We start from the raw sequence: 57,312 nt of genomic DNA, 5'->3' as shown, positions 1-57,312 counted from the left end.
TACCCGGTGCGCGTGGCCGCCGACGACGGTCGCACCCTGGCCGTCTACCTGGCCAAGAACACCCCGCTCACCTTCGGCACCGGTGACTTCCGCTGGGGCATGCACCCCTGGAGCGCCTTCGAGCACGTCTGGCAGTCGGACGGAGTGCTGCAACTGCAGCGCCCCGGTGACGGCTACGCGGTGTGGGCGCGCTGGGACGGACCCCGGTTCGACGGCTGGTACGTCAACTTCCAGGAGCCGATGCGCCGGACCCCGAACGGGTTCGACACCTTGGACCAGGAACTGGACATGTGGATCCCGGCCGACGGCTCACCGTACCGGTGGAAGGACGTCGACGACTTCGAGGAGCGGGTGCGCTCCGGCGGGTTCACCGCGGAAGAGACGGCGTCTGTGCGGGCCGCGGCCGCCGAGGTCGCCGACCTCGTGGAGCGAGGGGCCGGTTGGTGGGAGAAGTGGCGCCAGTGGCGGCCGCCGGAGTCCTGGAAGGTTTCGGCGCGCGTCGGCGCATGATGCCCGCCCGCTCGGATCCCACCGGCGGCCGAGCCGGACCCGCGTCACCCGGCCACCTGCCCATGCCCGTGCCACAGCACGGGGTTCGACGAAGGAATGCCATGCTGAACCAGGACATTGTCGCGACACTTTCCCGTCTCTGGGAAGAGGCCCTCGGTGAGCCCGTCACCGATATCGACGCCGACTTCTTCGACCTCGGTGGCGATTCACTGCTGGCCCTGACGATCGCCACCCGTGCGATCGACGCGGGCATCCCCATGCCGCGTTCCGGGGTCCTCCGCCGGAGCACCCTCAGAGAACTCGCCGAAGCGGTGGAGAACCCGGCGCTCTTCGACCACATCTGACCGCCGCCCGACGCCGACGACCGCGCGCGGCCGGATCACTCCCGGACCGCACCCCCGGCGCCGCCCTTCCCGAAGACCGGACGGTCCCGGTCTTCCCGTCGCGGACTCCTCGACCTGCCGGCCCCCGCCTGTGAACCGCCCGTGAACGGGGACCCCCATGTCCGCAAACCCCCTGTCCAAAAGATCCGCCACCCCCCTCGGCATCGTGCGAGACCTGGTGCCCGCACCGGGTGCGGCCCGCCGGATGGCCGCCCTGATGTTCGCGCAGTCCCTCGGAACCGGTCTCTTCCTCACCTCCGGCGCGGTCTTCCTCACCCGGACCGAGGGCTTCTCCACCGGCCAGCTGGCCTTCGCCATGTCGGCGGCGGGACTCTGCGGCTTCCTCTGCTCGATCCCGGCCGGCCGGCTCGCCGACCGCTGGGGCCCCCGCGTGCCGCTGGCTCTCAGCTACGCGCTGCTCGGACCGCTCTTCCTCCTCTACCCCTTCGTCGACAGCGTGGCCGCCTTCGTCATGGTCGCGGCGCTCATCGGGATCTGTGAAACCGGTGCCGGCCCGTTGCGCGGTGCCCTGATCCATGCCCTGTTCGGCGGTGACGCGTCGAGGGTGCGCGCCCAGATGCGCAGCGTGTTCAACCTCGGATTCACCGCCGGGGCGTCCATGGCGGGCCTGGCGCTGGCCTCCGGCAGCAGATCGGCCTTCATCGCGGTCAGCGCGGCGAACGCGGTCGCCCAACTGGGCTGTGCCGTCCTCGCCGTCCGGCTGCGCCCGCCGTCCCGGGCGGAGCCGGCCCCCGCGGCGTCCGCCACGCGCTCATGGGCCGCGGTCAAGGACCGGCGTTTTCTGCTCGCGACCGGGCTCAGCGGCGTGCTGGAGTTCTACCTGCCGGTCCTCACCGTCGGCATGCCGCTGTGGATCGTCCACCGGACCGACGCCCCCGAAGCCCTGACCGCCGCTCTGATGGCGCTGAACACCGTCCTGGTGGTCCTCTTCCAGGTCGCCGGGAGCAAGGGCGCGGAGACGGTGCGCGGTTCCGGGCGGTTGCTGGTACGGGCCGGCGTGCTGCTGTCGGTCGCCTGCGTCCTGTTCGCCCTGTCCGCCGGCCACGACGCGCTCTGGTCCGTCCTCTTCCTGGTGCCCGCCCTCGTCGTCCTCACCGCGGGCGAACTGGCCCAGGCGGCCGGCAGCTGGGGCCTGGCCTTCGCGCTGCCGCCACCGGATCGCATGGGCGAGTACCAGGGCGTATTCGCCTTGGCCCGGGGCTTCCAGCAGTTCCTGGGCCCGGCGCTGGTGACGGTGCTCACCATGCGCTGCGGAGCCACCGGCTGGCTGGCCCTGGCCGCGCTGTTCCTCGCCGCGGGCCTGGTCGCCGGCCGGGCCTTCACCCGGCACACCCCCACCCCACCGGCCCCGGCGGCAGCCGCTGATGCCGCCCTACCCAAGGAGTAACCCCGTGATCCGCAACACCTACCCGTCGTTCCGGCAGGTACTGGCCGACAACCCCCTCACCAAGGTCGCCGGCGCCCACTCCTCCCTGGGCGGTCTCATCGCCCAGCAGAGCGGATTCCAGGCGGTATGGGCGTCGAGCTTCGAAATCTCCGCGGCACGCTGCCTCCCCGACGCCAGCCTGCTGAGCATGACCGACTATCTGGAGGCCGCGGCCAACATCCAGAAGGCGCTGTCCGTGCCGGTCGTCGCCGACTGCGACACCGGGTTCGGCAACAGCATGAACGTCGCCTACATGGTGGGCGAGTACGAGAGCGCCGGCATCACCGCCGTGAGCATCGAAGACAAGATCTTCCCGAAGATGAACAGCTTCGCCGCCGCCGACCACACCCTGCTGGACGTGCGCGCCTTCGCCCACAAGATCGCGACGGCGAAGAAGGCACAGCGCACCGACGACTTCTTCGTCATCGCCCGTACGGAGGCGATGATCAGCGGTCTCGGTGTCGACGAGGCGCTCAAGCGGTGTGCCGCCTACGCCGACGCGGGCGCGGACGCGGTGCTCGTGCACTCGAAGCAGAAGACCAAGGACCAGGTCCTGGAGTTCCTCGGCCGCTGGGACGACCGACTGCCCGTCGTCGTGGTGCCCACCACCTACCCCGAGTGGCACGCCGACGACGCCCACAAGGCCGGCGTCTCCGCCGTCATCTACGCGAACCAGGGGCTGCGCGCCACCATCACGTCGCTGCGCTCCACCTTCACCTCGATCTACGAAACCGGTCACACGGCCCACCTCGAGGACGGTATCTCCGGCGTCAAGGACGTCTTCGAGCTCCAGCGTCTCGAGGAGTGGCAGCAGCTGGGCGTCTGACGGCCGCACCGCACCCCCGGCACATGACGTGCCATCAGACGTGAACCAGAAAGGGACATCGTGTTGTTGCAAGACGCGGCCACGGTACGCCGCCAGGCGGCGCGCGCCAGGGCGCTCGCGCTGACCACGGTCAGCACCGCCAGGACCGGCCACATCGGTGCGGACCTCTCCGCCATGGACATCCTGTGCAGCCTCTACTTCGGAGTGCTGCGCGGCGGCCCCGAGGACGCCGACCGGGACCGGTTCGTCCTCAGCAAGGCCCACGCCTCCGCTGCCATGTACAGCGTGCTGGCGCTCAAGGGGCTCATACCGGAAGAGGAACTGGCGACCTTCGGCGCCGCCGGCTCCCGGCTGAGCACCGTGGTCTCCACGCGGGTGCCGGGCGTCGAGTTCAACACCGGCTCGCTCGGCCACGGTCTCTCGCTCGGTGTCGGCTCGGCGCTCGGCGCCCGGGTGCGGGGATCCGCGCGACGGACCTTCGTCCTGACCGGCGACGGCGAACTCCAGGAGGGCAGCAACTGGGAGGCCGCGATGCTGGCCGCCTCCCGGAACCTGGACAGTCTCGTCGTGATCGTCGACCGGAACCTCGCCCAGAAGGGCGCGAGCACCGAGGACATCAACGCCCTGGAGCCACTGGACGAGAAGTGGCGCTCCTTCGGCTGGGAGGTGCGCACCGTCGACGGGCACGACGTCGACACGCTCCTCGACGTGCTCCGCGCGGCGCCCCTCACCCCCGGCAAGCCGACCTGCCTGATCGCGTCGACGGTCAAGGGCAAGGGCGTCTCCTTCATGGAACGCAACCTCGAATGGCACAGCCGCCAGATCACGCCGGAACTCCTGCAGCAGGCGCTTCAGGAGCTTGAGGAGGTTCCCCATGACTGACTGCGCCACCGCTTTCTCCGCCGAGCTGCTGGAGCTGGCGCGCCGGGACGAGCGGATCTGCATCGTCAACAACGACTCCGCCGAGACCCACTCCGCGCTCGGCTTCCAGGCCGAGTTCCCCGAGCGGTTCGTCGACGTGGGCATCGCCGAGCAGAACCTCGTCGGCGTCTCGATCGGACTGGCCAACAGCGGACTGCGCCCATTCGTCTACTCCGCGTCCTGCTTCCTGGCTTCCCGGGCCCTGGAGCAGGTCAAGAACGCCGCGTACACCGACGCCGACGTGATCTTCTGCGGTTTCGTCAGCGGCCTCGCCTACGGCGCACTCGGCGGAACCCACCACGCGGTCGAGGACCTGGCGTGGATGCGCGCCATCCCGCGCATGAAGGTGCTCTCCCCGGCCACGCCCCGGGACACGGTGGCCGCCCTCCACGAGGCGCTGGCCCACGACGGCCCGGTCTACATCAGAATCGTCAGCAAGCTCGACACCCCCGAGCTGTTCCCGGCCGGACACACCTTCTCCTACGGCGGCTCGGCACAGCTTCGCGACGGCCGTGATGTCACCCTGATCGGCAGCGGCCTGCTCACCACCCGGCTCGTGGAGGCGGCCCGGATCCTCGCCGAGGAGGGGGTGGACGCCCGCGTCCTGCACCTGGGATCCATCGAGCCGATCGACGCCGAGGCCATCGCCACAGCGGCCCGCGAGACCGGCCGCCTGGTGGTCGCCGAGGACCACGTCGTCAACGGCGGCCTGGGCGGCGCGGTCGCGGAGGTCGTGGTGCGCACCACTCCCGTGCCCGTCCTGCAGATCGGTATTCCGCAGGTGTTCGCCCCCATCGGCCCCGCCGATCACCTCTACGACCACTTCGGGCTGACCGCACCGAAGCTGGCGCGACGTGTGGGGGAGTGGCTGCGATGACCGTTCGCGTGGCCGACTACGTCGCGTCCTATCTGTACGACCTCGGCGTCCGTACCTGCTACGGCCTCTCCGGCACCGGTTCGATCCATCTCGACCAGGCCTTCGCCGCGCACGCCGACCTGGTGAACGTCTGTGCCCGGCACGAGACGGCCGCCACGCTCATGGCCACCGGCGCCGCCAAGCTCGACGGCAACCTGGGGGTGGCGCTGGTCACCAGCGGCCCCGGTGCGGTCAACGCGCTCGCGGGGCTCGTCGACGCCTACGCCGACGGGGTGCCGGTGCTCGTGATCTCCGGACAGGTCGAGACCCGGCACATCGACGCGCACGCCCGCTCCTTCGGTGTGCAGGGCTTCGGCGTGGTGGGCAGCGCCCGGACCCTGACCAAGTACGCGGCGCTGGTGGAACACCCCGCCGACATCAAGGCACATCTCGACCAGGCGGTCCGGGAGGCCCTCTCGGGCCGGCCGGGGCCGGTGTGGCTGGACATCCCGCTCGATGTGCAGGCGGCCGAAATCGACCCGGCCACCCTGCGCGGCGCACCCCCGTCCGCCACCACGGAAGCCCAGGGCGCGGGCTCCCGGCAGGCGGCCCGGCAGATCATGGCCATGCTGCGTGCCGCCGACCGGCCGTTGGTCATCGCGGGCCAGGGAATCCGGCAGGGCGCGGCCGAGGAGCAGTTCCGGACGCTCATCGAGCGGCTGCGGCTCCCGGTCGTCGCCTCCCGGCTGGGCAATGACCTCCTGCCGTACGACTCGCCCCTCTGGTTCGGCCAGGGCGGCATCCGCGGCCGGCTGTACCCGGGCCTGATCATGGCTCAGGCGGATCTGGTCATCACGCTGGGATCGAGCCTGTCGACCGGCTTCGTCGGCGAGGACGCCGACAGCTTCGACCCGGAGGCGACCGTCGTCGTCGTGGACATCGACCCCTCCCAGCTGAAGAAGAAGGGAGTGCGCATCGACTTCCCCGTCCGCATGGACGTCCGGGACCTGCTCGTCGCGCTGCTCCTGGAGTCGGCGGAGACGGCCGAGCCGGTCACGAGCGAGAGCTGGCTGGCCACCTGCACCGCCCTGAAGGTGGCGCACCCCACGATCACCGGCGGCGAGCCGCAAGAGCCCCTGAACTCGTACCGCTTCGTCGAGCGGCTGGACGCCCACACCGGCCCCGGCCATGTGTTCGTGGTCGACACCGGGAGTGCCTACTACGTGTCCGGCCAGACACTGGAGTTCTCCGCCTCCCAGCGGGAAATCACCTCGGCCGCGTTCCTCAACATGGGGGCCGCACTGCCCATGGCCGTCGGCGCGGCTTTCACCAGGCCCGACGGCCAGGTGCTGGTCCTGGTGGGGGACGGGGCCATCGAACTCAACATCCAGGAACTGGCGACCATCAGCCAGTACGACCTGGACATCAAGGTGTTCGTGCTGAACAACGGCGGATACGCGTCGATCCGCGAGTCCCAGGAAGCCCTCTGTCCGGGACCCGCCATCGAGGAGCCGGAACCGCTGAACTTCACCGACGTGGCGAAGGCGTTCGGCCTGCCCTACCGCAAGCTGGAGCGGGCCGCCACCCTCGACGGCGACCTCGCCGGCCTGCTCGCGCACCGAGGCCCCGAACTCGTCGAGGTGATGTGCGACCCGCGGCAGCGACTCCTGCGCCCGCTGCGGGCGGACGGCGGATCCCGTGCCCACGACGGCGCCTCGATCGCACGGTCCGTGCCGGTGCGGGAGCTGAACCATGCGTGAGTCGATGCCGGTCTCCTGGAACCAGCGGCACCGGCTGGGCCAGACCCTGGAGGACGCCCGGGCGGGGGTCTTCAACCCCCACCACAGCACGCTCCCCCTGGAACTCGCCGGGCCCGTGGACCTGGACGCCATGAACCGCGCCTGGCACGCCCTCCAGCGGCGCCACCCCGTCCTGCTGAGCGGCTTCGACCTCGATGCCATGATGTGGCACATCGGACTGGCCGAACCGTCGGACATCTCGCGGATGCCCACCACGGGCAGCGAGGACGCCGATCTCGCGGCCCTGCGAACGGCTTGCGCGGCCCCCTTCGACCTGGAACGGGGCCCGGTGGCCCGGTTGCTGGTGACCGAGCGGGCGGACGATCTCACCCACCTTGCCCTGGTCACCGAGCACCTGGTCAGCGACGGCTGGTCGCTCAATGTGCTGATGCGCGACCTGTCGGCGCTGTACGCCGCCGAGCGGGAGGGGACCGGGCACGAACTGCCCCCGGTCGGCACTTCCTTCCCCGACTTCGTCCGGCAGCAGAACCGGACGGTGGCCTCCCCGGAAGGGCAGCGGGCCCTGGACCGGCTGGCGGGCGCCCTGGCCGGGGTCGGGGCGATCCCCGCGATGCCGATCTCCGGTTTCACCGGGCGTCCGTCCGTCCGTTACGAGAAGCGGGACGGCTTCAGCCGTCGGCTGCCGCTCGAACTGTGCCGGGCCCTGGGCACGACGGCCAGACCGCTGAGAATGACCGCACTGAACCTCATGCACGCCGCGCTGCACCGCTCGCTGTGCGCCCTGTCCGACAGCGGCACGGTGGCCACCACCCTCTCGACCGCCAACCGGGAACTGCCCGCACTGCACCAGACCGTCGGCTGGCTGGCGAGCAAGGCCGTTCTAACCAGTGAGCCCGCGGGGCTGCCCGGCACGGCGGACTACCTGCGCCATTTCCGCCGCCGGTTGCTGGTCACCCTGGACGACGGAGACATGCCCTGGCCGGTGCTCATCGACCGGATGGACCCGGCAGCCGTGGGACGCCAGTCCCGCATCCCCTACGTCACTTTCAACGCCCGCCCCCTCGGCATGCGCACAACGGTGGGCACCGTCGGTATGCCGGGTGTAGAGAGCCGGCTGCTGCCGATTGCCGTCGGATGGCACGACGCCTCCATCGCGACCTTCTGGGACGAGGACGAGGACGGGGTGACGGCAACGATCAACTTCAAGACCGACTGGTACGCGCGAGCGGACGTCGAGGCGCTGTGGGACGGCATCGAGACGTCATTGCGCGCCTGGGCCGCACCGGCGGGCCACTGACCGCGGCGTCCCCATCCTCATAGACCCGTAGACCCCACAGACCCCGTAGAGAGGACTCATCATGCAGATTTCGACGATGCGCGACTCCACGCTGCTGACGGAGCGCGAGCGCGACTGGGCACCGCTGACGGAGGACCAGCTCGCGAGCTACGAGCAGAACGGCTACATCCACCTCAAGGGCGTCTTCGACCAGGACGAGGTGGCCCGGGGTCTCGCGGTCATCGACGAGGTGGTCGCCAAGGGCGCCCCGACCATCGAGAACCACGCGAGCTTCACCGACCGCAGCCACACCGTCCGCGTCCGCGACGCGGTCAGCCGTACCGACGGCATGGACTACTTCCTCGACCACCCCAAGATGGTCGGTCCACTGATGTCCCTGCTGAACGGAAGCGTCCAGATCCTGGGCACCGAGATCTTCGTCCGCTCCCTCCAGAAGGAGGCGCTGGAGTACTGGCACACCGACGGCGGCGAGTACCTGCAGCGGGTGCAACTGGCCCCGGGCAGCCCCGGTCTCCAGGTCAAGGCCCAGGTGTTCTTCACCGATGTCACCGAGCCCGACTGCGGCAACTTCCTGCTGATCCCCGGCAGTCATCGCAGGCTCCCCACCAGCAACAACGCCCTGTGCTACATGGAGGAGCTGGACGAGCCGCTGCGCCGCGGGGTCCTGCCCGACGACGCCATCGAGGTCAAGGCCGCACCCGGTGACGTGCTCCTCTTCCCCTACTCGCTCTGGCATGCCGTGGCGCCCAACACCAAGCGCGAGCGGAAGACATTCATCCTCCGCTACGGCCAGCTGTGGCACCGGCCGCACGACTACCACACCCAGCCCCGCGAGATCCTGGACCGGATGTCTCCCCGGCTGCGGCGCATGTTCGGCGACTTCGGCGGCGACGCGCACCCCACCGACTACTACAAGCCGGTCGACCAGGGCGACGTCATGGCCACCGGGGGCACCTATGCACAGCGCTGAGCCACTGGCCGGCGCCCGCGGCCTGACCGACCTGTTCGCCGGGTCGGTCAGGCTGCGGCCCGGGGCCCCGGCCCTCACCGAGAACGGCCGCGCCATCACCTACGCGGAACTCGACCGGACCTCCGACGACGTCGCCGCACTGCTTGCCGCCGCCGGGGTGGGCCGCGGTGACCTGGTGGGGGTACTCCTGGAGCGCTCCCACCGGATGCCCGGCTGGATCATCGGCATCCTCAAGTCCGGCGCGGCCTATGTGCCGCTCGACCCGACGTACCCCCACGAGCGACTGCACTACATGGTCGCCGACGCGCAGGTGACGACCCTGGTCGGCGACCCCGGCCAGGCCGCGGCCTGCGGCCTGGACGGCCTCCGGGTCATCGACCCCGCCACCCCGGCCCCGGCGGCACCGCCCGCCGTCACCCCGGACCCGCGGGACCCGGCATACGTGATCTACACCTCGGGGTCGACGGGTCGGCCCAAGGGCTGTGTGGTCACCCACGCCAATGTGCTGGCGCTGCTCGCCGCGACGCTGCCGCTCTTCGACGTCGGACCACGGGACCGCTGGTCGCTCTTCCACTCCTTCAGCTTCGACTTCTCGGTCTGGGAGCTGTGGGGGCCGCTGGCCACCGGTGGTACCGCCGTGGTGGTCCCCGCCGGCGAGGCCCGCGCGACCGAGGACTTCCTGCGCCTGCTCGCCGCCGAGCGGGTCACGGTCCTCAACCAGGTGCCCTCCGTGTTCCGGTTCCTGGCCCGGGAGTACACCGACTCCGGCGCACCCGACCTGGACCTGCGCTATGTCGTCTTCGGGGGCGAGAACGTCGACCTGGACATCGTCAGGGCGTTCACGGAAGCCGCCGGGGACAGGGCGCCGACGTTCGTGAACATGTACGGCGTCACCGAGACGACCGTGTTCACCACGGGCAGGGTCCTCACGCCCGAGGACCTCACCGGCTCGGTGCGTTCGCCCATCGGCGTGCCGTTGCCCCACCTGTCGGTCGAACTCCGTGACGAAGCGCTGCGCTTGGTGCCCGAAGGCGAGACCGGCGAGATGTGGGTGGCCGGCACGGGTGTGACGGAGGGCTATCTGCACCGGCCCGAACTCACCGCCGAACGCTTCCCGACGGCCCACGGCCGACGCTGGTACCGCACCGGCGACCTCGCCCGCCGACTGCCGGACGGCACCCTGGAGTACCTGGGCCGAAACGACCAGCAAGTCAAGATCCGAGGCCACCGGGTCGAGCCGGCCGAGGTCGAGGAGGCACTCCGGGCCGATGCCGCCGTCCACGACGCGGCCGCGGCGGTGACCCGCGACCCCGACGGAACCGCCATGCTCGTGGCCCTGGTGGTCACCACGGCCGATGATGCCTTCCACGTCCCCTCGCTGCGCCGCCACGCCCGTGCCACCGTGCCCGCCCAGTTGGTGCCCAACCGCTTCCTGCGCGTGGACTCCCTGCCGCTGACCCCCTCGGGCAAGCTGGACCGGCGCGCGGTCCAGGTGCTCGCCGACGCCACGAGCGTCCCGCCGCCACCGGCCGCCGCCCCGCGCACCCGGGTCCTGGTCGTGGACCCCCTGCACGAAACCGCCCTGGCACAGCTGCGTCACACCTACGACGTCCACGTCGAACTGCGCCCCTCGGCCGACCGGCTGCGACGGCTGGTGGAGAACACCGAGGTCGTCGTGGTGCGCAGTGGGGTACGCATCGACGCGGACATCATCCGGGCGGCACCCCGGCTGAAGGTCGTGGCCCGGGCCGGCTCCGGCACCGACAACATCGACCTGGACGCCGCCGCGGCCGCCGGGGTGACGGTGTTCAACATTCCCGGTGTCTCCGCGCCCGCCGTCGCCGAACTGGCGCTGGGCCTCATGCTCGTGGCCGCCCGGCACATCGCCCTGGCCGACCGCCAGGTGCGGTCGGGAGTCTGGAACAAGGCCGCGCTCTCGGGTGCCGAACTCGGGGGGAAGACCCTGGGCCTGGTGGGCATGGGCCGGATCGGTACCCGCCTCGCCCGGCTGGTCCGGGGGCTGGACATGCGGGTCGTCGCGACCGTCGACCGGGACACCCCGGAGCGCCGCGCGGAACTGGGCGGCCAGGGCATCGAACTGCTGTCCCGGGAACAGCTGCTGGCCACCGCCGACGTGGTGTGCCTGGCCGTTCCGCTCACCGACCGCACGCACCACCTCATCGACGACGAGGCGCTGCGGGCCATGAAGAGTTCGGCGTTGCTGGTCAACATCTCCCGGGGACCCGTGGTCGACGAGGAGGCCCTCTACCGGGCGCTCACCACCGGCGACATCGCGGGCGCCGCACTCGACGTGGTGACCGAGGAAGGCAACCCGGGCCGCCTCGCCGAGCTGGACAACGTCGTGATCACCCCGCACATCGGGGCGATGTCGGCGGACTCCCAGGAGCGGATCGGCCGGATCCTCCTCGACTCGCTGCGCGAGGCGCTCGCCGGACGGAAGGTCGCCACCGCATGCCGATGAACAGCGCCGTGCTCACGGAGTACGGGCGGATCGCCTACCGTCGTGGCCCGCTGCCCGTCCCCCAGGGGGAGGAGCTGCTGGTCCGTGTGCTCGCCACCGGTGTGTGCGGGTCGGACCTCGCCACCTACCGAGGTGCCCACCCCTACAAGACCGCACCGGTGGTCCTCGGCCACGAGCTGTGCGGTGTCGTGGAGCGGGCGGCGGGCCGTTTCGCCGTCGGCGACCTGGTCTGCGCGGCCGCCTACGCGCACTGCGAGAGCTGCGACCGGTGCGCCCAGGGCCTGACCAACCTCTGCCGAAACAAGCGGAACCTGTGTCACCTGGGGTGGGAGGGCTCCTTCGCCGAGTACGTGACGCTCCGGCCGAACATGACCTTCACCCTGCCCGCCGGGCTCGACCCCGAGCTGGGCGCCCTCGTCGAACCGCTCTCCATCGGCCTGCACGCCGTCCGGCTCGCCGGCCCGGCGGCCGGGCGCTCGCTGCGGATCATCGGTTCCGGCAACATCGGACTGGCCTGTCTGATCGCGGCCCGCCGGCTCGGCTTCGGCCGGATCACCTGCACCGACATCGGCCCGGAGAAGGGCACCCGGGCCCTGGCGCTCGGTGCGGACGCCTACCTCGGCACACCCGGAGCCGAAGCCGCGGAGACCGACGTCGTCGTCGTGGCCTCCAGCCACCCGGGTGCGCTCGACGAGGCGGTCGGCGCCGTACGCGCGGGCGGAACCGTGATCGTGGTCAGTTTCTTCGACGGCTCCGTCCCCCTGGCGGCCAATGCCGTCGTCGGCAGGGAAGTGACCGTCATCGGTTCCTCGCTGTCGACCGCGGAGGACTTCCGCACGGTGATCTCCTGGCTCGCCGCCGACGAGATCGACCCCCGGCCCATGATCACTCACCGGTTCGCGCTGGCCGACACCGGCGCCGCCCTGGCCCTGATGGCCGAGGGCAGAACCGGCACCGGCAAAATCATCCTGCTTCCCCGAGGTGACGCATGACGCTCCGTACCGGCATCGTAGGCGGCACCGGCTACGCCGGCGGCGAACTCGCCCGGCTGCTGCTCAACCACCCGGGGGTCGCCTCCATCACCCCCACGGCCCGGGGCGGTGAGGAGTTCGACCGTGTCCACCCCAACCTGCTCGGCTGCGGGCTGAAGTTCGTGGAGGTGGACGAACTCCGGCGCCGCGCCGACGACCTCGACGTGGTCTTCTTCTGCACCCCGTCCGGCGAGGCGATGCGTTCGGCGCCGTTCTTCCTGGACCGCGGCGTGAAGGTCGTCGACGTCAGCGCCGACTTCCGGTTCCGCGACCCCCAGCGGTACGCCGCGGTCTACGGCACGCCGCACGCCGCCCCGGGACTGCTGGAGGAGGCCGTCTACGGGGTGACCGAACTCCACCGCGAGCAGATCGCCGGAGCCCGCCTGGTGGCCAACCCCGGTTGCTACGCCATCACCACCGTTCTCGGGCTGGCCCCGCTGCTCGGCAGCGGCCTCGTCGACCTCGACCAGCCCGTCCACCTCGCCGCCGTCAACGGCACCACGGGTGCCGGGAACAAACCCGTCACCGAGGTCATGCACGCCGAGGCGTTCGCCTCGATGCTGCCCTACAGCCTGGAGGGGCACCGCCACGCCCCGGAGCTGGAGACCCATCTCGCGCCGCTGGCCGGCCGGGACCTGTGCGTCGACATGAGCACGGCGCACGGCAACTTCGCCCGGGGCATCTACATCCAGGCGAGCCTGTCCGTCCACCCCGGCACACGCGCGGACACCGACCGGGCGGCACTGCTGGACCTCTACCGGGACCACTACGCCGACGAGTTCTTCGTCCGCGTCAACACCGCGCCGAAGACGTCGGGCCTCAACGCCAAGGAGTACGGCGTCTATCCGAGCCTGACCGCCGTCACCGGTTCCAACTTCTGCCACATCGGCGTGGACTACGACGCGGCCCGCGGCTTCATCAAGGTCATCGCCGTGACGGACAACCTCGTCAAGGGCGCGGCCGGATCGGCGATCCAGAACATGAACGTGATGTCCGGGCTGGACGAGCGGACCGGCCTGCACCACTACGGACTGTGACACAGATGAGACTGCTGAGCGAACACCGCGTCAGACCGGGGGAGCGATGGGTCTACTCCGCCGGATGCAACGTCGGGCCCGCGCTGACGGACACGGGCCGTATCGACACCGAACTGGACGATGTGCGCGCGCTCGCCACCGCGGGCGCCCGCGTCGCACTCCTCACCCACCAGGGAAGCGCCAAGGACGGCACCGCCCGGCACCTGGAGTACCTGGCGAGCTATCTCGGCGAACGCCTCGGCCGGCCGGTCCCCTACTTCCCGGAGTGCGCCACCGAGCGGGCCCGGCGCCGCGCGGCGGAGCTGTGTGACGGGGAGATCGTGCTCTTCGGCAACGTCCGGCTGGACCCGGGGGAGGAGGCCGGCGACCGGGAACTGGCCGCCTCCCTCGCCCGCCTGGGCGACCGGGTGGCGATCGGTGGATTTTCCAAGGCGCACCGACGTCATGCCTCCAACGTCGGCATCCTCGACTTCCTGCCGGGCTACGCGGCCTCCTCCCTCCTCCGCGAGACGGAGCTGCTGCGACGGTGGCGAGCCGACGGCGGCGTGACCGGCTCGGTGGCCGTGTTGGGCGGCGTCAAGGCGGAGAAGACGACGGTGGGGCTGGAGTGCTTCACGCGGACGTACGACGTCGTCATCCCCGGCGGAGTGGTACTGAACACGCTCCTGGCGGTCAGCGGCCACGCCGTCGGAGACTCCGAGCTGGGCACCGAACCGCAGAACTGCGCCGCGGTGGCACGAGCGGTGCTCGGCCGTTCCGGCGGGGCCCGGATCCATCTGCCCCGCACGGTGGTGATCGCCGGGCCCTCGGGCGCCATCCGCACCGTCCCCGTGGAGGACGGCGTGCCGGACGGCTGGGCCATCGTCGACTTCCACGTGGAACCGTGGGCGCTGGACGCGGTCCGCCGCGCCGGCCGGGTCCTGGTGGCCGGGACCCCCGGCCGGTACTCCGAGGGCAACCACCGGGCCGCGGCCGCGGTACTGGGCGCCCGTGCTCCCGGAGACCCCGCGACGCTCCTGCTGGGCGGCGACACCGTCGCGGAACTGCCCTGGGCCGGCCCCCGGTCCACCGGCGGCGGTTCCGCGCTGCACTACCTCGGCCACGGCACCTGCGCCGTCCTCGAGGCGCTGGAGAACAACCGACCCGAGGAGAACACCGACCATGCGGCTTGAGTTGCCGGTACCGACCCACGTGCTCTTCGGCCGCGGCACTCTGGACCGGATCGGTGCGCCGACGGCACAGTGGGGCGGCCACGCGCTGATCGTCTGCGGGCGCACCGCCATGCGCAGGCACGGCTTCCTGGACAGGGCCGAGTCCTCGCTGCGCGCGGCGGGGCTCACCGTCACCCTCTTCGAAGGAATCAGTGCCAACCCCCGGTCCGACGAGATAGACGAGGCCATCGCCCTCGCCAGGGCCCGTTCGTGCGATGTGGTGGTCGGTCTGGGCGGCGGCAGCGCCATCGACGCGGCGAAGGCCGTGGCCGTGGCGGGCCAGGCCGGCACCGTGCGGGACCTCATCGGTGAAACGCTCGCGGTGTCCCCGTCCGCGCTGCCCGTCGTCGCCGTGCCGACGACGGCCGGCAGCGGTTCGGAGGTGACCAAGGGGGCCATCGTCACCGACGTGGTCCGGGGTTTCAAGTCCGGTATCCGGGGCGACGACCTCTTCCCCAAGGTCGCCGTCGTGGACCCCGACCTCACGGCGCCTCTGCCGGTACCGGTCGCCGTCGAGACCGCGTTCGACGCGCTCGCCCACGTCATCGAGGGTTATGTGGCCGCCCGTGCCACCGACGAGAGCCGGGCCCACTCGCGGCGGGCGATCGGACTGATCCGCGACCATCTGCCCCTGGTCGCCGCCGGGGACACCGGCCCCGGAACCCGGGAGGCGATGGCCCTCGCCGCACTGCTCGGAGGAGTCAACGTCGCCTGCGCCAGCACGTGTCTGCCCCACCGCCTCCAGCAGGCGATGGGCGCGGTCCGACGGATCGACGTGCCGCACGGCAGGGGCCTGGCCATGCTCTACCCCGCCTGGCTGCGGGTGGCCCACCCCCACGCCGCGGACGGTTTCGCCGACGTCGCCGACGCCCTCGGCCACCGTGACGTCCATCGTGCCGTCGCCGCGGTGCTGGACACGGCGGGGCTGGCGAGCGGGCTGACGGACTGGGGGTTCACCGCGCGGGACATCGACGTCTTCGTCGACGGGATCAGCGGGAACCTCGACAACGACCCCACACCCGCCGTCGACACCGACCTGATCCGGCACATCTACGCGGATTCCCTGGGCACGCGGTGAACCGGTGCGCCGTGACCGCGGCCCCGGCTTCAGGAGACGCGCTTGAGCTGCCAGGCGTTGTTGTTGAGGCTGGGGGTCGCCGAGTAGCGGCAGCTGCTGCTGTAGTAGGAGCTGGTCTGGACCCAGCCCGCGGGCTGGTAGGTGGAGGCACAGGCCTGGACGACGGTGCCGACCGGCAGCCCGGTGAGCTGCTTTATCTGCTTGATGTTCGGGCTGAAGTTCTGGGTGCCGCAACTGCTGCTGTAGCCCCAGCTGACGTCGACGAAGCCGGACGGGGTCAGGACGCTCGCGCAGGAGGTGGTGACATCGCCGGGAGCGGCATGGGCGGGCGCGGCGGTCAGGGCGAACAGCGCCGCGGCGCCGGCGAGGGCCGAACACATGATGCGAAGGCGAGTCATGGTGGTGGCTCCTTGTGATCGCGGACGGCCGGTCAGGCCGGGAAGCCATTCCTATGGGTTGGTGATCACCTTCGGATAGTGGCTTTCCGGCCTAAAGGCCCGTCCGGCCTCAGAGCCAGCCGCGGCGTGCCGCTTGGACCCCCGCCTGGAAACGGGTGGTGGCCCCCAGCCTGGCCAGCAGGGCGGAGACCCGGCGCACGACGGTACGCCGGCCCACCCCCAGATGCCGGGCGATCGCGTCGTCGGTGGCCCCGCTGGCCATGAGCGTCAGGATCTGGCGGTCCCGGGCGTCGATCTGCGTCCCGATGCCCGCCGCCGACACCGGAACGGCGAGCCGCCACAGGGATTCGAAGACGTTGGACAGCGCCTGGAACAGCCCGGACGGACGTATCAAGAGGGAGACGACGCCGGGGTGGTCGTCGGCGGCGAGGGTGACCACCGCCAGTTCGTTGTCGCTGATGGCGAGCTTCATGGGCGGATCGTCCAGGGTCCGGGCCTGTTCCCCCGCCTCGATCATGCGCGCCATGTTGGGCCACGCGATGGGATCGTCGAACGCGGACCCGTGGTAGATGCTGCGGTAGACCACACCGGCGGCCATGCGCTCGCGCTGCAGCACTTCCTGAGCACAGTAGTGGTCGGATGTGCCGGAATACGGGGGCACGTCGATGACCCGGATCTGGTCGCGCGCCGACTGCTGGAGCTGCCGGCTGACCCTCAGCACGCGCGCGGCGTCCTCGACGACTTCCAGCGCGCCGTAGTGACCGGCGTCCCTCCGGGCGAAACGGTAGAGCCGTTCCAGCTCCGCCCCGGTCCGCCGCAGCGACGTCCGCCACGCCGCGTCGCGCCGCAACAGCGCCTCGACGACCTGCGTGGGCGGTAACGCCTCCCAAGTGGCTTCCCCGCCCCCGAGATCCGTCGGCACGACGATGTCCTCGGCGGCCAGCTCCTTCAGTACCACCTGGACGACGGACTCGCCCACCCCGGCCCGGGCCGCCAACTGGCCGACGGACACCCGGGGATGACCGACCAGGCACCGGTAGACCCGCCCGCGATCGGAATCCGGGTCCAATACGTCGTGCACGACTTCCCCCTCGCCGTACGAGTGGCCCACTTGGGCCGCTGGCGCATGTGCGCCACCCGACAGTATGGCGCCGCGCGGAGTGCTGCGATGAGATTTCCCCTGTCCGGCCGAACACCAGTCCCATGGCACCCAGTCCAGCCCGAGGACCACCGATGAGATCAGTCCTGCCCGCCCGGCTCCCGCGCGCCAAGGCGGCCGTCGCCGCCCTGGCCGCCGCCCTCCTGCTGTCGGGCGCGCCTTCCGCGCGCGCCGAGACTCCGGGACCGCCGAAGATGGCCGACGGCTTCGGCCTGACCCAGGCCGGCGCCCCCACCGGCTCCGCCACGAACTTCGTGGTCACCGTGAAGACACCGCAGGTCGCCGGGGCGCACCGGATCCGGATCCTGCTTCCCCGCGACTACGCCTCCCAGCCCGCCAAGCGCTACCCGGTGCTGTACTTCCTGCACGGCGCCTCCGACGACCCGGGCAACCCGAACCTGGCCTACCCCGCACTCACCGCGGCCCAGTCGATGATCACCGTCATCCCGGACGGGGGCCTGCGCGGCTGGTACACCAACTGGCTCGACCAGGGGACCGCCGCCGGCGCCCAGAACTGGGAGAACTTCCATGTCAACCAGGTGATCCCGTTCATCGACGCCAACCTGCGCACCCTCGCGACGAAGCAGGGGCGAGCCGTCGCCGGTCTCTCGATGGGAGGTTTCGGCGCCCTGCACTACGCCCAGGACCGTCCCGATCTGTTCAGCCAGGTCGCCACGCTCTCCGGCGCCGACGAACTCTCGCGCAACCACGCCGTCATGCGCGCCGCCGTGGTCGCCACCCTGACCAATATCGGTGCCCCGCTCTGCGGCGCGTCCAGCCCCACCTGCTCGCTCGGTTTCGGGCCCACGGTGTCCAGTGACGCGATCTTCGGCACCCCGTATCCGGTGTTCAACGCCGACTGGCGCTGGAACGAGGCGGACCCGGTCGCGCGCATGGACGTCCTGGCCCGGGCCGGCATGGGCGTCACCATCTACACCGGCAACGGTGCCGGCAACCCCGCCCAGCCGGAATTCTGGGCCCAGTCGGCGTCCCAGCACGCCAAGGAGCGGCTGGACGCCCTCCAGTACCCCTCCCACTACGTGGACTACGGCGACGGCTCCGGCTGGGGCGACCGTTGCGACGGCGGCCACAACTACGGCTGTTGGGCACAGGACCTCGTGGACTTCGTTCCGCGGCTCGAAGCGGCCTTCGCGTCCGCCTGACCTTCCGGTCCCCGACAGACAGGGTTACATACATGATCAAGCGACTGTGCTCACTCCTGCTCAGCCTGGCGGTCCTCTGGACCCTGGGAGCCAGTGCCGCCCAGGCCGCCCAGGCCGCCCAGGCCGAACCGGGCAAGCGCGTGCACAACGGGATGCAGATCCTCTTCAGCCCGTCGACGCCCGAGGTGTTCTGCACGATCGGCGCGGTGGGCACCGACAAGTACGCCCACCAGATAGCCATCTCGGCGGGCCACTGCCTCAACGATCCGCCCTACGCGGACCGCGAGATCCCCGAGAACATCGCTCCCGTCTACGACCGGGCGGACACCGCCTTCGGCCCGATCGGATACGTGCGCTACTTCAAGGACCGCGAGGGCTCGCAGACGGGTCACATGACCAAGGACTACATGATCATCGAGCTGGTCGCGCAGGTGACGCCCTCCTCGCAGGGCCCGTACCTGAAGCAGACCGGTGTGCTGGAGGTCCCCGGCGGAAAGGTCAGCCCGAACGCCCTGACCCCCGCGCTCGACAACGAGCGACTGCTCGCCACCGGCAGCAACGAGATCATCGTCTCGGGGCAGACGGGCGTCTGGTACGGCACCGTCATGAGCAACACGGGCGGTATCTACCAGTCCCCGGCCGCGAACATCACGCGTGACTCGGGCGGGCCGGTGATCTGGCACGTACCCGGCACCGATCTGCCCTCCCAGGCCAACAACTTCCAGGCCGCGGGCCCTTGGGCCGGCATCACCAAGGCGATCACGCTGTCCTGGCCGCCCTTCGCCTACACCAGCTCCGCGAACATCCTCGCCGATCTGCGGGCCAGGGACGCCGCGGCTCCCGCGGGCGTCTTCGGCGCCGGCTTCCAGGTGACCACCAACCCGTAGTGGAGTACTCGCGAAGATGGCCGCCACCGGACTGAACCACGAGGACCGGGACGCGACCCCGCCCCCCGGCGGCTGGGACGACCTCAGCAAGCCGTGGCCGCGCAAGGCCGGGACGGTCTCGCGCACCGCGGGCAAGTTCTTCATCGAGAACAAGGACGTGGTCACCGGCGCGGTGTCGACGACCTCCTGCTCCGGTGACGTGGTGAACAGCGCCAACCAGAGCGTGGTGGTGACCGCCGCCCACTGTCTGCGCATCCACACCCCGATCGATGTAGGCTTCGGGAACACCATGATCACCAACATGGTGTTCGTACCGGGGTTCAACGGAGCGAACCTGGAACGTCACACCACCAGCACGGCACTGCCCGGCAAGGACATCGCCCCCTACGGGGTCTGGGGCGTGACCCGTGAGTGGGTCACCAACACCTGGAGCCGGAGCGCGGACTGGCTGCTGGGGCACGACATGGCCGCTGTCCTCGTGGACAACCCCGACGACCCCCGTCCGGTCGGCCAGGTCACCGGCGCCCAGCAGATCGGCTTCAACCAGCCGCAGAACCAGACCGACTACGTCTTCGGCTACCCGACCATCAACGAACGCAACTACTACCGGCCCGGCAACGTGTTTGCGCAGCTCCAGCGGACCTTCGACGGCCGGAGCCTCATGGCCGCCCGGGGCACCACGCGCGGTGACCCGGTCTACTACAGCGACGTGATGCGCGGCGCGCAGTCACCGGGCTGCAGCGGCGGCCCGTTGCTGCAGAACTTCGACCCCGCCACCGGTGAGGGCCTCCAGGTCGGGGTGTTCTCCCGCTACGACGACCCCGCCCAGATCATCAAGCTCTTCGGCTGGGTGCAGGGCCCCAATATGAGTTCCACGCACTTCGGGGACGAGGAGAAGGCCGTGTACGACGCGGCGCAGTCGGCGGCAGCCGGCTAGGGCGTGTCCGGCGGATCGCCTGACCGAGCCGTGCCGGTATCGTTCCGGTCGGCGCGGGGCCAGGCGATCCGCCGGCCCCCAGCACTGGGGTGAGCAGGTGTGCACGACTTCCTGGAGCAGATCCGCCTGCGGCCCCGCAGCCGGCTGCCCGGTGGCTCACTCCGCCACTCGCGGACCGCGCTCGCCGGCTCCCGGGTCGCGCTCGGTGTGCGTTCCGCGGTCCCGTCGGCCGGAACTGTGCCCGAAGGTTGGCGTCATCCGCCTTTCCACCAAAGGGAGTTCACCCACCCTCCGGCATGGGAAATCGTTCGTCGCCAGGATCCGTTCCTGGCTCCCGAACGGCCGAAAGTGGAAACAGGGACCGAGGTTGTGGTCAGGCACGACTCATGGTCGTGGGGCCCGGCGGCCCTCGGCCATTGTCCGGTTTCCGTGTCTTGCCCGCCCCCCGCCGGGGCGTCTAGCCTCCACCACGAAGCCAGGCAGCCACGCTGCCCGGCCCGGCTCTCCCGGACCCCGAGGCCGCAGTGCCCACAAGGACGGCCGGAGACCGCGTTTTCCGCGGCGCGCTCCCCGGTTCCCGCCCTTCCCGGCCTGTCCGCCAGGGGCCTCCCAGTGCCCTACGCGTCCCTGCCGGCCAGGAAGGACGGGTTGCGCCGGAGGCGGGGAAAGGAGCCCCGCTCTCCAGCGTCCGGCCGCCGCCGGTGCCGGTTTTCCTCCTGGCGGCGGCCGGATCCCTCCCGCAGTACGCGGCGACGACTCTGCCAAGCACAGTGCAGCGGCCGTCGCGAGACGGCAACCCCGTACTCCGCATCCCGCACACAGCCGTCACGACCGGAATCCGCGGTACGGACCGAATCCGAGCGAGCCGAGCCCCTCGGCGGCGCGAGCGCCTTGCGTCCGCGCCGGGCCCGCACGCACCCGGTCATCAACCGGCCGAGCCACGACCTTTGCGGCGGAAGTCAGCCGGATTCGCGCGCCCGGGCGGCGATGATGCCGGCGAGGGCGGTGATGTCGAAGGTGCCGCGGGCGATGTCATGGGAAAGCTCGCTCATGGAGATGCCCTCCTTGCGCGAGCGTTCCTGAAGGACCCGGAACGCCTCGGCGGTGTCGAGCTGCCAGCGTTCGGCCACGATGTTCACCGCCTGCTCGGTCAAGGACCGGCTGGTACGCGCCGCGAGGAGCTGGTCGGTGACCAGGTCGGCGAGACCCACCCGCCGGTGGGAGAGCAATCCGACGGTGGCGATGTCCGCCAGGGCCTGTGCCGTGCGCAGCTCTGCCTGTCCCAGGGGCACCGGGGTGGTGCGCATCAGGTTGAGGGCCCCGATGACGCGGCTGCGCAGGCGCAGGGGGACGGCGTGCAGGGCGCGGTAGCCGTGGCTGAGGGCCAGGGGGGTGAAGCGCGGCCAGCGGGTCTCGGTGGCGAGGTCGGCGGCGCTCTGGGGCTCGCCGGAGCGGTAACAATCCAGGCAGGGGCCCTGGTCGGACTGGATCTCCCGGAGTTCCAGCTCGCGGGTTTGCTCACTGGACGCACCGATGACGATCAGGTTGCCGTGGGGATCGGTGATCATCACTCCACTGGAGTGCACGTCCAGCAGGTCCACACAGTGCATCGTCAAGGTGGTCAGCAGTTCGACCACGTCGAAGTCGTCGACCAGCGTGTCCGCCAGTTCCACGAACGCCCGCGACAGGCGTTCTTCTCGTGATGAACCCATACCACCCACGGTAGTCAGGGCGTACGCCCATCACAACGGTCTCAACGATGTGGCGCGCGAGGAACGGATCGCTGCCCGCTGTCATCGGCCGACGTGGGGCCGCAGACCGTTCGTCGCCACGAGCGCCCGACGTTCGGTCCCCGGCTCCCGTCCCGCCGGGCTTCTCCTCCCGGTGTGGCCCTACTGGTCGTCCTGACGGTCCTGCGGGTCGGTCCCGTTGTCCGTGATGTCCAGGCGGAGGCGTCGCCCCAATACGTCGCGTGCTGTCTCCAGCAGAGGACGGTCATGGCTGAACGCGTGGGCGCGGAGCCTGACCAAGGCTTGGGCAAGAGGGATGCCGAGTTGCGCGGCGAGCATGCCGGTGGCCTGGTGGACCTCCGCGAAGTGCAGACCGGGATCGTCCATGAGCAGGGCGGCCGGCGGGCCCGATCGGGCGGCGAGACCGGTGAGGAGTCCGGCGACGGTGTCGGCCAGGATGAGCGCGTCGGTGAGCTGGGGGGCGGTCATCGGGCCGGGGGAGGTGCGGTGAGCGGTGAGCACCCCGAGACAGATGTTTCCGATACGCAAGGGGAAGGCGAAGACGGCCCGCACGCCCAGACCCAGGACCGCCGGGGCCAGGCCGGGCCAGCGGGAGGGATCGAGAGCCGCCATGTCGGGAGCGAGTGTCAGCGTGGCGTGTCGGGCCGCGTCCAGGCTGGGGCCCTGGCCCTGGGTGAGCTGGACGTCCTCCAGGGCCGCGGTGTGCTCTCCGTAGGACTGCAGCAGCTCGGGCGGGCTGCCGTCGGAAGCGAGCAGGAAGGCCAGGCCGTCCAGGCCCAGGGTCTGCGCGCAGGCCCGCAGCGGCAAAGGGGGCAGGCCGGGGTCCGGGTGCGCTTCGAGCGCGCGCAGGTATGAGGCCATTGCGCGGTGCAGCACTGCCCTCACCCCTTTGGTTCTCCGCAGGACAACGTCTGGTGTGCCCTGGACAGGTCGGCTGTCGCTTCTTGAGGTTTCGGAAGGGACGTCTTAAGGATTCAGAAGGGACGCGTCGGCGGTTCCGTCGAGAACCTCGCGGGCGACGACGGTGAGCTGCGCCTGACGCGAGCGGGCATGCCTCCGCATGGCCTGGAACGCCTCTTCGACGCCGGTCCGGCGGCGGTGGGCGAGGAAGCCCTTGGCCTGTTCGATGACGACCCGGCTGTCCAGGGCGACCTGCAGTTGCGCGGTCACGGTCATCTGTTCGTGCACCGCCCGTTGCTGGAGGATGCCGATGGTCGCCGTGTCCGCCAGAGCCTGTCCCAATCGCAACTGCGTCGGCTCCAGCGGACCGGGCATGTCCCGGAAGAGGTTGAGGGCGCCGATCACCTGGTCGTTCAGCCGCAGCGGAGCCGCCACGACGGAGGTGAATCCCAGCTCCATCGCACGCGCCGCGAACCGCGGCCAGCGGTTGCGGGCCGCCTCGGTGTCCAGCGGTACGTCGGGGACCGGGATGCCGGTGCGGCAGCAGTCCCTGCACGGGCCCTCGTCCCACTCGATGCTCGCGAGCTCCAGCATGCGGGTGCGCTCGTCGGAGGCCGCCGCGTCCACGATCCGGCCCTGCGGGGTGGCCAGCAGCACCCCGGCCGCCGTCACGTCCAGCAACTCCACGCAGTGCTCGGCCAGGGTGTGCAGGAAATCCATCACATCGAAGTCGCGCACCAAGGTGTCGGCGAGATCGACGAAGGCTGCAGCCAGCCGCTCCTCACGCGGCAGATCGAGCATGACACGCTCACCTTCAAAGGTCTGCGGACCGCTCGGCGATATCCGTCCGATCACTGTCGCTGTCCAGTATCGTCAAGGCCGCGCGCGCAGTCCAGAAGACGGCCGGCCGCGAAGGCCGCCCGCGCTCCCGTGGGCTTCCGGTCGGCTGTCGCCGACCGTCTCGGTGCGGTACGTGACCCTACCGGAGCATCGCGTGACGCGTGCGATCGCTTTGGGACGACCGTACGGTCCGGCTCGGCCGTGACCGGCGTACCCGGAACCGTCGACGCGGTGACGCCGCCGCTCGTCCCCGACCACCTCCGGTCAGGCCGGGCCCGCACGGCGACGAAGGGCTCCTCGTTCACGAGCGGTGCACCGGCACTGGAGCGCCCGATCGGCCGTCAGCACTACCCGCGCCGACTGATCCGGGCAGGGCTTACGGCACCGGCCCGGACACGCCCTAGGCGGACCGCACCCGCCGGCCGTCGAGCGGGTCCGGGCTTTCCCGCACATGCACGGCCAGCGCGGCGATGTCGTCGTCGAGACCTCCGCCGCTGTAATGCAGAAGGTCACGGTGGAGCCCGTCGAGCAGCTCGCGGGGGCGCACCGGGGCCTGCCGCCCCATCCAGTCCGCGAGCGGGAAGAACTCGCCGTCGCGGCCCCGGGCCTCGGTGACGCCGTCGGTGTAGAGAAGCAGCTGATCACCGCGGGCGAAGGCGAAGGTGTCGACGTTGTAGTGGTCGCCGATCAGGTCGGCGAGGTTGAGGAGGGGGGAGGGCGCGGTGGGGTTCAGCACCCGCAGCCCCTCCCGGTCCAGCACCAGCGGTGGCGGGTGCCCGCAGTTGAGGATCCTGATGACACCACCCTCGTGCGGGATCTCGACGAGAACGGCGGTGGTGAAGCGCTCCATCAGGTCCTCGGGGGGAAACGCGGTGCTGTAACGGGTGCTGCTGGCCTCCAGACGGCGTGCGATGCCCCCCAGCTCGGGCTCGCCGTAAGCCGCCTCCCGGAACGAGTTGACCACCGCCGCCGCCGCGCCCACCGCCGGCAGCCCCTTGCCCCGCACATCGCCGATGAGCAGCCGGACCCCGAACGGCGTGTCGGCCACCTCGTAGAAGTCACCGCCGATACGGGCCTCGGCGGCGGCCGCGAGATACAGCGACTCGATCTCGACGTCCCCGAAACGCCGTGGCATGGGGGACAGGACCACCTGCTGCGCGGCGTCGGCGACGAGCCGGACCTGGAAGAGGGACTGCTCCCGCTGGAGCCGGACGTGACTGCCGTACGCGGCGGCCACGGTGACCGCCACGATGCCCGCCACCGTGTACCAGGCGCCCAGCCCGGGGAACACGAGGCTCAGGCCGATCATGAGAAGAAAACAGACCGTCCCCAGCAGCACGGTGGGGAGCACGGGCCACATGGCGGCCGCGAGGGCGGGGGCGGCGGGCAGGATGCGGCTGAAGGCCATGTCCGGCGGCGTGGAGTACGCGAGCCCCGCGATGACCACGGTGAGGACGACCGGGGACAACTGGACCGGGGACCACCGGCCGTCGGAACGGCGGAGTCGCGAGTGTCCAGGCTTGACCATGATACATATCATATCCACACAACTCGGACGTTCGACTCCTTTCGACTCCTTTCCTGGGCCCTCCGGCGTCCCGCGCCTTGGGTTCCCCGGTGTCCCGCGTGGCAGCCGGCGGCGGAAGCGGGCAGGATGGGAGATGCGGGTCCGATGAGCGGCCGCCCGCACGCGTCGCCCCGTCGCTGACGGCCTCGTCGGCTGCCGGGCGGCGCCATCACGCGTCACGGCGCCGGGCCTGTGCCCCACTCGCGTGCGCGGCCCCATTCCGGTTTTCATTCCGGTTCTGTTCCGCGGATCCCGGTGCCGCCTCCCGGCACCGGGAAATCGTTTCGCGGAGAAGCGGAATTCCCCTCGACCCCCGCTCCAGGAAATCGAAACCTCCTGCTCTGGAGGGGGAAAATGCCCCGGTGGGGGGATTTCCGCGTCTTCCGTTTGCTTTGCGAGGGGAGCGTGCCGGTGCCGGTCCGGGGGCTCTTCCGGGCGCGCGCCCCCCGCATGCTTCCCGCAACCCCCGCGACGGCGTTGTGATGTTGTGCTTTTCCTACTTACGGTGGAGCCGCGAATTCGGCCGCTCGTGACTTCCGATTCGGAAATCACACCGAATGCGCCGCACGGATATCCGTGCGCATCGTCCCAGAAGCAAAGGAGAACGACCATGACGTACGAGCGTCCCTCCCTCGCCAAGGCCGGCAGCTTCCGCAAGGTGACCGGCATCAAGAACACCGGCCCGAAGGATGTCCTGGGCGGCAAGCAGCTCCTCTGAGCGGAGCGGCCCGCGACCGCCCGGCGGTCGCGGGCCGCGGTGCGTGCGCGCCGGCCCCCGGGCCGGCCCGACGACCGGGTGGCGGCGTCCGGCCGCCACCCGGTCCTCCGATCCGAGCCCCACCGCATCGCCGACCGAAGGCCGTTGTCCATGGATCAGTCCCTGTCGCTCCAGACCGTGCCCGCCTGGTTCATCACGCTCCCCGACACCGCCGCGGCGGCGCCCCTCGCCGCCAAGGCCCTCCGCTACGCCCACCGCGGCCTGAACCACGCCTCCGGGCGGCCCTGGCTCGTGGGCCGTTGGGAAGCCCGCACCACGGTGGTGGGACAGCGCGGAGCGACGCGCGTCGCGGTGCTCGGGGAACACGACGTCACCGCACGGGACCTCGAACAGGCCGCCGGCTCGTCGACGGCACTGGAGCGAGTGGGCCGCCGGGCCGGCAGCTTCCATCTGGTGACCAGCGACGGCGGCAGGGTGCGGGTACGAGGCGGCGTCGTGGACCTGCGGCGCGTCTTCCACACCGAGCACGCCACCGGCTCCGGGCCCGTGGCAGTGGCGTCCGACCGGGCCGATGTACTCGCCGAACTGGTCGGCGCCGCACTCGACGAGGACCGGCTCGCCCTGGAACTGCTCACCTCGGGCGTGCCGTACCCCTTGTCGGGCTCCCCGATGTGGCGGGGCGTACGGGCCGTGCCCGCCGGCCACCACCTGACCCTCGACGCCGACGGACGGGCCCGCACCGGGAAGTGGTGGACGCCGCCCGACCCCGACGTACCGCTGGCCGAAGGCGCCGCACGTCTGCGTGCGGCGCTCACCGACGCCGTCGGGGTGCGGACCGGGGGACGCGAGCTGGTGACGACGGACCTCGGTGGCCTGGACTCGACGGCCGTGTGCTGCACCGCGGCCCGCACGGACACCCACGTCGTCGCGTACACCGCCGGCCTCCACGACGAGTCCGGTGACGATGTGTACTGGGCCCGGCGGACGGTCGAGGCGCTGGGCGGTATCGAGCACCACGTCGTACCGGCCCAGGACACGGCCATGACGTTCGACGGCATCGACACCCTCACGGACGTCCTGGACACACCCAGCATCCTCACCGTGGACCGCAACCGCCGGATGGGCATCGTGGAGATGGCCGCCGCCCGCGGATCCGACCTGCACATGACCGGCCTGGGCGGCGACGAGCTGCTCGCCGGAGCCCCCGCCCGGCTGCACGCGATGGCCCTCACCCGCCCCCGCACCGCGCTGTACGACGTCCGGGGATACGCCGCCAAGTACCAGTGGACGCGGCGGGCGGCACTGCGCCAGCTGCTGGACCGGCGCTCCTACCGGTCCTGGCTCGGCCGGGTGGCCCGTGACCTGACCGAGCCGGCCGCCGCCGAGAACGAACCGCTGCTCGACTGGTCCCTGCCGCCCCGCATGCCGCCCTGGGCCACCCCCGACGCCGTCGCGGCCGCCCGCGACCTGCTGCTGGCGGCACGCTCCGGCGTCGAGCCACGGGGCAGGGGACACGGCGAACACCGCGAACTGGCCGCGATGGACGGCATCTCCCAATGGGCCCGGCACATCGGGCAGATGGCCGCGCCCCTGGGCGTCACCGTCGCCGCCCCCTACTACGACACCCCCGTCATCGAGGCGTGTCTCGCCGTCCGGCCGCACGAGCGGATCTCCCCGTGGCGGTACAAGCCGCTGATCGTCGAGGCCATGCGCGGTGTCGTGCCGGAAGGCAGCCGCACCCGCGACACCAAGGCCAACGCCACGTTCGAGGAAGAGGCGGGGCTGCGCGAGCACCGCCGGCGGCTGCTGGCCCTGTGCGAGGACTCCCGGCTGGTCCGCCTCGGCCTGGTCGACGAGAACACCTTGCGCGCGTGGTGCCGCCGCCCGCTCGCGGCCGGGACCCAGAGCTACCTGCTGCACCCGACGATCGCCTGCGAAGTCTGGCTGCGCTCCCGCCGGACGGCACCCCCACCCGGCCCGCTCCCCAAGTGGCCCCCGTGCGGGGCGGCGGCCGCCGTGCTTCCCGCCACCGACCGAGAGACCACCGACCGAGACCACTGACCGAGAGAGGTGACACCGTGCACGCCCTGCGGCCCGGAGTCCTGCTGACCGAGACCGAGTACGGCATGGCCCTGCTCGATCAGAAGAGCGCCGAGTACTGGACCCTCAACCCGACGGCGGCCCTCGTCCTGCGGACCCTGCTGGACGGTCACGACCACGGCCCGCGACGGGCGGCCGAGGCACTGACCACTCAGTACGACGACGTCGACGCCGACACGGCGGCGGAGGACGTCGGCCGCATCGTCGACGAACTGCGCTCCGCGGGACTCCTCAGCGGCTAGGCCGGAACGCGCCGAGCGTGGGTGCCGCCCGTGCCCCACGCCCGCGCCGGCCCGCCGACACCAGCCACCTCCGGATCGAAGAGGCGAGTATGACGACGCCGGAAGCCCTCCCCTACAACCCCCGCTCCGTACCCACGGCCCGCCGCCTCGTCGCCCGGATGGCGATCGGCGGCGCCCATGTATTGGCCACCTTGCCGCCCGCCCGCATCCGGGCCGTCCTGGCCCTGCTGCGCCGCGGGGCCCGGCCCGCCACCCTCGCCGAGGCGGAACTGGCCCGCTCCACGGTGCTCGCCGTCAGCCTGGCCGCCGGCGGCCACAAGGGGTGCTTGCCCAGGTCCCTGGCCACCGTGCTGCTCTGCCGCTGGTACGGACAGTGGCCCACCTGGTGCGTGGGGGTGCGCAGCCGCCCGCCGTTCGCCGCGCACGCGTGGGTGGAAGCCGAGGGAGTGCTCGTCGGCGAGGACGCCTCGGCCGCCTACTTCCAGCGCTTCTTCACCGTGGAGTGAGCCGATGACCGCGGCACCCGGCATCGAAGACCCCCCCACCCGTTCCGCCGCCCCCCTCGGCCCCACGGGCCCCGGCCGGGACGAGGATCCAGGCCATGCCCGGGCGGGACAGCGGGCGCTGATGAGCCGTCTGCGCCCGGAGCGCCGGCGCATGGCCGCCGGCGTCCTGCTGGGGCTCATCGGCAGCGTCATGGGCCTGGCCCAGCCGCTGGCGGCCAAACGCGTGGTGGACGACATGAGCGGCGGACACCCGGCGGTCGGGCCCGTCCTCCTGCTCAGCCTGCTGGTGGTGGCCGGGGCGGTCCTCGCGGGCCTGGGCCACTACGTGCTGCAGTGGTCGGCCGAGTCCCTCGTCCGCACCGCCCGCTTCCGGCTGACCGACCGGCTGCTGCGTCTGCGGATACCGGTGGTGGAACGCACCGAGCCGGGCGACCTGATCGCCCGCGTCACCTCCGACACCACCCTGCTGCGCCAGAGCGCGCCCCAGGCGGTCTCCGCGGCGGTCACCGGCACCCTGGTCACCGCCGCGACGGTCGTCATGATGGGCCTGCTCGACGCCGTACTGCTGTGCGTCACCCTCGGTGTGATCGCGTTCGTCGGCGCCGTCGTCGCGATGGTGGCCCCGCGCATCGGCCGGGCCACCCGGCACACCCAGGAGGCGGTGGGACGCATCGGGGCCGCCCTGGAACGGGTTCTGGGAGCGTTCCGCACCGTCAAGGCGGCCGGGGCCGAGCACCGGGAGGCCGAGGCGCTGCACCGGGCCGCCGAACACGCCCGCCGCACCGGCGTGCGGGCGGCCGCGTGGGAGGCGGTGTCGGCCACGGCGTCGGCCGTGGTCGTCCAGGTCTGCTTCCTCGTCGTCCTCGGGGTGGGAGGCGCCCGGGTCGCCTCCGGCGCGATCGGCGTCTCCACCCTCGTCGCCTACCTGCTGTATCTCTTCGCCCTCGCCCCGCGCATCGGCCAACTCGTCGAAGGCGTCAGCCAGTTCCAGATCGGATCCGCCGCCGCCGTACGCATCGAACACGTCGAGACACTCGAGACCGAGCACCTGGAGGACGGCGGGCCGTCCGCGGAAGACCACCGGTCACCGCTCGACGTGGCCTTCCGGCACGTCGGCTTCGCCTACCGCCCCGGGCTGCCCGCCGTGCACCACGAGGTGTCCTTCACCGTCCCCGGACGGGGGCTGACCGCGTTCGTGGGCCCCTCCGGCGCGGGCAAGACCACGGTCTTCTCCCTGATCGAGCGCTTCTACGAGCCCGACGCCGGCCGGATCCTCCTGGGCGGCGAGGACATCCGGCAGTGGCCGCTGGCCCGGCTCCGGGCGGCCATCGGCTACGTCGAACAGGACACTCCCGTGCTCGCCGGCACCCTGCGCGAGAACCTGACGCTCGGCGCCACCGCCCCCACCGGCGAGGAACTCGCCCGTGTGCTGCGCCTGGCCCGGCTGGACACCGTGGCCGACCGGCTGCCGCACGGGCTGGACACCGACGTCGGCCACCGCGGCTGCCGCCTCTCCGGTGGCGAACGGCAACGGGTGGCCATCGCCCGCGCCCTGCTGCGCCGCCCGCGGCTGCTGCTGATGGACGAGGCCACCTCCCAGCTCGACGCGGCCAACGAGGCGGCGCTGCGCGACACGATCACCGAGGCCGCCCGCACCACCACCGTCCTGGTGATCGCCCACCGGCTCTCCACCGTCACCACGGCCGACCGGATCGTCGTCATGGAGGCGGGGCGGGTACGGGCGGTCGGCACGCACGGCGAACTCCTCACGCACGACGCCCTCTACGGCGAACTGGCGCGCACACAGCTCCTCAGTCCATAGGACGCGAGCCCACGGGAGCCACGGGAGTCATTGGGGCCACGGGGGTCAAGGAGAGGAATCTCCGCCCGCTTCCCTCCGGTCCTTCTCGGTCCACTTGCTGGTGTCACGGGGTTCGACGTAGGGCTCCTCGTCCTGGGGGTGGCCGCCGACGATCGCGCGTTCCCGGGACATCTCCGCGTCGAACTCCAGGCCCAGCAGGATCGCCAGGTTCGTGATCCACAACCACACCAGGAAGACGATCACACCGGCCAGGGTGCCGTACGTCTTGTTGTAAGAGGCGAAGTTCGCCACGTACAGCGCGAATCCCGCCGAGGCGATCAGCCAGATGGCCAGCGCCAGGAAGCTGCCCGGGGTGACCCACTTGAAGCCGCGGCTCTTCGCGTTCGGCGCCGCCCAGTACAAGATCGCGATCATGATGGTGACCAGCAGGACCAGGACCGGCCACTTGGCGATCGACCACACCGTCACCGCGGTGTCACCGACCCCCAGGGCGGTGCCGGCCTGCCGGGCGAGGCCGCCGGTGAACACCACGATCAGCGCGCTGACGCAGGCCAGGATCACCAGCACCACCGTCAGGATCAGCCGGAGCGGGGTGAGCTTCCACACCGAGCGCCCTTCCGGCATGTCGTAGACCGCGTTGGAGCTGCGGATGAACGCCGCGACGTACCCCGACGCGGACCACAGCGCGCCCAGCAGACCGACCACGGCCAGCAGGGAACCGACGCCCGCGCCGCCCCGCAGTTGCTCGACCGCGTCCGTCACTATGTCGCGGGCCGGTCCGGGCGTGAGCTTCTTGAGGTTGTCCAGGATGGACTTGGTCGCCGACTCGCCCGCCACGCCCAGCAGGGAGACCAGTACCAGCAGGGCGGGGAAGAGCGCCAGCACCCCGTAGTAGGTCAGCGCCGCCGCCCGGTCCGCCAGTTCGTCGTCCTTGAACTCCGCCACCGTCCGCCGCAGCACCGCCCCCCAGGACTTCTTGCCCAGGGCGGTCGGTTCGTCGGGGGCGTTCCGTTCCACCTGCGGGCCGGGCCCCACGCCCTCGTCCGGCCCGGCACCCGTCCCGTCGTCCCCGGAGTCGTGCCGGCCGTCCGGGTGCTGGGCGTTCCCGCGTTTGTGCTGCCACATCGGTGCCATGCCCGTACGGGTAACCGCTCCCCGGGGCGGTTAATCCCCACGGCCGGTGCCCCGCCGCACCGTCACCCCCGCAGCCCACAGAGGGTGACCGGGGTGCGGGAGAGTACCGCGTCAGGGCGTCGCCCCGGCCGGGACCCGAGCGGCGTCCAGCACGTCCGGGAGGGGGAGGGCCAGGGCGGCGGCGAGTTCGGCCAGCTCCGCCCGGGTGGGCCGCACGGGCCCCCGGGCCCCGTCCTGGGCGAACGCCCGGATGCGGGGAGTGCGGATACCGGTCCGGTCGGCGAGGCATTGCGCGGTCAGGTGGCGCCGGCGCATGGCCTCTCGCAGGAGTCCTTCAAGGTCTGCCATAGCGGTCACCTGCCCCACCCCGGCACCCCTACGCCCCTGGGACTTCCGCACGCCCTTCACTTACGCGTTCGACGACGTGCGAGGGCGCGGCCCCGGACCGCGATCGTGAGCGCGGCGACGATCAGCACCGCCGCGATCGCGAACGTGGTCCGCGTACCGGTGGCGACGGCCCCGGGCCGCGCCGTGGTGATGTCGTCCGCCGCCGACGCGCACGCGAACACCGCGCCCATGACAGTGGTGCCGGTCACCAGCCCGAGATTGCGCGAGAGGTTGAGCATGCCGGACGTGACGCCCCGTCGCTCCGGACGGACGTCCCGCATGACGGCGGTGTTGTTGGCCGTCTGGAACACCGCGTAGCCGATGGTGAGGACCGCGATGGGGGCGAGGTAGCCGCCGACACCGAGCGCCGTCGGCATCAAGGCCAGCAACAGGCAGCCGGCCGCCATGCCGGCGAGCCCCGCGACGGTCGTGCGTCGGACCCCCAAACGGTCCGCGACGCGTCCGGCCGGCACCCCGGCCAGCGCGGTGACCAGCGGACCGACCGACAGGGCGAGACCGGTGGCGGCCTGGTCCAGCCCGAGCGCGCGCGAGAGGTGGAACGGCCCCACCACCAGCGTCGCCATCATCACCGTCGAGACGAGTGCGCTCATGGCGAGGCCGCCGCTCAGCGCGGGATCGCGGAACACCGCCAACCGGATCAACGGGGACGCCGCCCTCGCCTCGGCGCGCACGAAGAGGCCGGCCCCCAACGCGGCGGCCGACAACAGTGCCACGTCGAGCCCGCCGAAACCACCGCTGCCCGTGGTCATCGCGAGCGCGTAGGCCGCGAGCGTCCCGGCGAGCAGCAGCGTGCCCGCGAGGTCGAAGCCGGCCCGGCCGGCCCCGGGGCCCCGTCGGTCCACGGGCAGATGGCGACGGGCGAGCAGGAGGGTCAGGGCGCCCAGCGGTGCGCTGACGAGGAAGACCGCCCGCCAGCCGAGTCCGGAGATCAGCACGCCGCCCAGCGACGGACCGAGGGCCGTGCCGATCGCGGACATCGTTCCGAGCAGCCCCATGGCGCGGCCGGTCCGCGCCGGGGGAACCGTCTCACCGACGAACGCCATCGTGAGGGCCATCATCACGGCCGCTCCCAGGCCCTGCGCCGCCCGGGCGGCGACCAGCAGCCCGAGCGAGGGCGCGACACCGCACAGCACCGAGGCCACCGTGAACAGCGATATCCCGGCCAGCAACAGCCGCCGCCGGCCGACCGAGTCCCCGAGCCGGCCGACGCTGACGATCAGGGTAGTGACGGCGAGGAGGTAGGCCAGGACGACCCACTGCACTTCCCGGAACGAGGCGTCGAACGTCTTCGCCAGTGTGGGAAGGGCGACAGGGGCGATGCCGGTGCCGAGCGAGGACAGCACCATGGACAGCGAAAGGCCGGTGAGCGCCCACCGCACCGAAGGTGTCCGCTCCGCACCGCCGACCGCCGCCTCGCCCTGACCCGCCCTGATGGACTTCACCATGAACCCCGTTCCTCCGATGACTTCGGGAGCCCGGGACACCGGTGGTGATGCCCGCGACCACGTCACCGCGTGGGCTCATGCCGGAGCGTGCGCCGACCGGACAACAGCGGCAACTCTTGTTGCCGATTCCGGGAAAACCGGCGCGTGCGGCCCGTGCGCCGGAGCGTTCGGTGCCCTCAAAGGGGACGGCTCGCCCGCCCCGGGGGCCGGACGTTAGCGGGAGGTTAGTGCCAAGGCAGTGGAACGACAGGGGAGTCCCCGAGACTCGTCCATGTCCGCACCACCGGACGTTGGCCGCACCGTCACCACGGAGGAATCCCATGCGTACGTTCCGCACCCGCACCACCGGCCTCGCCGCCGTCACCACGGCCGTGCTCGCCCTGGCCCTCACCGCCTGTGGAGGGGACGGCTCCGGCGTGAAGTCCTCCGGCCCGGCGGCCGACAACGCAGCCCAGGCCCCCTCGTCGGGGCAGTCCGGGCAGCACACCGATGCTGCCAAGGGCAGCGCCGCCACCGGGAAGAACGCCGGCGCGAAGGGCGCGGGCGCGGAGCAGGCTTCCACGGGACGGACGGGCGCGAGCACCCCGGTGTGCACCACGAAGAACGTGGCGATCAGTGCCGCGTTCCAGGGCGGCCCGCCGTACACGCACCTGGTGCTGACGGCGAAGAACACGTCGGGCCACAGCTGCACGCTGGAGGGTTTCCCGGAGATCGAGTTCCTCGAGAGCCACCGGGAGAACGTGCCGCCGGTGGCGAAGAGCAAGCCCGCCACTCCCGTGGTCCTGGCCGCGGGCGCGCCCGCGTACGCCGTGGTGAGGGTGTCGGAAGGCGGGCGTACCGAGCACACCGAGCCGGTGACGGCGTTCTCCGTCACGCTCCACGGCGGCGGCACGGTCGCCGTGCGGGCTCCGGGTGGCGGCGTCGCCGTCGACCCGGCGAAGTGGGCCACCGGCTACTGGACGCACGAACTGCGCGCCGGCGCCGACGAGTTCTGAGCCCGCCACCGGTTCAGCCGCTAACGGTTGACCAGGGCCGACAGCGCCAGGCGCGCTTCGGTCTCGCCCTCCTCGTAGTGACCGGCCCGGGCGTCCTCGATGGCGTCGTCGAGCTGGCGTACGGCTTCGCCCGTGCGGCCCATGGCGGCGAGTGCCTTGCCGTACAGGGTGCGCAGCACCACGCGCCGGGGGGCCGCGAGGGGCGGTGCGGCGAGGGCCAGACCGCGTGCGGCGTGGTCGGCGGCCTCGAGATAGGCGCCGACGGCGAGGAAATGGTGGCCGAGGTGCTGGTGGGCGAGGGTGACGGTCTCGACGAGACCGGTCTCCTCGGCCAGGGCGAGGGCCCGGGTCAGCAGCCCCCGGGGCCGCTCCTGTTCACCGCGCCGCATCAGCGCGACGGCCAGGTTCATCCGGGCGATGGCCTCGCCGGCCGTGTCCCCCGCACGGGCGGCGAGCGCGGGAGCGTGCTCCAGCTGTACCAGAGCCTCCTCGTCCCTGCCCTCCTCGGACAGCACCCAGCCCAGCAGCGCCCGGGCCCGGGACTGCGCGCCGGGGTCGTCGTCGAGTTCGGCGGAGGCCAGGCCCTGTTCGAGCAGCGGTACCCAGCCGTCGGTGACCTGCCACAGGATCAAGGGCCACTGGAGGAGGACCAGGCGCCACGCCCGGTCGTGCATCCCCGCCGCGGCGGCGGCCTCGACCGAGCCGCGCAAGGTGTCCCGTTCGGCGGAGAACCAGGTGAGGGCGTCCTGGCGGCCGGTGAACGTCCGGACCGCGGCGGGATGCCCGATGCCCGGAGGAAGGACGCAGCACGGCTCGCTGCCGGGCTCCGCGGCGGCGCACGCGGCGAGGAGCGTGTGCAGCCGGTGGTCGAGCAGCCGCAGCAGGGCCTCGGGGTCGTGTCCGGGGGCGAGTGTACGCGCGTAGAGCCGGACGAGATCGTGCAGCACGTAGGAGCGCGGCCCCGCTTCGACGACCAGGTGCGCGGCGGCCAGCTGGTCCAGCGCCAGGGTCGCCCGGGCGGGCGGGCAGTCGGCCAGTGCGGCGGCGGTGCCGGTGTCGAGCGTGGCACCGGTGTGCGGCCCGAGCCGGTGGAAGACGTCCCGCGCCGGTTCGGGGAGGTGGTGGACGGTGAGGCCGAGAGCGGCGGCGACTCCGGTGTCCTCCACGTCGAGCAGGTCCAGCCGGCTCTGTTCGTCGGCGAGTTCACCGGCGAAGGCGGCCAGCCCGTGGTGCGGCCGGGTGGCGAGGCGGGCGGCGGCCACCCGCAGCGCGAGGGGCAGACCGTCGCACAGCTCGGCGAGCTGGAGGGCGGCCTCGGGTTCGGCGGCGACGAGGTCCGGCCCCAGGACGGCGGAGAGCAGCGCGGTGGAATGCGCGGGCGGCAGTTCGGCGAGCGGCACGGGGCGGGCGGCGTCCGAGACCACCAGGCCGCCGAGCCGGTCGCGGCTGGTGACGAGGGTGACGCAGTCCTCCCCACCGGGCAGCAGATCGCGGACCTGATCCGAGCCGCGGGCGTTGTCCAGGACGATCAGCAGTCGGCGTCCGGACGTCAGCTCGCGGTAGCGGGCACCCATGGCATCGGGCGAACCGGGCATCCGCTCGGCCGGGACACCGAGCGCGAGCAGGAACTCCCGGAGCACGGCGGTGGTGTCGCGGGCCGGGATGGAGCTGTAACCGTGGAGGTCGACGAAGAGCCGGCCGTCGGGGAAGTCCGCGCGCCGGTGGTGGGCCCAGTGCACGGCGAGAGCGGTCTTCCCGACCCCGGCGCTGCCCGTGACCACGGCGATGGCGCCGGAGGCGGACGCCGTGGCACGGTCGAGCGCGGCCAGCTCGTCCGCACGCCCCGTGAAGCCCCGCGGGCTGCGCGGCAACAGCTGCGGAACGACGGCGGTGTGCCGCGGTGCGGACGGCGTGAACGTCTCCCGCGGCTCTCGCGCCGACTGCGGCTCCCGCGCCTCCTCCGGCCCGGAGGAGGCCGCCGTTGACGGCGCGGCGGCCGGAGCCGTGGCGGCCCGTGGGGCGTCGGCCCGCAACAGGGCGGTGTAGGCGTCGGTGAGCGCCGTACCGGGATCGATGCCGAGCTGATCGGCGAGCATCCGTCGGGTGCGGTGGAACCACTCCAGCCCCTCCGACCGCCGGCCCGCCCTGCCCAGCGCCAGCATCAGCGCCGCGACCAGCGATTCCCGCAAGGGGTGCGCGATGGCCTCGGTGTGCAGGACGGCCGCCGCCGTGCCGTGCTCGCCGAGCCGCCCGTGGGCCCCCGCCAGCTCCTCCACGGCGGTCAGCCGCAGCTCCTGGAGCATGTGCGCGGAGGTCTCCAGCAGCGTGCTGCTCACGGTCCCGGCGAGCGCGGGACCCTGCCACAGGGCGAGCGCCTCCCGGAGCATCGAGACGGCGTCGCCCGGATCGCGCTGCTCCCGGGCGAGCTGGAGCAACTCCTCGAACCGGTGGGCGTCCACCAGCGTCTCGGGCAGCCGCAGCAGATAGGCCCGGCCCTGGGTGACGAGTTCGACGCCGTACGCCGGTGCCCCGTGGTCGGCGAGGAGGGCGCGCAGCCGGGAGACATGCCCCTGCAGCACGGTCCGGGAGTGGCGGGGCGGTTCCTCGCCCCACAGCGCCTCGGTCAGCCGGTCGACACCGACGGCGGTATTGGGGCGCAGCAGCAACATGGCCAGCAGGCTGCGGCGCATGGCGGGACCGAGCGGGATCTGCTCCCCGCCGTCCGTCAGCGCGGAGACCGCTCCGAGCAGGCGGAACTCCATGTGGTCCCACCCCCTGTCCCATCCGTTCGCGGCCCCTGTGGCGAGGATACGTCGGAGTGCTCCGGACACGTCAGGGTGGTTCCCTGCCTCCGGGGCCGCCGGGTGCCGCGCGGCACCCGGCGGCCGGCGTGTGCGTGTGGTCCCGGCCGGGAAACCGGGTGGCCCCGGCACGATCCACAGGACGTACACGGTCTACGCCTCGGCGACCGAGGCCAGGGAGACGGCGTAGCGGTGCGCGCTGTCGGTCCACCAGCCGTCCAGCCGCAGGCCCGCCGCCGCCAGCTCGGCATGCACCCCTTCCCGGCTGAACTTGGCCGATATCCCCACCCGCAGGCGTTCTCCGGCGGTGAAGGACACGGTGCGGCCCAGTGCGGCGAGCGTGACGGTATGGGAGCGGCGGGCCCGCAGGGAGTTCTCGACGCGGCTCAGCCGCGGATTCCACCTGGCCTCGTGGTCGAAGTCACCGAGGCGGAAGTTCGCGCCGAGCCTGCGGTTGAGGACCGTCAGGCCGTTCTTCGCGAACGCGGCGGTCACCCCGGCGCGGTCGTCGTAGGCGGCGGTCAGGGTCGCCTCGTCCTTGACGAGGTCGGTGCCCAGAAGCAACCCGTCGCCCGGTCGTAACTGGGCTCTCAAGGCGGTCAGCAGGCGGCGTCCCGCGTCGGGCCGGAAGTTGCCGTAGGTGGCGCCGAAGAGGGTGAGCAGGACGGGGCCGTCCGCCGGATCCAGGCCCAGCGGTGCGGTGAAGTCGGCGAGGCGGGGGCGGACGTCCAGCCGTGGATGCGAGACGCGCAGGGCCCGTTCGGCGCCGCGCAGGGCGGCGTCGCTGACGTCGACGGGCACGTACCGCCGCAGGCAGCCCTCCGTGCGCAGGGCGTCGAGCAGCAACCGGGTCTTGCGGCCGGAGCCCGCGCCGAGGTCCACCAGGGTGCGGGCCCGGGTACGGGCCGCGATGCCGGCGCCGCGCCGGGCGACGATCTCCCATTCGGCTTCGTCGAGGTAGTACTCGGGCTGCTGGGTGATGGCGGTGTAGAGCGCGCTGCCCCGGGCGTCGTAGAGCCATGTGGTGGGGAGGCTCTTGGGCGTGCCGGTCAGTGCGCGCAGCATCGCGTGATGCTCGGCGGCGACCGTGGTGCCGGGGGTCGTCGTGCCGCTGGCAGGCAGGGTCATGCTGTCTCCCGTACGAGGACCGAGGGCATCGTCAGGCGGTGTGCGCCCAGATCAGCCAGTGGTATCCGGAGTCGGAGGTGTCCGCTCTGGCGGGCACCGGCGGCATCCACGCCGCGGGCGGGTTGCCGGGCCGGGGCCGCGCCAGGTCCTTGACCGTCCAGGCGCGGGCCGCCCAGCCCGCCGCCTCCAGGCGGGCCTCGGGGTCGGTCCAGCCGGAGGCCCACAGCACCCCGAGTTCGTCCAAGCTGGTGAGGACCGGCGCGTAGTGCGCCGCGGTGAAGACGTCGGGGTGGATGTGATCGCACCACAGCCGGCTGCCGGGGGCCGACAACTCCCGCATGGTGTGCAGCAGGGCGCGGCAGGCGTCGGAATCCAGGTAGGGAAGCAGCCCTTCGACGACCCACAGCGTCCGGGCCCGGGGATCGAACCCGCAGTCCTCGAGCCGCTGCCGCCAGTCACCGCTCAGGTCGGCGGCGACCTCGACCCGGCGGCAGCGCGGCCGCAGCCGGAGCCCGGCCCGCTCCACGCGGTCGCGCCGGGCCTCCAGGAGAGCGGGCAGGTCGACTTCCATGTAGAGGAGGTCGGTGGGCAGTTCCAGCCGGAAGACCCGCGACTCCAGCCCAGCGGCCAGCGAGACCACCTGCCGGAAACCGTCCGCGGCGGCCATCCGGACCGCCTCGTCCCCCAGCCGGGCCCGCACCGGGACCACCGGTGGCGAGTAACCGAGCACGGACACCACGACGTCCTGCCACTGCCGGCGTTCCGCTTCGGTGCACAACGTCAGGGGGTCCTCCAGGATGCGGTCCGCCCGCACGCTCTCCAGTTCCCTGGCGGCCGCGGTCCATCCGGCGGTCGAGCTGATGGTGCGCACAACGCTCCTTGGGGGTCGGGGAAGCTGTTCGCGGGGCGCCGGAGCACGGTCGGTCAGCGACGCGTACGCATCGGCCGGGGCCGTCACCGGGGCGGGGCGTGCCACGGCGGCGGACCCATGGGGACAGGCCGCTTTCACGGCACCCGGCCGAGCCGGGGGGAAGCGCCCCGCGATACGGCTCATCCTTTCCGCCGTGCCCGGGCGCGCACCATCGTGGAGGACCACGAGATCGCCCGCGCGGACGACCACGAGAGAGCCCGGCCCGCCTGTGCACCCCGTGGCAGCCGACTGGTCACGGCCCCCGGCCGCCCCGCCGTGAATCCTCCGAGAACCCGACATACTGGGTGACCCGTCGTCATCCCCGGCCCGCACGCCGCACCATGACCGTCCAGGAGTCCTCCCATGACCGCCGTATCGCTCCAGGGCCACCCCCACGACCACCCCGGCGGGCTGCGGGAGCGTACGGAACCGCTGGCCCGGGCCGCCGCGCTGCTCGGGCGGGCCCGCACGGGCGTCGGCGGGCTGCTGGTGATCCGCGGCGCGACGGGGTCCGGCCGCACCGCCGTACTGGAGACGCTCACCCGGGACGCGGCCCGGCACGGCGCGACGGTGCTGTGGGCCCGGTGCTCCGACCAGGAGACCGACGCCGCCTTCGGCGCGGTCCTGCAGTTGTTCGACCCCTCCCTGAACGGAAGACCGGCCGTGCCGGGGGCGGCGGGCCACGCGCGCTGGGACGGTTCGTTGTACGGGGCGGACCTGCCGTCCCGGCTGTGGAGCGCCCTGCGGGCGTCCGCCGAAGAAGCACCGGTGCTCCTCGCCGTGGACGACATCCACCTGGCCGACGTGGCGTCGCTGCGCTGGCTCGCCCAGGCGGCCCGGCGGCTGGACCGGCTGCCGGTCCTGCTGGCGGTGACGGAACGACGCCAGTACGACCTCGTCCCGCCGGGGCCCGCCTTCACCGACCGTTGCGGCCGGCCGGCGGACGAGCAATGCACCCTGGGCCCCCTCGGCGCGGCGGCCGCCGCGGGCGTGGTGCGGGACGCACTGGGCCCAGGCGCCTCACCGGCCCTGGCCGACGACTGCGTCGAGGCCTGCGGCGGCAACCCGATGCTGTTGCACGCCCTGCTCGCGGACCTGCGCGCGGCGGCCGCCGGCGGACCGCTGCCGCCCCGCCTCCCGGACCGCCACCCGAGCCCGCACCACGGAGCCCTCCACGCGGCGGTGACCCGCTGGCTGTCCCGCGCGGACCCCGAGACCCGGGCCGCCGTGCGTGTCCTCGCCGAACTCCAGGACGAGGAGGACGTCCTCGCCCTCCTGCCCCCCATCACCGGCGCCGACCCGTCCCGGATCGGCGACTGGACCGGCGAACTCGCCCGGCAGGGGCTGCTGCGACCGGCCCCGGCGGACGGGCGCCCCGTCTTCCGCCACCCCCTCCTGCGCGAGGCCGTGCGCGCCACCGTGGACCGGCACCGGCGGACGGACGTCTACCGCCGCACCGCCGCACTCCTGCACGACCGGGGTGACCGCGACGACGCAGTGGTCCGCTACCTGCTGGCCGTGCCCGCCGTGCAAGAGCCCTGGGCCGTCGACGCGCTGCTGGCCGCCGCCGCCCGGGCGGTCCGCGCCGCCCGGACCACCGAGGCGATCGCCTGCCTGCGACGCGCACTCGAAGAACCGCTGTCGATCCGCCGCCGGGGCGAGACGCTCACCGAACTCGGCTGCCTGGAAGCGCAGGACGAACGCCCCTGCGGAGTACGCCACCTCGCGGAAGCCCTGCGCCTGCAGCCACACGTCGCCGGGAAGGTCCGCGCCGCCGCCGCGCTCGGCGCGGCCCTGGTCGCCCGGGGAGAGGTCCATACGGCCCTGGACGTCCTCGGCGAACTGTCCGACGAGTTCACCGGCTCCACGGACCTGGCGCACGCGGTCCAGGCGGCGACCGCCCTGGTCGCCTCGCACGACGGGGACAGCTGGCTGCGCGTGGTCGCCGAACTCCGCCGCGCCGGGGCACAGGCGCCCGAAGGGCTCGCCCCGACCGCCCGGGCCCTGCTGACCGAGTACGGCGCCACGGCCGGACACCTGTCGGCGGCCGACGTCATGGAACGGGCCGGGGCCCTGACGGACGTGCCGCTGGACCCCCTGCTCGAACCGTATCTCCTGGCATCGACCGCGACGCTGGCGCAATGGGCGGACGAACTGCCCCAGGCCGACCGGTGGGTGGCCCGCGGACTGGCCGCCCACCGGCTGCCGAAGCTGCACCCCGGCCGGCAGAGCCTGCTCAGCGTCCGCGCCGAAAGCCAGGTGATGCGCGGCCGGTACCGCGAACTGCTCGCCGACGCGTCCCTGTGGGGGACCGCCACCGGATGGCAGCCCGGAATCCTCTCCGACAACGCCCACCTCAACGCCCAGGCGATCATCGCCCTGACCGAGACCGGCCGCCTCGCCGACGCCGGCCGCCTCGCCGACGCCGTCACCGCGCGCGGGCCGAACGGCTCCTGGGAATGGAGCGAATTCCTCTACGCCCGGGGCATGCTGCGCCTCGCGTCCGGCGACCCCGCCGACGCCCTCGCCGATCTGCTGGAATGCGGGCGCCGCCAGACCGCCCGGCAGATCGTGAGCCCCATCGTCACCCCATGGCGCTCCGCCGCCGCCGACTGCCATCTGGCCCTGGGCTCCCCGGAACACGCCGTCCCGCTCGCCACGGAGGAACTGAGACTGGCCCGAATATGGGCGACGCCCCGCACCACGGGACGCGCCCTGCGCGCCCTGGCCGCGGCCCTGGGCGGGCGGCACGGCCTGGAACTGGCCCAGCAGGCGGTGACGGTCCTGCGTGACGCCGCCGAGCCCCTCCCGGAACTGATCCCCGCCCTCCTCTCCCTCGGCACGGCGTTCCGGCATTCCGGCCAGCGGCTGCAGGCCCGTGAGGTGCTGCGCGAGGCCGCCCGGCGTGCCGAACGTACGGAAGCCGTCCGCTGGCAACTGGCGGCGCGGGAGGCCCTGCGCGAGTGCGGAGCCCGACCCCGGGGGCCCCGGCACACCGGCACCGTCGCGCTCACCCCCAGCGAGCGCCGGGTCGCGCTGCTGGCCGTGGCCGGCCACAGCAACAGCGAGATCGCCGCACTGCTGCACGTGGCCGTGCGCACCGTGGAGACGCATCTGACACACGGCTACCGCAAACTCGGCATCCGCGGCCGGGCGGATCTGGCCACCGTCCTCAAGACACCCCCGGTGCCTTTGCCCACCGCACACCGGAACCCGGTGCCACAGCAGCGGCTGCCGTGAGAACGCCCCCGGCCGCTACCGCCCGTCCGGCAGATCGTTGGCCCGGCGGACGGCATGCCAGCACCCCGAGCACAGGTCCAGCCAACGCGGCCCGGCGGTCGCCGAGTCGACGATGACGGCGCAGCGGGCCGGGGCCCCGCAGCCCAGGCACGGGTGGTCGCCGTGGCGTGCCCGGTGCTCGAGGCCGGCTTCGTCCACGTCGGCGGAGGCGGCCGCGAGCAGGGTCGGCTCGGCGGCGATGAGATGCAGCAGCCCGGCGGCGGCAGCGGCGTTCACCGCGCCCGTCCTTCCGCTCCCGGACGACACCACGGCCCGCCCGCCCCGGGCGGCGGACAGGTGCGGGGGATCTCCTGGCCCGGCGGGAATGCGCGCATGGTGGACCACCCTATGCTGCTGCCCGGGCCGGCCCTGCCGTCCCGGGGCGGCCGGCTGGGAAAAGCGGATATGAGGAGCACAGTGGGAACACAGAACACGCCCTTAACGAGTGGCGCCTCACAGCGCACCTCCCCCTCGGCACGGCACGCCGTCGTCATCGGGGGGAGCACGGCCGGGCTGCTCGCGGCGCACGTCCTCGCCTCGCACGCCGACACCGTGACCGTCATCGACCGCGACCGGTTCCCCGACGGCCCCGGACACCGCCCGGGCCTGCCGCAGGACCGGCACACCCATGTGCTGCTGGAGAGCGGCCAGCGGGCGCTGGAGGAGCTGCTGCCCGGAATCCTGGACACGCTGCGCGACGAGGGATCGCCGCGCGTCGGCATGCCCAGTGACGTCGTGCAGTGGCAGGGAGGCCGGTGGTTCCGCCGCACCCCCGCCACCACGCACATCCTCACCGGCTCCCGCCCGTTGACCGACTGGGTCGTACGCCGCCGCGTCCTGGACCACCCCCGCGTCAGGACGCTCCAGCGGACGGAGGTGACGGGGCTGCTCGGCGACGCCACCCGGGTACGGGGGGTCCGGCTGCGCGAGCGCGGATCCGCGTCCCCGCGCCAGGACACGCACACCCTGGAGGCGGACCTCGTCCTGGACGCCACGGGCCGCTCCTCCCACGCCCCCGCGTGGCTGACCGCGATCGGCGCCGAACCGCCGCACGAGGAACTGCTCGATACCGGACTCGCCTACGCCACGCGGTTCTACCGCGCGCGCCACGACGCCGACGCGGACTTCCGGGGCGTCTACGTCGTCCCGAACCCCACCCAGCCGCGCGGCGGCATCCTGCTCCCCCTGGAGGGCGACCGCTGGTCCGTCACCCTCTCCGGGCCGCGCGGCGGCGAACCGCCCACCGACGAGGCGGGGTTCCTCGACTTCGCCGCCGGGCTTCCGCACCCTGTCCTCCACGACTGGCTGCTGAAGGCCGAACCGCTCACCGCCATCCACGGCTTCCGCAAGACCGCCAACCTCCGCCGCCGCTACGACCGCCCGGGCCGCCGCCCGGCGGGCTTCCTGGCGACGGGGGAGGCCCTGTGCTCGTTCAACCCCGTCTACGGGCAAGGCATGTCGGTCTCGGCCTTCAGCGCGCTGGCCCTGCGGGACGCCCTCGACGACCCCCGTCACACGCCCACGACCGGCTTCGTGCAGAAGGCCCTGTTCGCCGCGGTACGGCAGGCGTGGGACATCTCCGCCGGTGCGGACAAGAACATGCCGGGCGCCACGGGCAACGCCCTGCGTCCCCGCGCGGTCGACCGCCCCGCCGACTGGTACCTGAACCGCGTCCAGGACCGCGCCTGCGGCAACCCGCACATCGGCGCCGCGTTCCGCGGTGTGCTCTCCCTGAACCAGCCGGTCACCAGCCTCTTCACACCATCCATCGCCAAGGCCGTCCTCTTCGGCCCGGCACCGAAGTCACCCACGCAGCCGCCCCTGCGGAGGGAGACGCGGTGACCTTGCGCATGCCGCACGGCGACCCGACGAGGAACGACGGGGAAAGGCCACCCCGTCTGTTCGGGCCCGTGCGTCCCGGCCACGGGAACTGAGTAGCGAGCTGAGTAGGAACACTCACGCCGCGGCCGGGCGGGCCCCGCATGCTGGGGGCATGATCACGACTTCTCCCGTCAGCCCGCCGCCGTACCCGCCCCGTCCCGCCTGCCCGCCGGGGGACACCGCGGCGCGGGGGCGGAGCCGGCGGGCGGTGGTGGCCGGGGGTGTCGGGGCGCTGGTGCTCGCGCTGGTGGCGGGGGGCGTCGTGGCCTGGTCGCTGGGGAGCGAGGACGCGTCGCCGCTGGCCGGGCGGCCGCGGGTGACCGATGACGCGGCGGGTCTCTCCTACGCGATCCCCCAGGGCTGGCAGCGGAACAAGGGGCGTCTGATCGACGCCTTCACCTCGTCGGTGTCGTGGAAGCCCGCCGACTCCGGTGACCGGACCCGCGAGAGCGACGGTGAGGGACGCACCGTTCTCGCCGGCCGGTCCGATGCCGTCCCGCGCTCCGACATGCGGCGCCGGACGGAACGCGCGGCGCGGTCGAACGCGGAGTTCTTCTGTCCGGACGGGAGGTCGACGGTCGAGGAATCCCTGACGACGACGGTGAGCGACCACTTCGCGCACACCGTGGCGCTGAAGGTGACCGACCGCGAGGGACGCGCCGTCCACCTCCGCATGACCCTCGTCTCGGTGGACGACAACCGAGCGGCCTTCCTCCTCGGCATCGCCCAGTCGGCCGGGCCCGACGGGCGGCGGGAAGTCGACGCGGTGATGGAGAGCGCCTCCGTGACGTGACGGCGAGGTGACGGCCCCGGGCCTCACAGCCGCCGGTCGACGAGGAATTCGGCGAGGGCGCGCAGTTCGTCCACCGCACTCGGGGCGAGCGGCACGCCGTCGAGGCGGTCGTGCGCGGCCGCCACATGGCGCCGGGCCTCCGCCAAGGCGAAGGCCCGGCCCCCGGCCTCCTCGACGAGCGCGGCCGCGCGGTACGCGTCCGCGGCGTCCAGGGGCGCGTCGGAGTCGAGCAGCAGGGCCAGCCGGCGGCCCGCCGCCGTGTCCGAGGCGAGGGCCGCGAGGACGGGCAGGGTCTTCTTCGCGCGGCGCAGGTCGCTGTGGACGGGCTTGCCGGTGGAATCCGGGTCGCCCCAGATCCCCAGCAGGTCGTCGACGGCCTGGAAGGCGGCGCCCAGTTGGCGGCCCGCCTCCGCGAGCGCCTCCGACAGCAGCGGTGAGGCGTCGGCCAGGACGGGGCCCACCGCCAGGGCGCAGCCGAGCAGCGAACCCGTCTTGCGCAGGGCCATGGCCCGGTAGGCGGGTATGTCCACCGCTTGCGGGCCCGTCCACGGGCGGCTCTCGAAGAGCAGGTCGTCGGCCTGGCCGTGTACCAGCTCCCGCAGCGCACCGGACAGCCGGCGGACGGCCTCGGCCCCGCTCTCGCCCCCGGTCCGGGCGAGGGTCTCCACCGCGAGGGCGAACAGGGCGTCGCCCGCCAGGACCGCCGGGCCCGTGCCGAACGCCTTCCACGCGCTCTCCCGGTGCCGGCGCCGCTCGTCCCCGTCCATGATGTCGTCGTGCACCAGCGAGAAGGTGTGCACCAGTTCCACGGCGACCGCACCGGCGACGGCGGTGTGGCCGGGCGCGCCCACGGCCTCGGCACCGAGGACCGCCAGGGCCTGACGGACGCCCTTGCCGCCGCCGTGCCCGGCGCCCGTCTGCGGCAGGCCGTCGGCGTCACACCAGCCGAGGGAGAACGAAGCCATCCGCCGCGGCCAGGGATGCAGACTTCCGACGGCCGCTCTCAGTGCCGGTTCCACCAGTTCACGGCAGCGGGCCAGGGCGGGCGGCGGGGGTGTCCGGAGCCCGGTGCGAGACGTCATGGGTTTTTCTCTCTTCGTTCGGGGAGGGTGACGGGCGGGCGGCGTCGGTCAGCCGGCCGGCACCGCCGCGGCGGTCACGATTCCCAGGTCGGTCCGCGCCTTGTCGACCATGTCCCGGGCGTGCAGCAGCCCGATCCGGCCGAGGGTGACGTGCAGTTCGTCCAGCTCGGCGGCGGTCTCCGTGAGGTCCCGGCCGAGGTGGGCGAGGGACTTGACCAGACCGAGCCGGGAGAGTGCCTCGCCCCGGGGCTCGCCCATGGCCCGGAACTCCTCCAGGGCCCCGCTGTAGCACGCGCGGGCCTCCTCGTAACGGGCCGCGCGGTAGTAGACGTTGCCGCGCATCTTGTGGTTGTACGCCAACGCGCTGGCCAACCGCATCCGACGGCAGGTGACTTCGGCCTCGGAGAGCAGGGCCAGCGCCCGGTCGGTGTCACCCCGCACGGACAGCACGTCCGCTATGCCGCGCAGGGCCCAGGCCCGGCCGCGGGCGTCGTCCGCCTTCCCGGCTATCTCCGCCGCCTCCTCGAAGAGGGCGAGCGCGGTGTCGTACGCACCGGTGTTGCGGTGCATCTGGGCGATGCCCTCCAGCGCCCACACCGTGTGCCGGGCCTCGCCGCGCCGTCTGGCCTCGGCGAGCAGCTTCTCGTGCAGCTCGCCGACCGCCTCGTAGTCCCCCTGGATCCGCCCGGTCTCGGCCAGCCCGGCGAGCGAGTAGCCACGGGCGACGACGTCCCCTCCGCACTCGGCGAGTTCGGCCGCCATGGCCAGCCGACGCCGGGCCAGGGCGAGGTCACCCCGCTGCCGGGCCAGCGTGCCGCCACTCCACACCGCCCATGCCATCGCCCCCTTGTCCGCCGCCCGCCGCGCGGCCCGGTAACTCGCCTTCCAGGCCTGTTCGGCCTCCTCCACCCGGCCCAGACGCCGGCTCGCCTCGGCGACGGCGAGGCCCGCGTGCGCCGACTCCAGGTCGCTGCCGGAGAGTTCGGCCCGCCGCCGCTGTTCGAGCGCCTGCGCGAGAACGTCCTCGAGGGAGGAGTTCACCGACAGCGCGCCGAGGGCACCCCGGTACTCCGGGGCGAATGCCTTGCCGTACATGCATGCCTCACTTCACGACCGCTCGGCGGGCATGGGGTCGCACCGCCGATGATCAAGAAACTAGGCCCTGGCCCCGGCCCCTGGAATCCACCCATGAGGCGGCCTTCCGTACATCTGCGGACCGGTCGTCGAGGCCGGCGTCATCCCGAAGTCGTACGGGACGGGTGCCTGGAAGGTGTTCCCGGGGCCCCGCGCCGGAAGGCCGCGGCGAAAACCGGCGGTGCCCCTGGCCGGAAACGATCGGGGCCAGGCCTCCACCCGACGTAGTCACCGGAGGTGGGAAGGCAAAGGCCCGTCCCGAAGCCGACGGCCCCCACTCTTCATACGAGTCCCGGAGCGGGGTGGCGGCGCCGGACTGGGAGCATGGGGCGACCGCTGAAAGTCTTCTCTTCACCCTGCCCGCATCTCCGACGGCACCCGTCGGAGCGCTTCGCGACGCGGAAGGACGGATGGACATGCTGCTGGAGAACAAGGTCGCCGTGATCTACGGGGCGGGCGGTCGGGTCGGCCGCGCCGTGGCCCGCGCCTTCGCCCGTGAAGGAGCCGACGTCTTTCTCGCCGGCCGTACGCGGGCCACGCTCGACGACGTCGCCGAGGAGATCCGCGCCGCGGGCGGCACCGCCGTGACGACCCGCCTCGACGCCCGTGACGAGCGGGACGTCAACGCTTTCGTCGACGGGGTGGCCGCGCTGGCCGGGCGCGTCGACGTCTCGTTCAGCCTCATCGGCTACGGCGCCGCCCGGAAGCCCTCGAAGCTGCCGATGGGCCTCTTCGCGCAGGAGTGCGCGGGTCCGCCCCCCACGGCCGCGACCTGGAGCCACTTCCTGACCACCGGCGCGGCCGCACGGCACATGGCGGCGCGCGGGTCCGGGACGATCCTGGCGTTGGGCGGCCCGTGCCCCAAGGTCCCCGCCGGGCCCGGCGGGTTCGGTGTCGCCCTGGACGCCCTGGAGGGGCTGCGCCGGCAATGGGCTTCCCAACTGGGCCGGTACGGCGTGCGCGTCGTCACGCTCAAGACCGGCGCCGGGGAAGCGACACCGGCCGACATCGCCGCCACCGCCGCCCTCGTGGCATCGGACGGCGCCCGTGCGACGGCCTCCACCACCGTGCACGTCTCCCGCGACGTGCTGGTGGGCCATTAGAACTGGATATGGAACCGGCCCCTTCTATTCCACCGCCGGACATTGCCGCCGAACGGCCCCGCCCCGCTGAATCATTGGTGGAAGCGTTGCGCACCGTGAAACCCTCGGTTACGCTCCCAACCGCTCACCGAAAAAGCCCGCACGTCCTCCCTTCCGCACCCCGCGCGCCGCGAAGGAAGAAGGTCGGCCATGTCCGTGTGCCTCATCCCGCAAGGTATGTACCGGATTTCCCCGGCCGACTTTCCCCGGGCCGGAAATAAACCGTCCGGAAATGACCCGGCCGAACATTCCCGGTCCGGGATATCCGAGGCTGTGGAGAGATGAGCGGCAAGGAGAGCGAATTACCCGCGGCCGGTACCCGGAGCGGCACCCGGAGCGGCACTCGGGCCGGTGCGCCCCCCAGGGATTTCCTGTATTTCTGGACGGCCGGCGCCGTCGACGGACTCGGCACCTACGCGTCGGCGCTCTTCCTCCCGTTGATTCTTCTGGCGTCGGGCAGTTCACCGGGCCTCGTCGGCCTCGTGGCCTCCGTGTCCCTCGTCGGCGGGCTCGTCGCCTCGCCGTTCGCCGGGGTACTGGCGGACCGCGGCTGCCGCCGCACCCTGATGGTCCGGTCCGCCCTGGTGGCCGCCGGGGCCATGGGCTCGGTCTTCGCCGCGGTGGCCTGGGGGAGGGTCACCCCCGCCCATGTGCTCCTCGCCGCACTCGTCGAACGCGTCGCCTGCTCCCTCTACGCGGCGGCGGCGCAGGGCACGGTCCGGGCCCTGGTGCCCCCCGAGCGGTACCCGACCGCCATCAGCCGTCTGCAAGCCCGTGACCAGGCCGTGCAGATCATCGGCCCGTCGCTGGGCGGTGCCCTGTTCCAGCTCGCCCGCTGGGTGCCCGTCCTCGCCGACGCGCTCTCCTTCCTCTGCGTCGCCCTCCTCACCCGCGCGATCCGGGCCGACCTCACCCCCGACCGCCCCGACAGCGACGACCGCTTCGGCCGCCAGCTGGCCGAGGGGCTGCGGTTCGTCCGCGACCAGCCGCTCCTGCGGTTCGTGACCCTGTGGACCGCTGGGCTCAACGCCGTGCTCGGCGTGCTGTACTTCCACGCCGTCCTCGCCTCCCACGCCCGTGGCGCCGGGGCCGCGGCCATCGGGCTCATCCTCACCGTCAGCGGTCTGTGCGGGCTGGCCGGCGCGCTGTGCGCCCCCTGGGTGATCCGGCGGCTGGGACCGGCCCCCGTCGTCGTGACCGCTTCCTGGCTCATGGTCCCGGCCGCCGCCGGCCTCGGATTCGTGACCCACACCTGGGCATACGGGCTGCTCCTGGGCACCGTGAGCCTCGCCGCCCCCGCCGTGGGCATCGTGCTCCACGCACGCGTGGTGCTGCTGACCCCCGACCGGCTCCAGGGTCGGGTGGGCACCGTCCTGGGCACGGCGGGCGAGACCGTCGCCGCGCTCGCCCCGGCAGCCGCGGGCGCTCTCGTGGCCGGGACGAGCGGCCGGGCGGTCGCCTACGGCAGCGCCGGCGCCCTCGTGGGGCTGGCCGGCTACTGCACCGCGCGGCGCGGCCTGGTCCACCGGGCCGACGGCCCGGCGCGACGGCCCGGGGACGTGATCGGATGACCGCCACGCGCGCGTGGGGCGTCTACCGGCCGGTGCTGCCGGAGGTGTGCCCCACCCGGCCCGACCGCATGGTGTACACCGGTGACGCCGGCGGCCGCTGCGAGGTGTTCGCCTGGGACCGGAGCACCGGAGACACCCGTCAGGTGACGAAGAGCCCCCACGGCACCCTGCTCTGCGCCGTGGACGCCGACTGCGTCGTCTGGTGGTTCGCGGAGGAACGGGACGGGACCGGCGTCTGGTACACACAGGACTTCGACGGCGGCCCCCGCACCCCCGCGTTCGAGGGCGTGCCCCCCGGGCACTTCGCCGGACTGGCCTTCGCCGGGGACGGCACGGTCGCCGTGGGCCTGCGACGACCCGGCGGCACGACCGTCCACCTCGGCCGGCGCGGTACCCGCCCGCGCGCCCTGCCCGCCCACGACGGAGACGTCCGGCTGTGCGACATCGCCCCCGGCGCCGGTCTGCTCGCGCTGACCCGGTCGGCCCGCGCGCCCGGGGCGGTCACCGTCGCCCTGGCCGACGGCTCGGCGGTGGCCACCCTGACGGGAGAGGAGCACCCGTTGTGGGCACGGGGGTTCGCCCCGGGCCGCGCGGAGCCGCGCCTCCTGCTGATCCAGCAGTACGACGACCACTACCGCCTCGCCACCTGGACGGCGGCGGAGGGGATGCGCCCGCACCCCTGGTCGGCGCGCGACACCGAGTTCACCGCCCGCTGGTTCCCCGACGGCGAACGGGTCCTCATCCGGCAGGAACGGCACGGCCGCACGCTCGTCGGCGTCGCCGACCTCGGCCGGCGGACCGTCACCCCGTCGGCCACCCCGCCCGGCAGCCTCCTCGACGCCGCGCCCGCCCCCGACGGCGACCTCCACTTCGTCTTCACGGACGCGGTGACCCCCGCCCGGCCCATGACCCTGTCCGGGGCGCCGCTGCCCGGCGGCGACGCCGCCCGGCTGCCCAGCTTCGGCACCGGCGAGGAACTGTGGACCGACGGCGGCCCCGACGGCCCGGTACACACCTTCCTCTCCCGCCCCACCGGCAGCCGCGGTGCCCAGCCGCTGGTCCTGCTCGTCCACGGCGGACCCGCCGACCACGACCGCGACGTCTACGACCCCATGGTGCAGTCCCTGGTCGGCTCGGGGCTGGCCGTGGCGCGGGTCAACTACCGCGGCTCCACCGGGTACGGCGCCCGCTGGCGCGACGCCTGGGGCGAGGGCGTCGGGCACACCCAGGTCGCCGACCTGGTGCGGGTCCGGGCCGACCTCGTACGCCGCGGCGTCGCCCGGCCGGATGCGGTCGGGCTGTGCGGCACCTCCTGGGGCGGCTATCTGACCCTGCTGGCCGCGGGCACCCACCCCGGCCTGTGGGCGGCCGCGGTGGCGGTGAAGCCGCTCGCGGACTGCGCCACCGCCCACCACCACTCCACCCCGGCCCTCCAGGCGCTGGACCGGGCCCTGTTCGGGGGCACGCCCGAGCAGGTGCCCGAGCGCTACGCGCACTCCTCGCCGCTCACGTACGCCACGGCCATCCGCGCCCCGCTCCTGCTGGTGGCCGCCCGGCACGACACCAAGTGCCCGCCCCAGCAGGTCGAGGTGTTCCTGGCGGCGCTCCGGGCGGCCGGGGTCCCGCACGACGTCGGCTGGCTGGACTCCGGCCACGACGGCTACGACGGCGCCGAGCACGCCGCCGTCACGGAACGGTCGGTGCGCTTCCTCCTGCGGAGGCTGACGCGCCCGGCCGGTCCGCCCCCAGACGTCCGGACACCGACCGGTGTCCGGCCGGCCCCATCGGCACCTGCCACCACACCGAGGAGGTGAACGCCATGCAGAAGGACGTCATCAACAACGACCCGCTCGAGGGCGACGAGGAAAGCCGTAAGCCCAGCGTGGGCATCAGCATCACCGTGCCCTTCCGTTCCGCCGAGGAGCCCGAGGAGTAGCCGCACCCGGGGGCCGGGCCGCCGCGGCGGCCCGGCCCTTCGCGCTGACGGCTTGGGAATCCGCGAGCGCCGCCGAACCGGGGAAGACCGGGGAAGGGGGTGCGGCAGGCCGGAACTTTGGACGAGATCCGATAAGAGAGGCCAATTGTGCGCGTAACCCTGGTCAACATGCCCTGGGCCCCCGTCGATCTGCCCTCGCTGGCGCTGGGAATCCTGAAACGCAGCATCGACGAAGGGGTGCCGGGGGCGCACGCCGACGTGCTGCACGCGAATATCGACTACGTCGACTGGATCACCGAACGACGCGATGGCTTCTCGCTCGCCGACTACGAATACTATTCACTGGCCTCCTATTTCCTCGGCTGTGGCGACTGGGTGTTCTCCTCCGCGCTCTACGACGACGACCACTGGCGGGTGCCGGAATTCACGGCCGCGATGGGCGGAAAACTCGGTGCCCCGCGCCTGGCGACCACCGTGGAACTCCACGCGAGCGCCACCGCGTTCATACGGACCGTCGCCGAGCGCATCGTGGCGGCGGAACCCGACGTCGTCGGCTTCACCTCGACGTTCCAGCAGAACACCGCCGCGCTGGCCGCCGCGAAGTACGTCAAGCGGCTCGACCCGGCCATCGTCACCGTCATGGGCGGCGCCAACTGCGACGGCAAGCAGGGCGAGGCCGTCCACCGCAACTTCCCCTTCGTCGACTACGTCGTGCGCGGCGAGGGCGAGGAGTCCTTCCCCGCGCTGGTGGCCGCGCTGCGCGACGGCTCGGACCCCGGCACCGTCCCCGGACTGTGCCGGCGCGGCGCCGACGGCGGCTCACACGCCAACGCGATGAGCACCCGGCCCCTGCCGCCCGCCGCGATCCTGCCCCCGGACTACACCGGCTACTTCGAGCGGCTGGCCGCCTCCGCCGCCCACGCGTGGGTCGAGCCCAAACTGGTCGTGGAGGGCGCGCGGGGCTGCTGGTGGGGGGAGAAGCACCACTGCACCTTCTGCGGGCTCAACGGGTCGTTCATGCAGTTCCGCAGCAAGAGCCCCACAGTGTTCTTCGAGGAGATCGTCGGGCTCGCGGCCCGGCACCGGGTGCTCGACATGTACGTCGTCGACAACATCCTCGACATGGGATACGTCAAGTCGCTGCTGCCCCGCATCATCGACAGCGGCTACGACCTGCGGCTGCACTACGAGATCAAGGCCAATATGCGCAGCGGCCAGTTGCAGACGCTCGCCGACGCCGGGCTCATCTACGTCCAGCCGGGCATCGAGAGCCTCAGCAGCAAGGTCCTGGGCCTCATGGACAAGGGCGTCACCGGCTGCCAGAACGTCCGCATGCTGCGCGACGGCGCGGCCGCCGGGCTCTCCGTGGCCTGGAACTACCTGCACGGATTCCCCGGCGAGGAAGCGGCGGACTACGACGACATCACCGGCCAGCTGCCCGCCCTCGAACACCTCAACCCGCCCGTCGACCAATCCGCGCGCATCGCCATCGAGCGGTTCAGCCCGTACTTCGACAACCCCGGCATGGGCTTCAGCGAGCTGCGACCCGCCGAGCCGTACCGCATCACCTACGACCTGCCGGAAGCGGAGATGTTCGACCTGGCCTACGTCTTCGACGTGCCGCCGCGCGGCGTCGGCGAGGACGTGGTGCGCCGGCTCAACGACGCCCTGGTGGCGTGGAAGGGGGCCTTCGCCACCAGTCGGCTGACGCACTGCGACCTCGGTGACCGGATCGTGCTGGTGAGCCGCCGCCGCGGCTTCGCCTGGCGGACGCTGGAGCTGACCGACCCGGTGGACGTGGCGCTCTTCCGGCTGCTCGATCAGCCCCACACGCTCGTGGCGGCGGCCCGCAAGCTGGGCGGGGAACACCCGGGCACGGACGCCGCCGCCCTTGAGGCGACGTTGTCGCGCTGGCGCGATCTCGGCCTGGTCTTCGTGGACGGCGGCCAGTACGTGCACGTGGCGCCGCCCGCGGTGAACGAGGAACTGCTGCGGCTGGACCACATGCGGCGGGCCGAGGCCGAGGCCGAAGACGCGGCGGAGGCGGCACCGGCGCTGCAGGGCACGGGAGTCTGACCCGTGGCCGGGGCCGTGCGGCCGGCCCCGGCGCCCGCCCGCCGTTCACATCATCGGCATGCGCGCCGGCCCGGGCCGCACCCGGCCGGGCACTCACGAAGGGGATTCCCATGACGACAGCCGCCCCGTCCACACCACCGGACGCCTTGACGGTGACGCTGTGGCGCGACTACGACCGGGCCGCCTGTGCCGTGCCCGGCATGCGGATCGGCACCGAGCACCTCCGGGGGCCGGGCGCGGGGCACGCGCGGCGGCTCTTCGACGCCGGCGTCCGGCGGGTGGTGCTGGCGGAACCTGTCGATCTGACCGGCCCGATGGACGACGCGCGAGCCGCCCGGACGGTCCGGAGCCTGAGCCTCATCGGCGACCTCACGAGCCTCGCCCTGGCCGTGGACTGGACCGTGCGCCCGGGACCGGACCCGCACGACTGGCGCCGGCTGGGCCATCTGCACCCGCCCACCGCCGTCCTCGGCGTCGAGGACCCCCGGGGCGTGCTGGGCGAGTGGCGCCGCGGCTACTACATCTGCAAGTGCGTCTACCGGCGCGGGCCGGGCTTCCTCCAGGTACGGGACCGGCGTTACCGCGAGTTGCGGCGCTTCACCATCGACGAGCCCCACTACCAGGAGGCCATCGAGACGCTGGCGGACGGCGCCCGCGCCGAGGACCTGCCGGCCGACGCGGTGGAGGACTTTCTGCGGGAGGATCTCGCGGTGCGGTTCGGGGACCACCTCTGGTGGGCGCCCTACCGGGTGGGCCGCTGGCCGCAGGCTCAGATGGTCATCTGACCACCCGCCAGCGGGCCGCGTTCTCATCTGTCGTTATGTCAGAGAGGGCATGTGCCCCGCGCGTTCCGCCCTGTCCGGAACCAGTCGGTCCGGGGTCGGGCCGGGCCGTCGCCGAGGCGTTCACCTGGTAACTTCCAAGAGTTGATCATCTGTACACCTTGTCATGGGATGTGCATGGGTCATACATGGTCCAAATGTGTTATGTCGTTCAACTCTTTAGTTCGTACTTCGTTAAGGAAGCAACAGTGGTCAGACTCAGCCGTGTCCGTCGTCTCGCGGGCTCCGTCACGGTCTCGGCGCTCGCCCTCGCCGTACTGCCCGCCACCCCGTCCTTCGCCGCCGACCCGGCCACCCCGCACCTCGACGCCGTCGAGCGGACGCTGCGTCAGGTATCGCCCGGTCTCGAAGGCGATGTGTGGGAGCGCACCAGCGGCAACAAGCTGGACGGCTCGGCCGCCGACCCCTCCGACTGGCTGCTCCAGACCCCCGGTTGCTGGGGCGACGACAAGTGCGCCGACCGCGCCGGCACCAAGCGGCTGCTCGCGAAGATGACCGAGAACATCGGCGAAGCGACGCGCACCGTCGACATATCCACCCTCGCCCCCTTTCCCAACGGCGCCTTCCAGGACGCGATCGTCGCCGGGCTCAAGGAGTCGGCCGGCAAGGGCAACAAGCTGAAGGTCCGCATCCTCGTCGGGGCCGCGCCGGTCTACCACATGAACGTGATCCCCTCGAAGTACCGCGACGAGCTGACGGCCAAGCTCGGCAAGGCCGCCGAGAACATCACGCTGAACGTCGCGTCGATGACCACGTCGAAGACCGCGTTCTCCTGGAACCACTCCAAGCTGCTCGTGGTCGACGGCCGGTCGGCCGTCACCGGCGGCATCAACAGCTGGAAGGACGACTACCTCGACACCACCCACCCGGTGTCGGACGTCGACCTCGCCCTGACCGGCCCCGCCGCCGGCTCCGCCGGCCGCTATCTGGACACGCTCTGGACCTGGACGTGCCAGAACAAGAGCAACATCGCCAGCGTCTGGTTCGCCGCCTCGGGCAACGCCGGCTGTATGCCGACGATGCACAAGGACACCAACCCCAAGACCTCCCCGGCCACCGGGAACGTTCCCGTGATCGCTGTCGGCGGGCTCGGCGTCGGCATCAAGGACGCCGACCAGAAGTCCGTCTTCCGCCCCGACCTGCCGACCGCCCCCGACACCAAGTGCCTGGTGGGGCTGCACGACAACACCAACGCCGACCGCGACTACGACACGGTCAACCCCGAGGAGAGCGCGCTGCGGGCGCTGGTCGCCAGCGCGAAGGGCCACATCGAGATCTCCCAGCAGGACCTCAACGCCACCTGCCCGCCGCTTCCCCGGTACGACATCCGGCTCTATGACGCCCTCGCCGCCAAGATGGCGGCGGGCGTGAAGGTCCGCATCGTCGTCAGCGACCCGGCCAACCGCGGCGCGGTCGGCAGCGGCGGCTACTCGCAGATCAAGTCACTGTCCGAGATCAGCGACACCCTCCGCAACCGCCTCGCGAACATCACCGGCGGCCGGGAGGCCGCCAAGACGGCGATGTGCTCCAACCTCCAGCTCGCCACCTTCCGCAGCTCCCCCAACGGCACGTGGGCCGACGGGCACCCGTACGCGCAGCACCACAAGCTGGTCTCCGTCGACAGCTCCGCGTTCTACATCGGCTCCAAGAACCTGTACCCCTCGTGGCTGCAGGACTTCGGCTACCTCGTGGAGAGCCCGGAGGCGGCCGCGCAGCTCGACACCAAGCTGCTCGACCCGCAGTGGAAGTACTCGCAGGAGACCGCCACGGTCGACTACGCGCGCGGTGTCTGCAACATCTGACCCCCCGCCCGTCTCCCCCTCGGGGGCGGGGGGGGGGGGGGTGGGGGGGGGGGGGGGGGGAGGGGGGGTTGGGGGAGGGGGGGGGGGGGGGGGGTAGGAGGGGGGGGGGGGCCAAGGGAGAAGCCCGAAGGAGTCCTGTCGCGTGAACCATCCA

At 72.5% G+C, this 57,312-nt stretch carries 47 protein-coding genes (1 of these 47 only partly in view); 32 read left to right on the top strand and 15 right to left on the bottom strand.

Features of this window, described 5'->3' with window-relative positions; all coding sequences use genetic code 11:
* From ACZ6MA_RS21695 to ACZ6MA_RS21630, 14 genes are all read left to right on the top strand, one after another.
* Positions 1-510: the 3' portion of a ribonuclease FAU-1 family protein gene (locus tag ACZ6MA_RS21695; RefSeq protein WP_469435546.1), read on the top strand. It extends 75 nt beyond the left edge of the window; only the last 510 of its 585 coding nucleotides appear in the window; the start codon falls outside the window, past its left edge; it ends in the stop codon at positions 508-510.
* A gap of 101 nt (positions 511-611) precedes the next feature.
* Positions 612-854 (top strand): phosphopantetheine-binding protein, encoded by a 243-nt coding sequence (locus ACZ6MA_RS21690; protein WP_469435545.1) that lies wholly within the window; start codon positions 612-614, stop codon positions 852-854.
* Positions 855-1,011: 157 nt separating this feature from the next.
* Positions 1,012-2,301 (top strand): MFS transporter, encoded by a 1,290-nt coding sequence (locus ACZ6MA_RS21685; RefSeq protein WP_469435544.1) that lies wholly within the window; start codon positions 1,012-1,014, stop codon positions 2,299-2,301.
* Between the two features lie 4 nt (positions 2,302-2,305).
* On the top strand, positions 2,306-3,166 hold the full coding sequence (locus tag ACZ6MA_RS21680; RefSeq protein ID WP_469435543.1) for an isocitrate lyase/phosphoenolpyruvate mutase family protein: 861 nt from the start codon (positions 2,306-2,308) through the stop codon (positions 3,164-3,166).
* Positions 3,167-3,226: 60 nt separating this feature from the next.
* Positions 3,227-4,048, top strand: a complete 822-nt coding sequence (locus ACZ6MA_RS21675; protein WP_469435542.1) for a transketolase — start codon at positions 3,227-3,229, stop codon at positions 4,046-4,048.
* Positions 4,041-4,964 (top strand): transketolase family protein, encoded by a 924-nt coding sequence (locus ACZ6MA_RS21670; protein WP_469435541.1) that lies wholly within the window; start codon positions 4,041-4,043, stop codon positions 4,962-4,964. Before ACZ6MA_RS21675 ends, ACZ6MA_RS21670 begins: the two co-directional genes overlap by 8 nt.
* Positions 4,961-6,703, top strand: a complete 1,743-nt coding sequence (locus ACZ6MA_RS21665; RefSeq protein WP_469435540.1) for a thiamine pyrophosphate-binding protein — start codon at positions 4,961-4,963, stop codon at positions 6,701-6,703. Before ACZ6MA_RS21670 ends, ACZ6MA_RS21665 begins: the two co-directional genes overlap by 4 nt.
* The gene (locus ACZ6MA_RS21660; protein WP_469435539.1) at positions 6,696-8,000 is read left to right on the top strand and encodes a condensation domain-containing protein; all 1,305 of its coding nucleotides are present in this window, start codon (positions 6,696-6,698) and stop codon (positions 7,998-8,000) included. The genes ACZ6MA_RS21665 and ACZ6MA_RS21660 overlap by 8 nt, the downstream gene beginning before the upstream one ends.
* A gap of 61 nt (positions 8,001-8,061) precedes the next feature.
* Positions 8,062-8,970, top strand: a complete 909-nt coding sequence (locus ACZ6MA_RS21655) for a phytanoyl-CoA dioxygenase family protein (RefSeq protein WP_469435538.1) — start codon at positions 8,062-8,064, stop codon at positions 8,968-8,970.
* On the top strand, positions 8,957-11,452 hold the full coding sequence (locus ACZ6MA_RS21650; protein WP_469435537.1) for an amino acid adenylation domain-containing protein: 2,496 nt from the start codon (positions 8,957-8,959) through the stop codon (positions 11,450-11,452). The genes ACZ6MA_RS21655 and ACZ6MA_RS21650 overlap by 14 nt, the downstream gene beginning before the upstream one ends.
* Positions 11,443-12,444 (top strand): zinc-dependent alcohol dehydrogenase, encoded by a 1,002-nt coding sequence (locus tag ACZ6MA_RS21645; RefSeq protein ID WP_469435536.1) that lies wholly within the window; start codon positions 11,443-11,445, stop codon positions 12,442-12,444. Before ACZ6MA_RS21650 ends, ACZ6MA_RS21645 begins: the two co-directional genes overlap by 10 nt.
* Positions 12,441-13,520: an N-acetyl-gamma-glutamyl-phosphate reductase gene (gene argC, locus ACZ6MA_RS21640; protein WP_469435535.1), complete on the top strand. Its 1,080-nt coding sequence runs from the start codon at positions 12,441-12,443 to the stop codon at positions 13,518-13,520. Before ACZ6MA_RS21645 ends, argC begins: the two co-directional genes overlap by 4 nt.
* Positions 13,521-13,525: 5 nt before the next feature.
* The gene (gene pgk, locus ACZ6MA_RS21635) at positions 13,526-14,692 is read left to right on the top strand and encodes a phosphoglycerate kinase (protein WP_469435534.1); all 1,167 of its coding nucleotides are present in this window, start codon (positions 13,526-13,528) and stop codon (positions 14,690-14,692) included.
* On the top strand, positions 14,682-15,809 hold the full coding sequence (locus tag ACZ6MA_RS21630) for an iron-containing alcohol dehydrogenase (RefSeq protein WP_469435533.1): 1,128 nt from the start codon (positions 14,682-14,684) through the stop codon (positions 15,807-15,809). The genes pgk and ACZ6MA_RS21630 overlap by 11 nt, the downstream gene beginning before the upstream one ends.
* 29 nt (positions 15,810-15,838) lie before the next feature.
* Here ACZ6MA_RS21630 and ACZ6MA_RS21625 read toward each other — a convergent pair whose 3' ends face one another.
* Entirely contained in the window at positions 15,839-16,207 is a 369-nt protein-coding gene (locus ACZ6MA_RS21625) for a hypothetical protein (protein WP_469435532.1), read from the bottom strand.
* 109 nt (positions 16,208-16,316) lie between these two features.
* Positions 16,317-17,288, bottom strand: a complete 972-nt coding sequence (locus ACZ6MA_RS21620; RefSeq protein ID WP_469435531.1) for a LuxR C-terminal-related transcriptional regulator — start codon at positions 17,286-17,288, stop codon at positions 16,317-16,319.
* 152 nt (positions 17,289-17,440) lie between these two features.
* Between ACZ6MA_RS21620 and ACZ6MA_RS21615 the strand changes: the two genes are divergently transcribed.
* The 3 genes from ACZ6MA_RS21615 to ACZ6MA_RS21605 are packed head-to-tail and all read left to right on the top strand — an operon-like array spanning position 17,441 to position 20,353.
* Complete coding sequence (locus ACZ6MA_RS21615) at positions 17,441-18,529, top strand: alpha/beta hydrolase (RefSeq protein WP_469435530.1); 1,089 nt, start codon at positions 17,441-17,443, stop codon at positions 18,527-18,529.
* A 32-nt stretch (positions 18,530-18,561) separates the two neighbouring features.
* Complete coding sequence (locus tag ACZ6MA_RS21610) at positions 18,562-19,416, top strand: hypothetical protein (protein WP_469435529.1); 855 nt, start codon at positions 18,562-18,564, stop codon at positions 19,414-19,416.
* A gap of 16 nt (positions 19,417-19,432) precedes the next feature.
* Entirely contained in the window at positions 19,433-20,353 is a 921-nt protein-coding gene (locus ACZ6MA_RS21605) for a trypsin-like serine peptidase (RefSeq protein WP_469435528.1), read from the top strand.
* Between the two features lie 959 nt (positions 20,354-21,312).
* Here the strand turns inward: ACZ6MA_RS21605 and ACZ6MA_RS21600 are convergent.
* The 4 genes from ACZ6MA_RS21600 to ACZ6MA_RS21585 form a co-directional block, all read right to left on the bottom strand.
* Entirely contained in the window at positions 21,313-22,065 is a 753-nt protein-coding gene (locus ACZ6MA_RS21600; RefSeq protein WP_469435527.1) for a GAF and ANTAR domain-containing protein, read from the bottom strand.
* A 180-nt stretch (positions 22,066-22,245) separates the two neighbouring features.
* Entirely contained in the window at positions 22,246-22,980 is a 735-nt protein-coding gene (locus ACZ6MA_RS21595; protein ID WP_469435526.1) for an ANTAR domain-containing protein, read from the bottom strand.
* 90 nt (positions 22,981-23,070) lie between these two features.
* Positions 23,071-23,805: a GAF and ANTAR domain-containing protein gene (locus ACZ6MA_RS21590; protein WP_469435525.1), complete on the bottom strand. Its 735-nt coding sequence runs from the start codon at positions 23,803-23,805 to the stop codon at positions 23,071-23,073.
* 439 nt (positions 23,806-24,244) lie between these two features.
* A complete protein-coding gene (locus tag ACZ6MA_RS21585) occupies positions 24,245-25,372 on the bottom strand; it encodes a PP2C family protein-serine/threonine phosphatase (protein ID WP_469435524.1) in 1,128 nt (375 codons plus the stop codon).
* A gap of 649 nt (positions 25,373-26,021) precedes the next feature.
* On the opposite strand from ACZ6MA_RS21585, the gene ACZ6MA_RS21580 reads away from it, so the two are divergent.
* From ACZ6MA_RS21580 to ACZ6MA_RS21560, 5 genes are all read left to right on the top strand, one after another.
* The gene (locus ACZ6MA_RS21580) at positions 26,022-26,129 is read left to right on the top strand and encodes a keywimysin-related RiPP (RefSeq protein ID WP_469435523.1); all 108 of its coding nucleotides are present in this window, start codon (positions 26,022-26,024) and stop codon (positions 26,127-26,129) included.
* Between the two features lie 150 nt (positions 26,130-26,279).
* Positions 26,280-28,190: a lasso peptide isopeptide bond-forming cyclase gene (locus ACZ6MA_RS21575; protein WP_469435522.1), complete on the top strand. Its 1,911-nt coding sequence runs from the start codon at positions 26,280-26,282 to the stop codon at positions 28,188-28,190.
* Positions 28,191-28,207: 17 nt separating this feature from the next.
* Positions 28,208-28,471, top strand: coding sequence for a lasso peptide biosynthesis PqqD family chaperone (locus tag ACZ6MA_RS21570; protein ID WP_469435521.1), 264 nt, complete (start codon positions 28,208-28,210; stop codon positions 28,469-28,471).
* Positions 28,472-28,560: 89 nt separating this feature from the next.
* Positions 28,561-28,977, top strand: coding sequence for a lasso peptide biosynthesis B2 protein (locus ACZ6MA_RS21565; protein ID WP_469435520.1), 417 nt, complete (start codon positions 28,561-28,563; stop codon positions 28,975-28,977).
* A gap of 4 nt (positions 28,978-28,981) precedes the next feature.
* Positions 28,982-30,799 (top strand): ABC transporter ATP-binding protein, encoded by a 1,818-nt coding sequence (locus ACZ6MA_RS21560; protein ID WP_469435519.1) that lies wholly within the window; start codon positions 28,982-28,984, stop codon positions 30,797-30,799.
* 45 nt (positions 30,800-30,844) lie between these two features.
* Here the strand turns inward: ACZ6MA_RS21560 and ACZ6MA_RS21555 are convergent, their stop codons facing one another.
* The 3 genes from ACZ6MA_RS21555 to ACZ6MA_RS21545 form a co-directional block, all read right to left on the bottom strand.
* Positions 30,845-31,924: a YihY/virulence factor BrkB family protein gene (locus ACZ6MA_RS21555; protein WP_469435781.1), complete on the bottom strand. Its 1,080-nt coding sequence runs from the start codon at positions 31,922-31,924 to the stop codon at positions 30,845-30,847.
* A 120-nt stretch (positions 31,925-32,044) separates the two neighbouring features.
* Entirely contained in the window at positions 32,045-32,281 is a 237-nt protein-coding gene (locus ACZ6MA_RS21550) for an XRE family transcriptional regulator (RefSeq protein ID WP_469435518.1), read from the bottom strand.
* A gap of 56 nt (positions 32,282-32,337) precedes the next feature.
* Positions 32,338-33,786 carry an MFS transporter gene (locus ACZ6MA_RS21545; RefSeq protein ID WP_469435517.1) on the bottom strand — a complete coding sequence of 483 codons (1,449 nt, stop codon included), beginning with the start codon at positions 33,784-33,786 and terminating at the stop codon, positions 32,338-32,340.
* Between the two features lie 320 nt (positions 33,787-34,106).
* Between ACZ6MA_RS21545 and ACZ6MA_RS21540 the strand changes: the two genes are divergently transcribed.
* On the top strand, positions 34,107-34,781 hold the full coding sequence (locus tag ACZ6MA_RS21540; protein WP_469435516.1) for a DUF4232 domain-containing protein: 675 nt from the start codon (positions 34,107-34,109) through the stop codon (positions 34,779-34,781).
* 20 nt (positions 34,782-34,801) lie between these two features.
* Here ACZ6MA_RS21540 and ACZ6MA_RS21535 read toward each other — a convergent pair whose 3' ends face one another.
* From ACZ6MA_RS21535 to ACZ6MA_RS21525, 3 genes are all read right to left on the bottom strand, one after another.
* Positions 34,802-37,543 carry an AfsR/SARP family transcriptional regulator gene (locus tag ACZ6MA_RS21535; RefSeq protein WP_469435515.1) on the bottom strand — a complete coding sequence of 914 codons (2,742 nt, stop codon included), beginning with the start codon at positions 37,541-37,543 and terminating at the stop codon, positions 34,802-34,804.
* Between the two features lie 192 nt (positions 37,544-37,735).
* Positions 37,736-38,710: an L-histidine N(alpha)-methyltransferase gene (gene egtD, locus ACZ6MA_RS21530; RefSeq protein WP_469435514.1), complete on the bottom strand. Its 975-nt coding sequence runs from the start codon at positions 38,708-38,710 to the stop codon at positions 37,736-37,738.
* Positions 38,711-38,741: 31 nt separating this feature from the next.
* Complete coding sequence (locus ACZ6MA_RS21525) at positions 38,742-39,581, bottom strand: class I SAM-dependent methyltransferase (RefSeq protein ID WP_469435513.1); 840 nt, start codon at positions 39,579-39,581, stop codon at positions 38,742-38,744.
* 402 nt (positions 39,582-39,983) lie between these two features.
* Between ACZ6MA_RS21525 and ACZ6MA_RS21520 the strand changes: the two genes are divergently transcribed.
* Entirely contained in the window at positions 39,984-42,860 is a 2,877-nt protein-coding gene (locus ACZ6MA_RS21520) for an AAA family ATPase (protein ID WP_469435512.1), read from the top strand.
* A 15-nt stretch (positions 42,861-42,875) separates the two neighbouring features.
* Here ACZ6MA_RS21520 and ACZ6MA_RS21515 read toward each other — a convergent pair whose 3' ends face one another.
* The gene (locus tag ACZ6MA_RS21515; protein WP_469435511.1) at positions 42,876-43,136 is read right to left on the bottom strand and encodes a hypothetical protein; all 261 of its coding nucleotides are present in this window, start codon (positions 43,134-43,136) and stop codon (positions 42,876-42,878) included.
* Between the two features lie 168 nt (positions 43,137-43,304).
* On the opposite strand from ACZ6MA_RS21515, the gene ACZ6MA_RS21510 reads away from it, so the two are divergent.
* On the top strand, positions 43,305-44,741 hold the full coding sequence (locus tag ACZ6MA_RS21510) for an NAD(P)/FAD-dependent oxidoreductase (protein ID WP_469435510.1): 1,437 nt from the start codon (positions 43,305-43,307) through the stop codon (positions 44,739-44,741).
* Positions 44,742-44,892: 151 nt separating this feature from the next.
* A complete protein-coding gene (locus ACZ6MA_RS21505; RefSeq protein WP_469435509.1) occupies positions 44,893-45,573 on the top strand; it encodes a hypothetical protein in 681 nt (226 codons plus the stop codon).
* A 23-nt stretch (positions 45,574-45,596) separates the two neighbouring features.
* Here ACZ6MA_RS21505 and ACZ6MA_RS21500 read toward each other — a convergent pair whose 3' ends face one another.
* Together ACZ6MA_RS21500 and ACZ6MA_RS21495 are read right to left on the bottom strand one after the other, a co-directional pair.
* Complete coding sequence (locus ACZ6MA_RS21500) at positions 45,597-46,655, bottom strand: polyprenyl synthetase family protein (protein WP_469435508.1); 1,059 nt, start codon at positions 46,653-46,655, stop codon at positions 45,597-45,599.
* 48 nt (positions 46,656-46,703) lie between these two features.
* Positions 46,704-47,750, bottom strand: a complete 1,047-nt coding sequence (locus ACZ6MA_RS21495) for a tetratricopeptide repeat protein (protein WP_469435507.1) — start codon at positions 47,748-47,750, stop codon at positions 46,704-46,706.
* A 449-nt stretch (positions 47,751-48,199) separates the two neighbouring features.
* On the opposite strand from ACZ6MA_RS21495, the gene ACZ6MA_RS21490 reads away from it, so the two are divergent.
* The 6 genes from ACZ6MA_RS21490 to ACZ6MA_RS21465 all read left to right on the top strand — a co-directional run bounded on the left by ACZ6MA_RS21490 (position 48,200) and on the right by ACZ6MA_RS21465 (position 57,158).
* Positions 48,200-48,892, top strand: a complete 693-nt coding sequence (locus ACZ6MA_RS21490; protein ID WP_469435506.1) for an SDR family NAD(P)-dependent oxidoreductase — start codon at positions 48,200-48,202, stop codon at positions 48,890-48,892.
* 320 nt (positions 48,893-49,212) lie between these two features.
* Positions 49,213-50,502: an MFS transporter gene (locus ACZ6MA_RS21485; RefSeq protein WP_469435505.1), complete on the top strand. Its 1,290-nt coding sequence runs from the start codon at positions 49,213-49,215 to the stop codon at positions 50,500-50,502.
* Positions 50,499-52,316, top strand: coding sequence for an alpha/beta hydrolase family protein (locus tag ACZ6MA_RS21480; protein ID WP_469435504.1), 1,818 nt, complete (start codon positions 50,499-50,501; stop codon positions 52,314-52,316). The genes ACZ6MA_RS21485 and ACZ6MA_RS21480 overlap by 4 nt, the downstream gene beginning before the upstream one ends.
* Before the next feature lie 269 nt (positions 52,317-52,585).
* Complete coding sequence (locus tag ACZ6MA_RS21475; RefSeq protein WP_469435503.1) at positions 52,586-54,514, top strand: RiPP maturation radical SAM C-methyltransferase; 1,929 nt, start codon at positions 52,586-52,588, stop codon at positions 54,512-54,514.
* Positions 54,515-54,624: 110 nt separating this feature from the next.
* Complete coding sequence (locus tag ACZ6MA_RS21470; protein ID WP_469435502.1) at positions 54,625-55,299, top strand: DUF5825 family protein; 675 nt, start codon at positions 54,625-54,627, stop codon at positions 55,297-55,299.
* A gap of 245 nt (positions 55,300-55,544) precedes the next feature.
* Entirely contained in the window at positions 55,545-57,158 is a 1,614-nt protein-coding gene (locus ACZ6MA_RS21465; RefSeq protein ID WP_469435501.1) for a phospholipase D-like domain-containing protein, read from the top strand.
* Positions 57,159-57,312: the final 154 nt, after the last annotated feature.

Source organism: Streptomyces sp. NPDC042259, assembly GCF_055582085.1.
The sequence above is the reverse complement of the archived record's forward strand: the minus strand, read 5'-3'. Positions and strand labels throughout refer to the sequence as shown.

Excerpts from the sequence above, each read along its gene's own strand:
- egtD (WP_469435514.1), bottom strand. The coding sequence starts at position 38,710 with ATGACCCTGCCTGCCAGCGGCACGACGACCCCCGGCACCACGGTCGCC.
- ACZ6MA_RS21560 (WP_469435519.1), top strand. The coding sequence starts at position 28,982 with ATGACCGCGGCACCCGGCATCGAAGACCCCCCCACCCGTTCCGCCGCC.
- ACZ6MA_RS21545 (WP_469435517.1), bottom strand. The coding sequence starts at position 33,786 with ATGGTGAAGTCCATCAGGGCGGGTCAGGGCGAGGCGGCGGTCGGCGGT.
- ACZ6MA_RS21655 (WP_469435538.1), top strand. The coding sequence starts at position 8,062 with ATGCAGATTTCGACGATGCGCGACTCCACGCTGCTGACGGAGCGCGAG.
- ACZ6MA_RS21650 (WP_469435537.1), top strand. The coding sequence starts at position 8,957 with ATGCACAGCGCTGAGCCACTGGCCGGCGCCCGCGGCCTGACCGACCTG.
- ACZ6MA_RS21600 (WP_469435527.1), bottom strand. The coding sequence starts at position 22,065 with ATGGGTTCATCACGAGAAGAACGCCTGTCGCGGGCGTTCGTGGAACTG.
- ACZ6MA_RS21500 (WP_469435508.1), bottom strand. The coding sequence starts at position 46,655 with ATGACGTCTCGCACCGGGCTCCGGACACCCCCGCCGCCCGCCCTGGCC.
- ACZ6MA_RS21605 (WP_469435528.1), top strand. The coding sequence starts at position 19,433 with ATGGCCGCCACCGGACTGAACCACGAGGACCGGGACGCGACCCCGCCC.
- ACZ6MA_RS21540 (WP_469435516.1), top strand. The coding sequence starts at position 34,107 with ATGCGTACGTTCCGCACCCGCACCACCGGCCTCGCCGCCGTCACCACG.
- ACZ6MA_RS21565 (WP_469435520.1), top strand. The coding sequence starts at position 28,561 with ATGACGACGCCGGAAGCCCTCCCCTACAACCCCCGCTCCGTACCCACG.
- ACZ6MA_RS21610 (WP_469435529.1), top strand. The coding sequence starts at position 18,562 with ATGATCAAGCGACTGTGCTCACTCCTGCTCAGCCTGGCGGTCCTCTGG.
- ACZ6MA_RS21535 (WP_469435515.1), bottom strand. The coding sequence starts at position 37,543 with ATGGAGTTCCGCCTGCTCGGAGCGGTCTCCGCGCTGACGGACGGCGGG.
- ACZ6MA_RS21585 (WP_469435524.1), bottom strand. The coding sequence starts at position 25,372 with ATGGTCAAGCCTGGACACTCGCGACTCCGCCGTTCCGACGGCCGGTGG.
- ACZ6MA_RS21550 (WP_469435518.1), bottom strand. The coding sequence starts at position 32,281 with ATGGCAGACCTTGAAGGACTCCTGCGAGAGGCCATGCGCCGGCGCCAC.
- ACZ6MA_RS21575 (WP_469435522.1), top strand. The coding sequence starts at position 26,280 with ATGGATCAGTCCCTGTCGCTCCAGACCGTGCCCGCCTGGTTCATCACG.
- ACZ6MA_RS21485 (WP_469435505.1), top strand. The coding sequence starts at position 49,213 with ATGAGCGGCAAGGAGAGCGAATTACCCGCGGCCGGTACCCGGAGCGGC.
- ACZ6MA_RS21480 (WP_469435504.1), top strand. The coding sequence starts at position 50,499 with ATGACCGCCACGCGCGCGTGGGGCGTCTACCGGCCGGTGCTGCCGGAG.
- ACZ6MA_RS21665 (WP_469435540.1), top strand. The coding sequence starts at position 4,961 with ATGACCGTTCGCGTGGCCGACTACGTCGCGTCCTATCTGTACGACCTC.
- ACZ6MA_RS21470 (WP_469435502.1), top strand. The coding sequence starts at position 54,625 with ATGACGACAGCCGCCCCGTCCACACCACCGGACGCCTTGACGGTGACG.
- ACZ6MA_RS21645 (WP_469435536.1), top strand. The coding sequence starts at position 11,443 with ATGCCGATGAACAGCGCCGTGCTCACGGAGTACGGGCGGATCGCCTAC.
- ACZ6MA_RS21630 (WP_469435533.1), top strand. The coding sequence starts at position 14,682 with ATGCGGCTTGAGTTGCCGGTACCGACCCACGTGCTCTTCGGCCGCGGC.
- ACZ6MA_RS21580 (WP_469435523.1), top strand. The coding sequence starts at position 26,022 with ATGACGTACGAGCGTCCCTCCCTCGCCAAGGCCGGCAGCTTCCGCAAG.
- argC (WP_469435535.1), top strand. The coding sequence starts at position 12,441 with ATGACGCTCCGTACCGGCATCGTAGGCGGCACCGGCTACGCCGGCGGC.
- ACZ6MA_RS21495 (WP_469435507.1), bottom strand. The coding sequence starts at position 47,750 with ATGTACGGCAAGGCATTCGCCCCGGAGTACCGGGGTGCCCTCGGCGCG.
- ACZ6MA_RS21690 (WP_469435545.1), top strand. The coding sequence starts at position 612 with ATGCTGAACCAGGACATTGTCGCGACACTTTCCCGTCTCTGGGAAGAG.
- pgk (WP_469435534.1), top strand. The coding sequence starts at position 13,526 with ATGAGACTGCTGAGCGAACACCGCGTCAGACCGGGGGAGCGATGGGTC.
- ACZ6MA_RS21490 (WP_469435506.1), top strand. The coding sequence starts at position 48,200 with ATGGACATGCTGCTGGAGAACAAGGTCGCCGTGATCTACGGGGCGGGC.
- ACZ6MA_RS21660 (WP_469435539.1), top strand. The coding sequence starts at position 6,696 with ATGCGTGAGTCGATGCCGGTCTCCTGGAACCAGCGGCACCGGCTGGGC.
- ACZ6MA_RS21685 (WP_469435544.1), top strand. The coding sequence starts at position 1,012 with ATGTCCGCAAACCCCCTGTCCAAAAGATCCGCCACCCCCCTCGGCATC.
- ACZ6MA_RS21625 (WP_469435532.1), bottom strand. The coding sequence starts at position 16,207 with ATGACTCGCCTTCGCATCATGTGTTCGGCCCTCGCCGGCGCCGCGGCG.
- ACZ6MA_RS21615 (WP_469435530.1), top strand. The coding sequence starts at position 17,441 with ATGAGATCAGTCCTGCCCGCCCGGCTCCCGCGCGCCAAGGCGGCCGTC.
- ACZ6MA_RS21555 (WP_469435781.1), bottom strand. The coding sequence starts at position 31,924 with ATGTGGCAGCACAAACGCGGGAACGCCCAGCACCCGGACGGCCGGCAC.
- ACZ6MA_RS21505 (WP_469435509.1), top strand. The coding sequence starts at position 44,893 with ATGATCACGACTTCTCCCGTCAGCCCGCCGCCGTACCCGCCCCGTCCC.
- ACZ6MA_RS21510 (WP_469435510.1), top strand. The coding sequence starts at position 43,305 with ATGAGGAGCACAGTGGGAACACAGAACACGCCCTTAACGAGTGGCGCC.
- ACZ6MA_RS21520 (WP_469435512.1), top strand. The coding sequence starts at position 39,984 with ATGACCGCCGTATCGCTCCAGGGCCACCCCCACGACCACCCCGGCGGG.
- ACZ6MA_RS21590 (WP_469435525.1), bottom strand. The coding sequence starts at position 23,805 with ATGCTCGATCTGCCGCGTGAGGAGCGGCTGGCTGCAGCCTTCGTCGAT.
- ACZ6MA_RS21670 (WP_469435541.1), top strand. The coding sequence starts at position 4,041 with ATGACTGACTGCGCCACCGCTTTCTCCGCCGAGCTGCTGGAGCTGGCG.